This is a genomic window from Streptomyces sp. NPDC014656 (genome assembly GCF_043084305.1).
In the GTDB taxonomy this organism is placed as follows: domain Bacteria; phylum Actinomycetota; class Actinomycetes; order Streptomycetales; family Streptomycetaceae; genus Streptomyces.
The window spans coordinates 337,605-395,275 of the sequence record NZ_JBIBZN010000005.1; the positions used below are offsets into that span (position 1 = coordinate 337,605).

General features: G+C 75.3%; 47 protein-coding genes (1 of these 47 only partly in view). 12 read left to right on the top strand and 35 right to left on the bottom strand.

Annotated features, from left to right (window positions below):
• The 24 genes from ACF1ED_RS14975 to ACF1ED_RS15090 all read right to left on the bottom strand — a co-directional run.
• Positions 1-523, bottom strand: partial view of a glycosyltransferase family 2 protein gene (locus tag ACF1ED_RS14975; protein WP_391760331.1) — the 5' portion only. It extends 425 nt beyond the left edge of the window; only the first 523 of its 948 coding nucleotides appear in the window; its start codon is at positions 521-523; the stop codon falls past the left edge of the window.
• Positions 520-1,812, bottom strand: a complete 1,293-nt coding sequence (locus ACF1ED_RS14980; protein ID WP_391760333.1) for a hypothetical protein — start codon at positions 1,810-1,812, stop codon at positions 520-522. The genes ACF1ED_RS14975 and ACF1ED_RS14980 overlap by 4 nt, the downstream gene beginning before the upstream one ends.
• Before the next feature lie 5 nt (positions 1,813-1,817).
• On the bottom strand, positions 1,818-3,092 hold the full coding sequence (locus tag ACF1ED_RS14985; protein WP_391760335.1) for a DUF4910 domain-containing protein: 1,275 nt from the start codon (positions 3,090-3,092) through the stop codon (positions 1,818-1,820).
• Complete coding sequence (locus tag ACF1ED_RS14990; RefSeq protein ID WP_391760337.1) at positions 3,089-4,114, bottom strand: NAD-dependent epimerase/dehydratase family protein; 1,026 nt, start codon at positions 4,112-4,114, stop codon at positions 3,089-3,091. The genes ACF1ED_RS14985 and ACF1ED_RS14990 overlap by 4 nt, the downstream gene beginning before the upstream one ends.
• A 3-nt stretch (positions 4,115-4,117) precedes the next feature.
• Positions 4,118-4,765, bottom strand: coding sequence for a PIG-L deacetylase family protein (locus ACF1ED_RS14995; RefSeq protein WP_391760339.1), 648 nt, complete (start codon positions 4,763-4,765; stop codon positions 4,118-4,120).
• The gene (locus ACF1ED_RS15000; protein WP_391760341.1) at positions 4,762-5,556 is read right to left on the bottom strand and encodes a glucose-1-phosphate cytidylyltransferase; all 795 of its coding nucleotides are present in this window, start codon (positions 5,554-5,556) and stop codon (positions 4,762-4,764) included. Before ACF1ED_RS15000 ends, ACF1ED_RS14995 begins: the two co-directional genes overlap by 4 nt.
• Positions 5,553-6,788, bottom strand: a complete 1,236-nt coding sequence (locus ACF1ED_RS15005; protein ID WP_391760343.1) for a class I SAM-dependent methyltransferase — start codon at positions 6,786-6,788, stop codon at positions 5,553-5,555. Before ACF1ED_RS15005 ends, ACF1ED_RS15000 begins: the two co-directional genes overlap by 4 nt.
• Positions 6,785-7,996 carry a glycosyltransferase gene (locus ACF1ED_RS15010; RefSeq protein WP_391760345.1) on the bottom strand — a complete coding sequence of 404 codons (1,212 nt, stop codon included), beginning with the start codon at positions 7,994-7,996 and terminating at the stop codon, positions 6,785-6,787. The genes ACF1ED_RS15005 and ACF1ED_RS15010 overlap by 4 nt, the downstream gene beginning before the upstream one ends.
• A gap of 7 nt (positions 7,997-8,003) precedes the next feature.
• Positions 8,004-9,224: an O-antigen ligase domain-containing protein gene (locus ACF1ED_RS15015; RefSeq protein ID WP_391760347.1), complete on the bottom strand. Its 1,221-nt coding sequence runs from the start codon at positions 9,222-9,224 to the stop codon at positions 8,004-8,006.
• Positions 9,221-10,780: a right-handed parallel beta-helix repeat-containing protein gene (locus ACF1ED_RS15020; protein ID WP_391760349.1), complete on the bottom strand. Its 1,560-nt coding sequence runs from the start codon at positions 10,778-10,780 to the stop codon at positions 9,221-9,223. The genes ACF1ED_RS15015 and ACF1ED_RS15020 overlap by 4 nt, the downstream gene beginning before the upstream one ends.
• An 8-nt stretch (positions 10,781-10,788) precedes the next feature.
• On the bottom strand, positions 10,789-12,747 hold the full coding sequence (locus ACF1ED_RS15025; RefSeq protein ID WP_391760351.1) for an alginate lyase family protein: 1,959 nt from the start codon (positions 12,745-12,747) through the stop codon (positions 10,789-10,791).
• Complete coding sequence (locus ACF1ED_RS15030; protein WP_391760352.1) at positions 12,744-14,933, bottom strand: bi-domain-containing oxidoreductase; 2,190 nt, start codon at positions 14,931-14,933, stop codon at positions 12,744-12,746. The genes ACF1ED_RS15025 and ACF1ED_RS15030 overlap by 4 nt, the downstream gene beginning before the upstream one ends.
• A 16-nt stretch (positions 14,934-14,949) precedes the next feature.
• Entirely contained in the window at positions 14,950-16,884 is a 1,935-nt protein-coding gene (gene asnB, locus ACF1ED_RS15035) for an asparagine synthase (glutamine-hydrolyzing) (RefSeq protein ID WP_391760354.1), read from the bottom strand.
• A 2-nt stretch (positions 16,885-16,886) separates the two neighbouring features.
• The gene (locus ACF1ED_RS15040; protein WP_391760356.1) at positions 16,887-18,392 is read right to left on the bottom strand and encodes a Wzz/FepE/Etk N-terminal domain-containing protein; all 1,506 of its coding nucleotides are present in this window, start codon (positions 18,390-18,392) and stop codon (positions 16,887-16,889) included.
• Positions 18,389-19,795: a Wzz/FepE/Etk N-terminal domain-containing protein gene (locus tag ACF1ED_RS15045; RefSeq protein ID WP_391760358.1), complete on the bottom strand. Its 1,407-nt coding sequence runs from the start codon at positions 19,793-19,795 to the stop codon at positions 18,389-18,391. The genes ACF1ED_RS15040 and ACF1ED_RS15045 overlap by 4 nt, the downstream gene beginning before the upstream one ends.
• Entirely contained in the window at positions 19,792-21,039 is a 1,248-nt protein-coding gene (locus tag ACF1ED_RS15050) for a glycosyltransferase family 4 protein (RefSeq protein WP_391760360.1), read from the bottom strand. The genes ACF1ED_RS15045 and ACF1ED_RS15050 overlap by 4 nt, the downstream gene beginning before the upstream one ends.
• Positions 21,029-22,345, bottom strand: a complete 1,317-nt coding sequence (locus ACF1ED_RS15055; protein ID WP_391760362.1) for a nucleotide sugar dehydrogenase — start codon at positions 22,343-22,345, stop codon at positions 21,029-21,031. The genes ACF1ED_RS15050 and ACF1ED_RS15055 overlap by 11 nt, the downstream gene beginning before the upstream one ends.
• A 73-nt stretch (positions 22,346-22,418) precedes the next feature.
• Positions 22,419-23,897, bottom strand: coding sequence for a sugar transferase (locus ACF1ED_RS15060; RefSeq protein WP_391760364.1), 1,479 nt, complete (start codon positions 23,895-23,897; stop codon positions 22,419-22,421).
• Positions 23,898-24,377: 480 nt separating this feature from the next.
• Positions 24,378-25,103 (bottom strand): SDR family NAD(P)-dependent oxidoreductase, encoded by a 726-nt coding sequence (locus ACF1ED_RS15065; RefSeq protein WP_391760728.1) that lies wholly within the window; start codon positions 25,101-25,103, stop codon positions 24,378-24,380.
• Positions 24,986-25,741: a 4'-phosphopantetheinyl transferase family protein gene (locus ACF1ED_RS15070; RefSeq protein WP_391760366.1), complete on the bottom strand. Its 756-nt coding sequence runs from the start codon at positions 25,739-25,741 to the stop codon at positions 24,986-24,988. The genes ACF1ED_RS15065 and ACF1ED_RS15070 overlap by 118 nt, the downstream gene beginning before the upstream one ends.
• 37 nt (positions 25,742-25,778) lie before the next feature.
• Positions 25,779-31,568, bottom strand: coding sequence for an SDR family oxidoreductase (locus ACF1ED_RS15075; protein ID WP_391760368.1), 5,790 nt, complete (start codon positions 31,566-31,568; stop codon positions 25,779-25,781).
• Positions 31,565-32,938, bottom strand: a complete 1,374-nt coding sequence (locus tag ACF1ED_RS15080) for an acyltransferase domain-containing protein (protein ID WP_391760370.1) — start codon at positions 32,936-32,938, stop codon at positions 31,565-31,567. Before ACF1ED_RS15080 ends, ACF1ED_RS15075 begins: the two co-directional genes overlap by 4 nt.
• 345 nt (positions 32,939-33,283) lie before the next feature.
• Positions 33,284-33,874 (bottom strand): GNAT family N-acetyltransferase, encoded by a 591-nt coding sequence (locus ACF1ED_RS15085; RefSeq protein ID WP_391760372.1) that lies wholly within the window; start codon positions 33,872-33,874, stop codon positions 33,284-33,286.
• Positions 33,875-33,933: 59 nt separating this feature from the next.
• Complete coding sequence (locus tag ACF1ED_RS15090; protein WP_391760374.1) at positions 33,934-34,770, bottom strand: NAD-dependent epimerase/dehydratase family protein; 837 nt, start codon at positions 34,768-34,770, stop codon at positions 33,934-33,936.
• A 108-nt stretch (positions 34,771-34,878) separates the two neighbouring features.
• Between ACF1ED_RS15090 and ACF1ED_RS15095 the strand changes: the two genes are divergently transcribed.
• Positions 34,879-35,616, top strand: a complete 738-nt coding sequence (locus ACF1ED_RS15095; protein ID WP_391760376.1) for a translation initiation factor IF-2 — start codon at positions 34,879-34,881, stop codon at positions 35,614-35,616.
• A gap of 135 nt (positions 35,617-35,751) precedes the next feature.
• Here ACF1ED_RS15095 and ACF1ED_RS15100 read toward each other — a convergent pair whose 3' ends face one another.
• Entirely contained in the window at positions 35,752-37,074 is a 1,323-nt protein-coding gene (locus ACF1ED_RS15100) for a hypothetical protein (protein WP_391760378.1), read from the bottom strand.
• A gap of 97 nt (positions 37,075-37,171) precedes the next feature.
• On the bottom strand, positions 37,172-37,765 hold the full coding sequence (locus ACF1ED_RS15105) for a helix-turn-helix domain-containing protein (protein WP_391760380.1): 594 nt from the start codon (positions 37,763-37,765) through the stop codon (positions 37,172-37,174).
• Between the two features lie 242 nt (positions 37,766-38,007).
• On the opposite strand from ACF1ED_RS15105, the gene ACF1ED_RS15110 reads away from it, so the two are divergent.
• Complete coding sequence (locus ACF1ED_RS15110) at positions 38,008-39,420, top strand: MFS transporter (RefSeq protein WP_391760730.1); 1,413 nt, start codon at positions 38,008-38,010, stop codon at positions 39,418-39,420.
• A gap of 12 nt (positions 39,421-39,432) precedes the next feature.
• Here ACF1ED_RS15110 and ACF1ED_RS15115 read toward each other — a convergent pair whose 3' ends face one another.
• Entirely contained in the window at positions 39,433-40,365 is a 933-nt protein-coding gene (locus ACF1ED_RS15115) for an NADP-dependent oxidoreductase (RefSeq protein WP_391760732.1), read from the bottom strand.
• A 94-nt stretch (positions 40,366-40,459) separates the two neighbouring features.
• Between ACF1ED_RS15115 and ACF1ED_RS15120 the strand changes: the two genes are divergently transcribed.
• Positions 40,460-41,416: a GlxA family transcriptional regulator gene (locus ACF1ED_RS15120; RefSeq protein WP_391760382.1), complete on the top strand. Its 957-nt coding sequence runs from the start codon at positions 40,460-40,462 to the stop codon at positions 41,414-41,416.
• Positions 41,417-41,475: 59 nt separating this feature from the next.
• On the opposite strand, the gene ACF1ED_RS15125 is transcribed toward ACF1ED_RS15120, so the two are convergent.
• Entirely contained in the window at positions 41,476-42,420 is a 945-nt protein-coding gene (locus ACF1ED_RS15125; RefSeq protein ID WP_391760384.1) for an SMP-30/gluconolactonase/LRE family protein, read from the bottom strand.
• 125 nt (positions 42,421-42,545) lie between these two features.
• Between ACF1ED_RS15125 and ACF1ED_RS15130 the strand changes: the two genes are divergently transcribed.
• The gene (locus ACF1ED_RS15130) at positions 42,546-43,001 is read left to right on the top strand and encodes an Lrp/AsnC family transcriptional regulator (RefSeq protein ID WP_391760386.1); all 456 of its coding nucleotides are present in this window, start codon (positions 42,546-42,548) and stop codon (positions 42,999-43,001) included.
• Entirely contained in the window at positions 42,998-43,684 is a 687-nt protein-coding gene (locus ACF1ED_RS15135) for an HAD family hydrolase (RefSeq protein WP_391760388.1), read from the top strand. The genes ACF1ED_RS15130 and ACF1ED_RS15135 overlap by 4 nt, the downstream gene beginning before the upstream one ends.
• Before the next feature lie 59 nt (positions 43,685-43,743).
• Here ACF1ED_RS15135 and ACF1ED_RS15140 read toward each other — a convergent pair whose 3' ends face one another.
• Positions 43,744-44,355: a TetR/AcrR family transcriptional regulator gene (locus ACF1ED_RS15140; RefSeq protein WP_391760390.1), complete on the bottom strand. Its 612-nt coding sequence runs from the start codon at positions 44,353-44,355 to the stop codon at positions 43,744-43,746.
• Positions 44,356-44,422: 67 nt separating this feature from the next.
• On the opposite strand from ACF1ED_RS15140, the gene ACF1ED_RS15145 reads away from it, so the two are divergent.
• Together ACF1ED_RS15145 and ACF1ED_RS15150 are read left to right on the top strand one after the other, a co-directional pair.
• Positions 44,423-45,871 (top strand): DHA2 family efflux MFS transporter permease subunit, encoded by a 1,449-nt coding sequence (locus tag ACF1ED_RS15145; protein ID WP_391760392.1) that lies wholly within the window; start codon positions 44,423-44,425, stop codon positions 45,869-45,871.
• Positions 45,868-46,623, top strand: a complete 756-nt coding sequence (locus ACF1ED_RS15150) for an SGNH/GDSL hydrolase family protein (protein ID WP_391760394.1) — start codon at positions 45,868-45,870, stop codon at positions 46,621-46,623. The genes ACF1ED_RS15145 and ACF1ED_RS15150 overlap by 4 nt, the downstream gene beginning before the upstream one ends.
• Positions 46,624-46,695: 72 nt before the next feature.
• Here the strand turns inward: ACF1ED_RS15150 and ACF1ED_RS15155 are convergent, their stop codons facing one another.
• From ACF1ED_RS15155 to ACF1ED_RS15170, 4 genes are all read right to left on the bottom strand, one after another.
• Positions 46,696-47,286 (bottom strand): ankyrin repeat domain-containing protein, encoded by a 591-nt coding sequence (locus ACF1ED_RS15155; protein WP_391760396.1) that lies wholly within the window; start codon positions 47,284-47,286, stop codon positions 46,696-46,698.
• Positions 47,287-47,341: 55 nt separating this feature from the next.
• On the bottom strand, positions 47,342-48,067 hold the full coding sequence (locus ACF1ED_RS15160) for a dienelactone hydrolase family protein (protein ID WP_391760398.1): 726 nt from the start codon (positions 48,065-48,067) through the stop codon (positions 47,342-47,344).
• Between the two features lie 252 nt (positions 48,068-48,319).
• Positions 48,320-49,252, bottom strand: a complete 933-nt coding sequence (locus ACF1ED_RS15165; protein WP_391760400.1) for an aminoglycoside phosphotransferase family protein — start codon at positions 49,250-49,252, stop codon at positions 48,320-48,322.
• Positions 49,253-49,310: 58 nt separating this feature from the next.
• Complete coding sequence (locus ACF1ED_RS15170) at positions 49,311-49,817, bottom strand: DinB family protein (protein ID WP_391760402.1); 507 nt, start codon at positions 49,815-49,817, stop codon at positions 49,311-49,313.
• Between the two features lie 226 nt (positions 49,818-50,043).
• Here ACF1ED_RS15170 and ACF1ED_RS15175 point away from each other — a divergent pair, with 226 nt between their 5' ends.
• Together ACF1ED_RS15175 and ACF1ED_RS15180 are read left to right on the top strand one after the other, a co-directional pair.
• A complete protein-coding gene (locus ACF1ED_RS15175; RefSeq protein WP_391760404.1) occupies positions 50,044-50,433 on the top strand; it encodes a hypothetical protein in 390 nt (129 codons plus the stop codon).
• Between the two features lie 290 nt (positions 50,434-50,723).
• Positions 50,724-51,098 (top strand): FKBP-type peptidyl-prolyl cis-trans isomerase, encoded by a 375-nt coding sequence (locus tag ACF1ED_RS15180; protein WP_391760406.1) that lies wholly within the window; start codon positions 50,724-50,726, stop codon positions 51,096-51,098.
• A 793-nt stretch (positions 51,099-51,891) separates the two neighbouring features.
• Here the strand turns inward: ACF1ED_RS15180 and ACF1ED_RS15185 are convergent.
• On the bottom strand, positions 51,892-52,545 hold the full coding sequence (locus tag ACF1ED_RS15185; RefSeq protein ID WP_391760408.1) for a CoA transferase subunit B: 654 nt from the start codon (positions 52,543-52,545) through the stop codon (positions 51,892-51,894).
• Positions 52,545-53,324: a CoA transferase subunit A gene (locus tag ACF1ED_RS15190; RefSeq protein ID WP_391760410.1), complete on the bottom strand. Its 780-nt coding sequence runs from the start codon at positions 53,322-53,324 to the stop codon at positions 52,545-52,547. Before ACF1ED_RS15190 ends, ACF1ED_RS15185 begins: the two co-directional genes overlap by 1 nt.
• Before the next feature lie 371 nt (positions 53,325-53,695).
• On the opposite strand from ACF1ED_RS15190, the gene ACF1ED_RS15195 reads away from it, so the two are divergent.
• The 3 genes from ACF1ED_RS15195 to ACF1ED_RS15205 all read left to right on the top strand — a co-directional run bounded on the left by ACF1ED_RS15195 (position 53,696) and on the right by ACF1ED_RS15205 (position 57,552).
• Entirely contained in the window at positions 53,696-55,177 is a 1,482-nt protein-coding gene (locus ACF1ED_RS15195) for a 3-hydroxybutyrate oligomer hydrolase family protein (RefSeq protein WP_391760412.1), read from the top strand.
• A 114-nt stretch (positions 55,178-55,291) separates the two neighbouring features.
• Positions 55,292-56,086 carry a 3-hydroxybutyrate dehydrogenase gene (locus tag ACF1ED_RS15200; RefSeq protein ID WP_391760414.1) on the top strand — a complete coding sequence of 265 codons (795 nt, stop codon included), beginning with the start codon at positions 55,292-55,294 and terminating at the stop codon, positions 56,084-56,086.
• A gap of 98 nt (positions 56,087-56,184) precedes the next feature.
• A complete protein-coding gene (locus tag ACF1ED_RS15205; protein ID WP_391760416.1) occupies positions 56,185-57,552 on the top strand; it encodes an MFS transporter in 1,368 nt (455 codons plus the stop codon).
• The last annotated feature ends 119 nt before the right edge of the window (positions 57,553-57,671 follow it).

Here is a 57,671-nt window from a genome sequence, read left to right on the forward strand (position 1 = left end):
CCCGGCGCAGCACGTCCGCCCGCATCACGCCGTAGAAGTCGTCGCCGCCGGGCTCGAACAGCATGCTGCGGAAGCGCGTCGGCGCGTGCGGGGAGGCCGTGGCGAGGCCGTACGCGTACGGCACCCTCACCTGGCCGTCGCCGTCGATGACCGCCTGGTCGGCGTGGGCGAGGATCACCTCCGGCCGCTCGTCGAGCGCCTCCACGCAGCGCCGCAGCAGGTCCCGGGCGTACAGGTCGTCGTGCGAGGCCCACTTGAACAGCTCGCCGCGGCACTGGGTGAACACGTGGTTGTGGTTCGGCGCCGCGCCGATGTTCCGGGGCAGCCGGAGGTACCGGATCCTCTCGTCCCGCGCGGCGTACGCGCGGCAGATCTCCTGGGTGCCGTCGGTCGAGGCGTTGTCGGAGACGACCAGCTCGAAGTCCTCGTAGGTCTGGCCGAGCAGGGCGTCCAGCGATTCGGCGAGGTACTCCTCGCCGTTGTACACGGGCAGGCCGATGCTGAGCCGGGGTCCGGCGGTCATGGTGTCCTCACTTCACGGTTCGGGTTCCGGTGGTGCTCGCGCAGGGCGGACCGCAGCTGGATCCACCACACGGTCGAACTGGCCAGCGTCGCGGCGGCGACCCCCCAGGCCGAGCCGGCCGCGCCGGCCGCGGCGGCCCCGCCGAGTCCGCCGGCGGCGTAGCCGGCGGAGGCGAAGAGCTGGGCGCGCAGGCTGCGCCGGGCCGCGCCGAGCGCGCGCAGCCCGGCCGCCGCGCCGGTGCCGAGGCCGGCGCCCGCGACCCCGAGGGTGGCCGGCACGACGAGCGCGGAGGCGGAGGGCCAGACGTCGTCGAGCACGAGGGCGCCGGCCCGGTCCGGTACGAGGAGCAGCGCCGCGCCCCACAGGAGCGCGGCGACGGCCTGCCCGCCGCCGAGGAGGAGGCAGAACCGGCCCAGCCGCTCCGGCGCCCGCCTCAGCACCCGGGCCGCCTCCGCGACGGTGACCAGGGACAGCCCCATCAGGACGGCCAGGAACGGGCCCAGCAGGAGCTCGGCGCCCCGGACCGCGCCCACCGCGCCGACCCCGGCGAGCGCGCCCAGGCCGTAGGCCCGCAGCTGGCCCGCGCCGCTGAGGCTGACGTTCTCGGCCAGGTACCGGTAGCCGAGGTCGCGCTGCTCGCGCAGCCACCCCCGGGCCCGGGCCACCCGGGGCCGGATGCCGGACTGGAGGCAGCCGTACGCCGCGGCCACCGCCGCGGACCCGCCCCAGGCGAGCACGAACGCGGCCACGCTGCCCGCGCGGGCCGCCACGATCATGGCCGGGACGAGCGCGACGCCCCACACGACGTCGTTGACGAACGCCTTCCGTCCGTCGCCCGCCGCGAAGAACGCGAAGCGCCAGGCGTCCTGGAGCAGCAGCGCCGGCAGGACCACGCCGAGGCAGGCGAACGCGGGCCCCACGCCGCCGCCGAGGGCGAGGCCGGCCGACAGGCACACCGCCCCGATGACGGCGCCGACGGCGAGCGCGGCGCCCGACGAGCGGGCCACCGCCGCCCGCCAGGACGCCTCGGGCACGCTGCTGAACCGCACCACCAGCGGGTCGGTGGCCAGCCCGCGGGAGACGTTGAGCACCACGCCGTAGGTCACCCAGGCGAGGCCGAACACGCCGAACGCGGTCACGCCCAGCGAGCGCGCCACGTAGACGCCCACCGCGAAGTTGGACGCGCTGGACGCCGCCTGGTCGGCGAGCCCCCAGGACAGCCGGCCGGCCAGGGCCCGCCGGCCGGATCCGGCCGGCGCCGCCGTCTTCTCCTCCTTCTCGGTGGTCACCGGCCTCACGCCTTGATCAGTCCGGCGGCGCGCAGCGCGTCGGCGGCGTCGGCGACGGTGTCGAACGGCAGCCCGGACCGCTCGGCGACGTCCAGCAGACCGTGCTCGCCGTCGGAGAGGCTGAGCACCCACAGCATCGCCATCTGCGCCTGCTTCGCGTCGCTGCGGCCGCCGAGGGACCCGTACAGCCCCCGTCGCCCCAGCTGCGGCTCGCCGTACGGGCTCAGGTTGAGGTACCGCCGGTCGCGGTCGAGCACCGCGAAGGCCTCGCGGCACACGGCGAGCGTGTCCTCCATCGCCTCCGGGGAGACGAAGTCCGGGTCGTCCGCCGAGGTGTGGTACTCGGGATAGCCGGCGTACGGCGTGCGGCTGAGCGAACCCACGCCGAGGTCGAAGCCGGGCGAGCAGTACTGCCGCTCGTCATAGCCGTACGGCGTGAACTCCTTGATCTGGTGCGGCCGTCCGGACGTCTCCAGGACGTACCGCATCACCCGGTCGATCCCCGCGTCGCCGCGTCGGCTGCGCTTGTACGTCAGGCGGCCCCGGTCGCCCGCGCAGGCCAGCACGAGCCCGTGCCTGACCCGGTCGATCCGCTCCGCGTTGCGGGCCAGCCAGGTGATCGCCCCGATGGTGCCGGGGGCGAAGACGAAGCGGTAGGTGTAGTGCGGCGTCCGTTCCGCCAGCGCCCGGGCGAGGTGCACGGCCACCGCGACGCCCGCCAGGTTGTCGTTGGCCAGCGACGGGTGGCAGACGTGACAGGAGACGATCACCTCGTCGGCGACCTCCCCGGGCACCACGTGCTCGGCGTAGGTGAGGTGCCCGTCGGCGAGCGTGGAGTCGATCCGCACCTCGTAGTCGCCGTCCGGCAGCCCGTCCAGGGTCTCCTGCGCCAGGCAGAAGCCCCACTCCGGCGTGTAGTAGCTGGTGCGGTACGGCACCCAGGACGGGTGCTCCGGCAGGGTGTGGAGGTGCTCGCGCAGCTCCGACAGCGGCAGCGTGGCCGACACCGGCACGCTGTAGCCCAGCACGTGCAGGCTGGACGCGGCGAAGTCGACGACCCGCCGGCCGGAGCCGTCCGCGACGTAGGCGTCCCGGATGTTCCACTCCTGCGGCACCGTCCAGTCCAGCACCCGCGTCCCCGTCGGCACCTCGTGCACCTGGAGCGGGACGTACTCGCCGACGATGTCCAGGGTGGCGCGCACCCCGTCGCCCGTGATGCTCCGGCACAGCGGGTACAGCCGCTTGACCAGCGCGTGCATCTCCTCGCCGGGCGTCGTCATCGGCGCCGCCGCAGGGTGCCGTCGACGGCGCCGGTGTCCGAGGCCGCCCGCAGCACGGCCAGCCGGGTGAAGCGCCGCTCGAAGTCCTCCCGGGTCAGGCCGTGTGCGCGGTAGGCGTCGGCGAGTTCGAGCGCGCCCCGCTTCACCGTCCACTCGCAGTCGAAGCCGGGGACCGCGGCCCGGAAGCGGGAGAAGTCCACGCGGTACGACCGCGGGTCGGCGCCGGTCTCGCCGGTGATCACCACCTTCGAGCCCGCCACCGCCTCGGCGACCTGCCCGGCGATCTCGGCGACCGTCACGTTGTTGGTCTCGCTTCCGATGTTGAACGCCCGGTCGTGCACCGCTTCCTGAGGAGCCGTCAGGGCTGCCGTGAAGGCGCGGGCGATGTCGGCGGCGTGCACCAGCGGACGCCAGGGCGTGCCGTCGGACAGGACCAGGACCTCGCCGGACAGCAGCGCGTGCCCCACCAGGTTGTTCAGCACGATGTCCGCGCGCAGCCGGGGCGAGAAGCCGAAGGCGGTGGCGTTGCGCATGTACACCGGGGTGAAGTCGGCGTCGGCCAGCGCGCGCAGGTCGTCCTCGACCCGCACCTTCGACTCCGCGTACGGCGTCACCGGCCGCAGCGGCGCGTCCTCCGCCACCAGCTCGTCGCCGCCGGCGGCGCCGTACACCGAGCACGTCGACGCGTACAGGAAGCGCCGCACCCCGGCGTCACGGGCCAGCCGCGCCAGGCGCACCGACGCGTGGTGGTTGATGTCGTAGGTCAGCTCCGGAGCCAGCGACCCCAGCGGGTCGTTGGAGAGCGCGGCCAGGTGGATCACGGCGTCCACCCCGGCCACGTGCCCGGCCGTGACGTCCCGCAGGTCCACCCGGTGCCCGGCCGGGTCCGCGGGCACCGGGCCGAGGACGCAGTCGGCGAAGAGCCCGGAGTCGAGGCCGACGACCTCGTGCCCGGCGGCTTCGAGGACCGGGGCCATCACGGTCCCCAGGTAGCCCTGGTGTCCGGTCAGCAGTACGCGCACGGTTCATTCCCCCAGGTCGAGAGTGAGTTTGGTGACGTCGAACGCCTCGGCGTACCGCGCCTGGCACTCGATGCCGCGGATCCGGGCCAGCCCCAGGAAGGCCTCCCGGTCGTACCAGGGCCGGTGCCGCTGCGAGGGGTAGTGCTCCTGCAGCAGCCGGACCTTGTCCTCGGCGGTCCGCGGCGTCAGCGGCTGGTACGCGTTCGGGCGGCCCAGGTCGCCGTCCCACTTGACGATCTCGTAGCCGAGCACCAGGTGGTCGCGGAAGGCGGTGGGGACCAGCCGCGCCAGCCCCCGGTGGTCCTGGTGCGCGTCGGCCGTGCGCGGCGCCAGCACCACGTCCGGCTCCGTCGCCGCGCGCAGCTCCTCGACCGCCGCCTTCGCCTCGTCCCAGTACGCGGGCAGCCGGCCGTCCGGCAGCTTGAGCACGGTCAGCCGCAGGTCGGCCCCCGGGCAGAAGGCGGCGAGCGCGGCCCGCTCCTCCCGCTCCCGCTCCCCGCCGCCGCCGGAGAGCACCAGCGCGTCGACGCGGACGCCCGGCCGCGCCCGGCAGACCGTCAGCAGCGTGCCGCCGGCCCCGATGGCGATGTCGTCGCAGTGCGCGCCGACCGCGACGACCCGCTCCAGGGGACGGGTCCCGAGCCCGATCACACGCCCACCCCCGCGCCGCCGCGCTCCCACACGGCCCACGGCCGGTCGCCCCGGGCGTACGCCTCGTCGAGCGCGGCCTTCTCCTTCACGGTGTCGGTCGGCTTCCAGAAGCCGCGGTGCCGGTGCGCCACGAGACGGCCCTCCTTGGCCAGCCCGGCGCAGCCGTCGGCGACCAGGTCCCCGCCCTCGGGTATGTGGTCGAAGACCTCCTGGCGGAGCACGAAGTAGCCGCCGTTCTCCCACAGCGGCAGGTCGCTCACCGGCGTGATGCCCCCGACCAGGCCGTCCTCGCCCAGGTCCACGCAGTGGAAGGACGACTGCGGCGGCACCACCATCATCGACGCGCCCGCGTCGCGCCGCTCGAACCGGTCGATCATCTCCGGCAGCGGGGCGTCGGTCAGCACGTCGGCGTAGTTGGCGAGGAACATCTCGTCGCCGTCCAGGTGGTGGCGCACCCGGCGCAGCCGCTCCCCGATCGGCGACTCGATGCCGGTCTGCGCGAAGGTGATCGTCCAGTCGGCGATGTCGGTGGACAGCAGCTCGGTCCTCCCGCCCCGCAGCACGAAGTCGTTGGACGTCGTCTCCTCGTAGTGGAGGAAGAAGTCCTTGATGTGGTGGGCGCCGTAGCCCAGGCACAGGATGAACTCCGTGTGCCCGAAGTACGCGTAGTAGCGCATGACGTGCCAGATCAGCGGCCGGGGGCCGACCATCGCCATCGGCTTGGGCACGTCGTCGGAGGCGCCGGCGCGCATGCGCAGCCCGTAACCGCCGCAGAACAGGACGACCTTCATCGCGTCACCTCGACGATGCTCAGTTCCGGGATGGGGAAGACCAGCCGGCCGCCCCACTCGTGCACGTAGGACAGCTGCTCGACCAGCTCGTCCCGCAGGTTCCACGGCAGCACCAGCACGTAGTCCGGCCGGTCGGCGGCGATCCGCTCGGGCGGCAGCACCGGGATCCGGGTGCCCGGGGTGAACCTGCCGTGCTTGTACGGGTTCCGGTCGACCGTGTACGCGAGCAGGTCGGGCCGGATGCCGCAGTGGTTGAGCAGGGTGTTGCCCTTGCCCGGCGCGCCGTAGCCGACGACCGTCTCGCCCCGCTCGGCCGCCTCGATCAGGAACCGCAGCAGGTCCCGGCGCACCTTGGCGACCCGCGCGGAGAACTCGGCGTACCCGGACAGCTCCTGGAGCCCGGCGGCCTTCTCCCGGTCCAGGACCTCGGCCACCCGCGCGCTCGGCCCGCCCGCCGCCTCTGCCGGCCGGGCCCACAGCCGGATCGACCCGCCGTGCGTCGGCAGCAGCTCGACGTCCACCAGCGCGAGGCCGCCGCTCGCCAGGGCCCGGATCGCGGACGCGACCGTGTAGTACTGGAAGTGCTCGTGGTAGATCGTGTCGTACTGGTTCTCCTCGATCAGCGTCAGCAGGTGCTGCACCTCGATCGAGACCCAGCCGTCGTCCGCGACCAGCGCGCGCAGCCCCCGGGTGAAGCCGACCACGTCGGGGATGTGCGCGTACACGTTGTTGGCCACGACCAGGTCCGCCGGACCGTGCCCGGCCCGGACGTCCGCACCGGTCCTCGCCGACAGGAACTCCGTCACCGTCGGCACGCCCGCCTCCCGCGCCGCCGCCCCCACGTTCACCGACGGCTCGATGCCGAGGCAGCGGATCCCCCGGTCCACCACGTGCCGGAGCAGGTACCCGTCGTTGCTCGCCACCTCCACCACGAACGCGTCGGGCCCGAGCCCCGCCCGCTCCACCGCCCCGTCGACGAACCTGCGCGCGTGCTCCACCCAGGACGTCGAGTACGAGGAGAAGTACGCGTACTGCGTGAACGTCTCCTCCGGCGTGATCAGCGGCGGGATCTGCGCCAGCCAGCACTCGGTGCACACCCGCAGGTGCAGCGGGTACGCCGGCTCGGGCAGGTCCAGCCGGTCCGCGGCGAGAAAGCTCTCGCACGGCGGGGTCGCCCCCAGGTCGACGACGCTCCCCAGCGCCGCCGAACCGCAGAGTCGGCACCGTGTCATCTACTGCCCCCCATCGATTCCGTCCGCCCCGCGATCGCGGCGCGGTACTCCTCCACCAGGCGCTCCAGGCCGACGGCCGGGCTGAACGCCCGCTCGTACCGCAGCCGGGCCGCCCGGCCCATCTCCCGGTTCAGGGCCCGGTCGGTCGCGACCCGGCGCAGCCGGTCCGCCAGCGAGGCGGGATCGCCCGGGCGGTGCAGCAGCCCGGTCACCCCGTCCTCGACGAGTTCCACGAAGGCGCCGTGCCCGGCGGCGACCGCGGGCACCCCCGCCGCCATCGCCTCCGCCACCACCAGGCCGAAGGTCTCCAGGGACAGCGAGGGCGCCACCACGGCGACCGCCCGGGCGACCGCCTCCCGGCACCGCTCCGGGTCGTACAGGCCGACGTACCGCACGTCGTCCCGGTCCGCGGCCCAGGCGGCCACCTCCCGGTCCAGCGGGCCCGCGCCGGCGATCACCAGCGGCACGCCGACGCCGCCGTCCGCCGCCAGCAGGTCCCACGCGGCCATCAGCGGCCGCACGCCCTTCGCCTCCGCGAGCCGGCCGAGGAAGAGCAGGTGGTCACCGCCGCCCGACCGCACCGGGCCCGGGTCCGGCACGAAGTTGTGCTTCACCACCAGCCGTTCGGCCGGCATCCCGGAGCGCACCAGCACGTCGCGCTGCGCCGCCGAGATGCAGAAGAACCGCTCCACGCCCGTCCACCAGCGCCGCCGGTTGACCGCCAGACCGACCGCGAGCGGGACCGTCGCCAGCCGGGAGTTCCGGTAGCAGCCGTGCCGGACGGCGGGCAGCGGCGCCCGGGGGCCGACGCACTCGCCGCACTCCCGGCCGTCGCGGTGCAGCGTCCCGGGCGGGCAGACCTGCGTGTAGTTGTGCAGCGTGGCGACGACCGGCACGCCCGCGTCCGCGCAGGCGGCCAGCACCGCGGGCGACAGGAGCGGGAAGACGTTGTGGACGTGCACCACGTCCGGCCGGCCGGCCCGCAGCCGGGCGGCCAGCTCCGTGCGGACCGCCGGGTTCCACGGCACCAGGAACGGCACCGCCGCCTTGCCGAGGAGCGACCGGCCGGCGATGGAGTCGCTGCGCCGCTCGAAGACCTCGACCCGGTGGCCGGCCGCCCGCAGCAGCGCCACCTCCTCGTCGACCACCCTGTTCTCCCCGCTCGGCTGCGCCGAGGAGTAGCGGTTGTGCACCACAAGGACATGCACGTTCAGGTCACCTCCTGGCCCATCGCGGGACGTGTCGTGCGGGAACGCCGGCCGCCGGCGGGCGGACGGCGGGGGAGGGGGCCACCAGCAGCGAGGCGGCCAGGGCCAGGTGCAGCAGGTACGCCGAGGCGTCCCCCAGCCCGACCTCGGTGTACGACGACAGCGCGCAGTAACTGATCAGGAAGATCGCGCAGGCCCTCGGCAGCGACGGCGGGCGCAGCAGCGCCACTGCGCCGAGCACCACGAGCAGCGCCGCCACCAGCACGACGCCGACCAGCCCCTGCTCCTGGAAGACGGCCAGCCAGCTGTTGTCGATCGGCAGCCCGTCGAAGGACTTGTCGCCCAGCCCCGTGCCGAACACCGTCTCCCCGGGCGTCCGGGGCGACGCGAGGAGGGAGTCCCAGACCTTCGCCCGGCCGGTGAGGTTCGAGAAGTTCTCCCGGCTCTGCCCGCGCAGGAACCACGTCCGCAGCGCCGAACCGAAGACCACCGCGGCCACCGCCGCGCACAGCACCGCCCAGGCGAAGAGCCGGCGGGCGGCGGCACTGGTGAGGAAGAGCGAACCGATCGCGAGCACCAGGCCGATGAGCAGCCCCAGCGTCGCCGTCCGGGTGTGCGTCATGGCGAGCAGCACCAGCGACGGCACGACGACCACCGCGGCGCCCGCCGCGGTCGTCCGGCGGCCCAGCAGGAGCAGCACCGTGAGCCCGGTGACCACCGCCGCGTACTGCCCGATCTGCGGCGGGGTCAGCGGCCACAGCGCCCCCACGAGCCGCCCGCCGTAGTACTCCGGCATCGCCGTCCCCGGGGCGACGGCCAGCCCGGCGGCCACGAGCCCGAGGACCGCGAAGTACATCCGGATGTGATGGCGGACGAAGACCAGGCCGCCGTCCCACCAGCGGGTGAGCAGCCACAGGGTGGCGACGAAGAGCGCCAGCCGGGCGCAGCGGAACAGCGCCCCGACCCCGACCTCCAGGTGCACGCCGGCGATCACGCTCGGCACCAGGAGCAGGGTCAGCAGGAACAGGAAGGCGCTCGCCCGGACGCGCACCGGGCGGTTGACGGCGAGCGCCAGCGCGAACGCCGCGACCAGCGCGCCCATGGTGAGCATCTGGATGAGGGAGCGGGGCAGCGGGACGACGGTCTTCGCCCCCGCCGAGCCCAGCGTGTTGAGGGCCAGCAGCGCCCACGCCACCCCGACGGCCCTCGGGGTCCGGTCCGCGGTCATCGGCCACCGCCGCCCGCGTCGAGGGTGCTGCCCGCGTCCTGCCGGTACGGCGCGCCCCGCCACCGCCCGAAGCCGAGGGACCGGCCCGGGTCGCGGGCGACGAACGTCCACGGTCCGACGTACGCGTTGTCGTGCCAGCGGTTGTCCTGCCCGTGGGTGATCGCCTCGGCCACCCCTCCGCCCAGGTACGGCGACCAGTCCGGCGAGGTGCCGCGGCCGGCCAGCACCGCCATGCGGCCGCACGCCGCCGCCGGGCACGGGACGGCGGCCGGGTCCAGCGCGAAGCGGTTGCCGTGGACGTCGACCCGCCGGGTCTTCCAGCGGCAGTCGGAGCGCAGCGGCGGGGCGGCGATCGCGGGCGGCGCGCAGCGCGCGGTGGACCCCACCAGGCGCGTGCAGTAGCCGGCGGAGGTGTTGGACGGGCTGTTGCAGAACCGGTCGGCGTCCTCCCACAGGGTGATGCCCGACCAGTTGTCCTCCAGCAAGTTGTGGTGGATCTCGATCCGGTCCGTGCGGGCCGGGACCCGGGGTTCGCCGCCGGACTCGGAGACGTACACGGCCGCGTGCGGGAAGTCGTCGCCGTCGTCGGCGGCCGCGCGGCCCTCGACCCGGTTGTTCCGCCGGATCGTGTTGTTCCGGACGACCGCGTTGTAGCTGGTCTCGTAGATCAGCGCGGCTCCGTCGTTCTCCTCGATCAGGTTGTCCTCGAAGAGGAAGTCGTTGTTGTTCGTGTCCGCCCACAGCCCGGCCCCGCGGTTGCCGTGCACCCAGTTGCCGCGCACGTCGGCGCCGTCGATCGCCCAGAACTTGACGCCGGCGGTGCAGCCGCAGCCGGGCTGCCGCCGCTCCCAGTCGTCGGTGTTGTTGCCGGTGATCTCGTTGCCCTCGACCACCAGGCCCCGGACGGAGTCCCCGGTCTTGTAGGCGTTCATGCCGTACTGGCCGTTGCCCCGCAGACAGCTGGCGCGCAGCACCTGCCGGGCGCCGGCCATCAGCCCGGCACCGGAGTTGTCCTCGATCCGCAGGTGCTCGATCACCCACCCGTCTGCCATGTCGTGGTTGACCACGCCCTCGTCCTTCGGCGCGACGAAGCCCCGCACGGTCAGGTGCCGCAGGGTGACGCCGGCGGCGGTCCCGCCGAACGCGTACTGGTTGGCCCCCCGGCCGTCGAGCACCGCGCCCGGCGCGCCGAGGTACCGGTTCCCCTCCTTGGTCTCGACCTGGGCGTAGGCGCCGGGGCCGAGGGTGTGCGTGCCCGGCCGGAGCCAGAAGGTGGTGCGCGGCGGGCTGCTGTCGGTCTTCGCCGCCAGGTCGCCGACGACCGACGGGTCGACCGTCACCGCGCCCGCCGGTGCCGTGGTGGGACCGGCCGCCGGCGCGTCGCACACCCGGGCCACGGACGCCGGGGCGCCCACGGCCACGGCGGGCGCCCCGGACGCGGAGGTCCCGGCCGGTCCCGCCGGGGCATCCGCCGCGCCCGTGCAGCCGGTCGCGGCCAGCAGGAGCAGCACCAGGGGCGCCGCCGGCACCGCCCGGTGCCGCCGCTCTCTCACCACGTGCCCCCCTAGCCGTGGAACCTGAGCACGGTGGTGAACCCCGCCGCGCCGTCGGCGGAGCCGGTGCCGACCAGCGCGGTGGCGGGTTCCTTGCGCCCGAAGCCCGCCGAGTACCAGCCCAGCGGCGGGTCGCTCTCGCCGCGGTGCGCCCGCCACGACAGCTCCCCGGGCAGGTCGAGCACCGCCGACCGCTCCTCGCCGTCCCGGCTCCAGCGGAGCAGGGCCCGGTTCTCCACCAGCTCCGCCGTGACCGCCGGTCCGAGGTGGAACGCCAGGCGTACCGTCCCGGGCTCGCCGCGCACCTCGTCGACCACCCGCAACTCCCGGCTCGCGGCCGTCAGTTCCACCCGGCGGCGGTGCACCACCCCCGGGTAGCCGTCGTGCTCGGCGCACCAGCGGGCCACGGACCCGCCGGAGGCGTCCGCGACCAGGACGCGGGTGCGGGCGTGCCGGGTCCACAGGAACGGGCCCCCGGAGACCGACTGGTCCTCGCCGCCCCACTGGAGCGTGTTGTGGGCGAGGGTGGACCGGAAGTAGCTCCGCCACTCCGGCTGCCCGTGGTAGCAGTACGTCCCCGGGTCGGCGAGCACGTCGACCCCGTCGTGCCGGACCTCCACGGACAGCGCGTCCGCGTGGGCGTGCGCCGCGATGGACAGGAAGCCGTGCGGACCGCCGTCGCAGCGGCACCAGATCCCGCCGGGACCGCGCAGCACGGTCATGCCCGCGTCGGCGAAGTGGGCCGGCCGGGCCGACGGGCGCCGCACCGCCGGGGCGCCGCCGCCCTTCGCGTACGGCCGGAGGAGCGCCGCCAGGAGCGGGGTGCGCACATCGGTGCCGGTCACCTCGGGCCACCAGGGCAGCCGGCCGAAGACGGCGTCCCCGGTGGCCAGCAGCGAACCCCAGCGGTCGGTGCCCGCCCCGTCCAGGACCAGGCCGTGCCCGTCGTCCGCGTCGCCCTGGCGCGGCGGGCGCAGCCGCCCGTCGACGACGGCCGCGAGCGCGTCCGTCATCCGCAGCAGCACCAGCCGGACCGTGCCGGGGACCGGCACGCCGGCCCGGTCCGCCTCGGCCACCGCGGCCAGGCCGAGTTCGAGGACCAGCCCGTGGTACTCGGTGGCCAGCTCCCGGTTGAGACCGGAGCCGAAGGTGTTGGCGCGCAGCTGCCGCTCCAGCGAGCGCAGCGCCTCGGCCCGCCAGCGCGCCGAGGCGGGGAACCAGCCGAACGCGCAGGCCGCGGCGAACTGCCCGGCCGTCTCGGCGATCACGTGGTTGTTCGCCGAGGACCCCCGGCTGGGGAAGGCGGCCAGCCAGCGCTGGTGGTGCCAGATCTGGCGGAGCGCCACCGGGTTCTCCTCGAACAGCCCGGCCGCGCCCGGCCAGCCGTCGAGCAGCCGCCGGACCCACACCCACGACAGCAGCCGGATCCCCAGCTCGATGCCGCTCGTCCAGTGCACCCCGCGCAGCGGCGCGTTCGCCGCCCACCACGACCGCAGGTGGGCGGCCACGCGCTCGGCGTACCGCTCGTCCCCGGTCAGCGCGTAGGCGGCGGCGAGCACGGTGAGGTACTGGTGCCGGGACAGCTCCCAGATCTGCTTGACGTCCCCGACCGCCTCCTCGTCCCGGTACGGCACGTCGAAGGCGTAGCCCCGCGGGGCGCGGCGCCCCGTCTTCGGGTCGTGCCACCAGTCCGGGGCGACCAGGTCGTCCCGGACCACCCCGAAGAACCCGGCGTGCCCGGCCATCAGCCGGTCCGCCTCGGCGACGAGGCGCTTCGCCGCGTCCGGGGCCACCGCGTCGAGCGCCCCCGCGGGCAGCACCGCGGTGAAGCGGGCGCCGGTCACGCGCGGCACGGCCGGCCGCGCCGACCGCCACCGCCGCCTGCGCACCGTGTCGCCCACCCGGCCGCCGACCTCCCGCGGCCCCATCCGGGACAGCCGCCGCAGGTACCAGCCCGCGCTCGTCGTCATCGGGCCGCCGCCAGCGACACGGGCACTCGGGAGGCGAGGGCCGTCCGCACGGCGAGGGTGGCGGCGGTCGTCGCGACCAGCGACTCCAGCGGCACCGGCATCGGCCCGCCGGTCCGCACCGCCCGGACGAACGCGGCCAGTTCCGCGTTCTGCCCCTTGTCCCGCGCCTTCGGCAGCCGCGAACCCACCCACCCCTTGCGGCGCCCGTCGTACACGGCGGCGCGGACGAAGTCGTCGAACCGCAGCACCCGGCCGTCCGCCACGAGGTCCAGCGTCTCCTTCGGGAAGCCCGGCGCACCGCCGGTGACGTAGCTGATCGTGGCGGTGGACCCGTCCGGGTAGCCCAGCACGACCTGCGGGTCCTCGTTGCCGGGCGGGGAGACCGCGTACACCGAGACCGGGTCGGCGCCCAGCAGCCAGCTCGCCGTGTCGATGAAGTGACCGCCCTCGCCGGCGAACCGCGAACCCTCGGACCCCTGCCGGAGGTACCAGCTGCCGTGGTCGAGCCGGCCGGCGTTGACGAGGTAGCGCAGGGACGCCGGACCGGTCCTGGCGCCGAACCGCTCCTTCGCCTCCCGCAGCAGCGGCGAGAACCGCCGGTTGAAGCCCACCTGCAGACGGTCGTTGCCGGACTTCTCCACCGCCGCGAGCACCCCGGCCAGCTCGTCCTCGGTGAGCGCCAGCGGCTTCTCCACGAAGACCGCCTTGCCGGCGAGCAGCGCCCGCCGGGTGAGTTCGGCGTGGGAGCTGTGACGGGTGACGACGAACACCGCGTCGACGGACGGGTCGTCCAGCACCGCGTCGAGATCGGTGGTGGCCCGGCCGAAGCCGAACTTCCGCCGGGCGTTGGCCGCGGACAGCGCCGTCGTGGTGACGACCGCGGACAGCTCGACCCCCTCGCGCCCCACCAGGTGCGGCAGCAGCATCGACGACGCGTAGTTCCCCGCGCCGACGAACGCCAGCCGCACCGGCCGCCCGGACACCCGGGCCGGGACGGGCCCGCCCGCACCGCGCCGCACCTCGGGCACGGCGACCTCAGGGGCCGCCGCCTCCTCCACGTCCCCCTCCGGGTACCGGAAGAGCACCGCCACGGCCTTCAGTTCGCCGTCCTGGAGGCTCCGGTACGTCTCCACGGCCTCCTCGAAGCCGGCGACGCGGGAGATCAGCGGCTCCACGTCGACGCCGCCCCGGGCGAGGAGGTCGAGGAAGCACGCGAGGTTGCGGCGCTCGGTCCACCGCACGTAGCCGATCGGGTAGTCCCGGCCCTCCAGCTCGTACTCCGGGTCGTAGCGCCCGGGGCCGTAACTCCGCGAGAAGCGGACGTCCAGCTCCTTCTCGTAGTACGCGTTCCACGGCAGGTCCAGGCGGCACTTGCCGATGTCGACGACCCGGCCCCGGTCCCGGCACAGCCGGGCAGCCAGCTCGACGGGCTGGTTGCTGTCCCCGCCGGCCGCCAGGTAGACCTGGTCCACACCGTGCCCGCCGGTCAGCCGGGCGACGGCGTTCGCCACGGCGTCGGAGTCCGGGTCGCCGCAGGCCTCCGCGCCCAGGCGCTCGGCGAGCGCGCGGCGGGCCGGATCGGGGTCGACGCCCACCACCCGGACGCCGGAGGCGGTGAGCAGCTGCGCCACCAGCTGCCCGATCAGCCCGAGGCCGATGACCAGCGCCGTCTCGCCGAGCCGCGGCTCGCCCTGGCGGACGCCCTGGAGCGCGATCGAACCGACCGTCCCGAAGGCCGCGTGCCGGGGCGCGAGACCGTCCGGCACCGGCGTGTAGAGGTTCTTCGGCACCCAGTTCAGCTCGGCGTGCAGCGCGTGCTCGTTGCCCGCGCAGGCCACCAGGTCGCCGGCCTTCACGTCGTCGACCCCCGCGCCGACCTCCTCGACCACCCCGCACAGCGAGTAGCCCAGCGGCGTGTACGAGTCCAGCTTCCCCATCACCTTGCGGTAGGTCGCGGGCACCCCGTTGGCCGCCACGCTCTGCACGACCTTCGCCACCTGGTCCGGCCGGGACCTGGCCTTCCCCACCATCGACATGCCGGCCTCGGAGACCTTCATCAGCTCGGTGCCGGTGGATATCAGCGAGTAGGCGGTCCGGACCAGCACTCCGCCCGGCTTGCACCCGGGCACCGGCACGTCGAGCAGCGCCAGTTCGCCGCTCTTGTAGTTCTGCACTACCTGTTTCACCGAAGTCCTCTTGTCTCTACGCAGTGAGGGAAGGGCCCTGGCCGGCCTTGGAGGTCGCGCCGCGGTACCAGTACTCGAGGGTCAGCACGTGCCACAGATGCTTGGAGTGGTCCCGGTGCCCGGCCGCGTCCTCGGCGACCAGCCGCCGCAGCGCGTCGCGGCGCAGCAGACCGGAGCGGACCAGCTCGCCGTCGTTCACCACCTCGCGCACCAGCGGCGCGAGGTCCCGGCTCATCCAGGCCCGCAGCGGGGCGCTGAACAGGCCCTTGGGCCGGTACACGATCTCCCGGGGGAGGACGGAGGACGCCGCCTCCTTCAGGACGGCCTTGCCCTGCCGCCCGACGATCTTGCGGTCGCCCGGCACGGCGAACGCCGCCCGGACCACCTCGACGTCCACGAACGGCACCCGCACCTCGGTCGACGCCGCCATGCTCGACCGGTCCGTGTAGGCGAGGTTCAGCCCCGGCAGGAACATCCGGGCATCGGCCAGGCACATCCGGTTGACGAAGTCGTCCAGGTCGTTGTCCCCGTACACGTCCGCGTGCTCGGTCAGCACGTCGTCGACCGTCCCGGCCAGATCCGGATCGACCAGGCCCAGCAGCTCGTCCCGGTCGTACATGGTGTAGCTGCGGCGGAAGGCCGTCTCCTCCGGCAGCTCGGCGAAGGACAGGAACCGCTTCGCGAAGCGCACCGACCGGTACCCCCGCCGGGCCGAGGCCACCGGCAGCCGGTCCACCGCCCGGGACAGGCCCCGCCGCACCGGCCCCGGCACCCGCTGGTAGCGCAGCGCGAGCAGGTTCGCCAGGTGCTTGCGGTACCCCGCGAACAGCTCGTCCGCCCCCATCCCCGACAGCATCACCTTCACCCCGGCCTCCCGGGCCGCCGAGCAGATCAGGAAGGTGTTGATCGCGGCCGGGTCGCCGATCGGCTCGTCCAGGTGGTACGTCATCCGCGGCAGCAGGTCGAGCACGTCCGGAGCGATCTCGATCTCGTGCAGCTCGACGCCGAACCGCTCCGCCACCCGCCGGGCGTGGCGCAGGTCGTCCGGCATCGCCTCGAACCGGGCGTCCTCGGCCCGGAACCCGATCGTGTAGGCGGAGATCCCCGGCCGGTCCCGGGCCGCCAGCGCCGTCAGATAACTGGAGTCCAGACCGCCGGACAGGAAGGTCGCCACGGGGACGTCCGAGAGCAGATGGCGCCGGGTCGCATCCTCCACGACGGCGGCCAGGTCCGGCAGCTCACCGCTCCGCGCCCGCTCCCGGCCCTCGGCGGCGACCTCCCGCAGGTCCCAGAACCGGCCGCGCTCCACCCGCCCGTCGGGCAGGCACCGCAGCCAGCTCCCCGGCGGCAGCTTCTCCGCCTCGCGGTACGCGCACCGCGAGTCCGGCACCCAGTAGTACAGCAGCGAGGCGACCAGCGCCGCGTGGTCCACCTCCAGCGAGCCGCCCGTCGCGGCGGCCAGCGCCTTGAGCTCGGAGGCGAACACCAGCCCCCCGCCCCGCCGCAGCAGGAACAGCGGCTTGATTCCCAGCTGGTCCCGGACCAGCACCAGCTCGCCCGTCCGCTCGTCGAAGATCCCGAAGGCGAACATCCCGCGCAGCCGGGGCAGGCAGTCCGTGCCCCACCGTCGCCACGCCTCCAGGAGCACCTCGGTGTCCGACGTCCCCCGGAAGCGGACCCCGGCCGCCGCCAGTTCGGCCCGCAGCTCGGGCGCGTTGTACAGCTCCCCGTTGTACGTCAGGACGAGACCGTCCGAGACCATCGGCTGGGCGCCCGTCTCCGACAGGTCGACGACGGCCAGCCGCCGGTGCCCCAGGTGCACCTCGCCGTCACCGAGCGGACGGCCGTACCGGCCCGCCCCGTCCGGCCCCCGATGGGCGAGGGTGTCGGTGAGCCGGTCCGTCACGGCCTTCCCGTCCGGCCACCGGTACGTGCCCGCGATGCCACACATGTCTACCGCGCCTCCTGGTCGCTGTCCGGGACCCGCCCCGCCCACATCGGCGGCCGCTCCGTCCGCCACCTGCCGATCCCCGCCCGCTCCGCCGGCCGGCCGCTCCGCCCCGGCGACGCGCCGGGCGGCCCGTCCCACAGCGTGCCGTCGGTCCGGTCCCGCGGATCGGGATCGACCAGCACCACGCCGGCCACCGGGATCCGCTGGTCCGCGAGCTGCCGCGCCACCGTGTGCAGCCACGCGGCGCTGCCGTGCCCGGCGCGCACCACGAGCACCGTCCGGGCGCCCAGGTACGGCAGGTCCGCCCACGCCGCTCCGGGCGACACCGAGCCGACACCGATCCGCCGCCCCCGGTGCGACAGATCGGCGGCCCGCTCGCCGTCGACCACCACCGGATCCCCCGGCCGCGGGGCGCGGCCGGCGAGCGGCAGCCCGGGCAGCCCGTCGACGACGACCACCGGCCCGTCCGCGCCCAGCGCCCGGCCGAGGTCCAGGGCGAGCTCGGCCGTACCGCGCGCACAGCCCAGCTCCAGCAGCGACACCGGCTCCGCGGAGCCGCGCACGGTCCGCGCCAGGGACCTGGTGAGCCGTTCGCGCGCGTCCCGCGCGTACCGGCGCCGCCACGGCCCGGCCGGACGCGGCAGCTCCCCGACGACCGAGGCACCGAGCTGCGCCGCGATCTCCCGGCGCAGCACCGGACGGTCCGCCACCACCGTGCCGACCGCCGCCACCGCCAGCCCGAGGACGAGCCCGAGCACGGTGCCGATCGCGGCGTTGACGGCCGCGCTCCGGGGCAGCGAGTGCCGCACCGCGCGCGGCGCGTCCACGACCTGCGTACCCGCGACGAGGTGCGGCGTGCCGATCCGCGCCTCGGCCGCCCGCTGGTCGAAGTCGGAGATGCGCGAGGTGAGTTCGGCCCGGCGGGCGAAGAGCGACTCCATGTCCGCCGACGCCTTCGTCCCCTTCTCGCCGATCGTCCCGTTGACCCGGGCCAGTTCCTCCCGCATCCGGTCGCGCTGGTCGAGCAGGGCCTTCGCCTCGGCGTCCGCGGCCTCCCGGATCCGCCGCACGTGGTCCGCCACGAACGCGTCGGCCAGCGCTCCGGCCCGGGCCACCGCCTCCGCGTCGCTCTCGCCCGAGACCGTGATCTGCAGCAGGTTGTTGGTCAGACCGAGGCCCTCGTAGTCCCGCATGAAGTCCTCGGGCCGCACCGGGGAGCCGAGGTCCCTCAGGGCCGCACCGGCGATCCGCGTGGTGTGCAGCAGCGCCGCGTCGGTGCGGATCAGCGTCCCGGGATCGTTCGGCTGGTCCTCCTGATGCGCCACCAGCAGCTTCACCGTCGCCGTCGGCGGCGGCACCAGCACGAACGCCAGCACCGCGCCGGCCAGCAGGCCGAGCAGCGCCAGGGACGACCAGAGACGGCGCCGCCCGCGCACCGCGACCACCAGCGTGTGCAGGTCGATCAGCGGAGCGGCGGCCACCGGCTCCCCGTCCGTACGCCCCGTCATCGCACACCCCCCACCACGTCCTCGCCCACGGCGGGCACCGGCGCCCCGGCACGGCGCGGCCCGCCGCCCGGCCGTGCCGGACGGGTCCGCACCGCGCCGGCCAGGACGAGGCCGACGACCTCCTGCCCGGCGTCCGCGCACGCCTCGGCGACGCCCGCCAGCTCCGCCGCGGTCCAGCTCCCGGGGCTCACCACGACCACCGCGCCCGACTCGTCGTCACGGTCCGGCAGCAGCGGATGGGCCACCGTCACCCCCACCAGACGCAGCAGGGGACGCCCCCGGTCCGAAGGGCCCGGGGCGGGACCGCCCCCGGCCTCCGCGACCAGCTGCCCGGCGGCCCGGCGGGCGATCTCGTCCCCGTCCGGGACGACGACCAGCAGCCGCCGGGCGGCCGGCAGCCGCTCCCCGAGACGGGCGTACACCCGCCGGTAGCGGATCCGCCGGCCCGACTCGTCGCCGGAGGCCCGCGCCGCCGGGACGTCCCAGCGGACGTCGACGCCGAGCAGCCGGCGGAACCAGGCCCGCGGGCCCCGGCCCTCCGGCCGGTGCACGGGCCGCCGGCCGGCCACGTCGACGCTGCCGACGAGCACGGTCCCCAGGGCCGCGGCGATCTCCGGCTCGGTCCGCAGCCGACGGCTCATCCGCGCGGCGGCGAGGTGACCGACGACCGCGAGGAGGAAGAACAGCACCGCCCCGGCGGCGACGAGCTGCGCCCTCGTCGGCGGCGCCTCACCGGCCGGCCGGGGCGCCGGGCCCATGACGACCATGGTCGCCTTGCCGGACCTCCCCGCGGCCGGATCGGTCTGCTCCAGCTTGGTGAGGGCGTCCCGCAGCGCGGTCCGCAGCTTCTCCAGCTCGGTGCGCGCCTGCACGCTCTCCACCGTCCGCCCCGGGTCGGCCGCGTCGGCCAGCTCGGTGATGCGCCGCCCGGCCCGCTCCACCGCCTTCCGCAGCGCTTCGAGCCGGGTCTCCGCCTCCGGGTCGGTGGTGCCGCCCACGACCCGCGTCGCGAACGCCACGAACTCCCTGGCCGTCAGGTCGGAGAGCCGCTGGGCGCCCTCCGGGGTGCCGGCCGTGCCCGAGATCCTGATGATGTTCCCCTCGGCCGCCTCCGCGCTCAACCGCTCCCGCAGCTCGACGCCGTCGGCCCCGCGCGGGCCGAGCGCGCCCGCCACCCGGTCGACCACCACCGAACTCGTCGCGACCTCCGCCTGGGTCAGCAGCTCGCGCTCCTCCCACGACCCCGGCAGCAGCACCGACACCGAGGCCGTGTAGCGCGGCGGGACCAGCAGCGAGACGCCGTGGCCGGCGAGCGCGCCCACCAGGGCGAGGAGGACGAGGAGCCGCCGGCGCCGACGGAGAATCCGCCCGAGGGTGACCAGGCGTATCGTGTCGTCGCTCAACTGCGCGGCCTCGTCCCTGCCCGGCCCGGGGCGCCCGCGGACAGCGCGGCGGCGTAGGCGGCGAGCAGCGCCCGCTGGGAGTTCCGCCAGGCGAGCGGACCCCCGATCCGCTCCTGGCCGATCTTGCCCATCAGGGCCCGCTTCTCCGGGTCGTCGAGCAGCAGCGCGATGAGCCGCGCGAACTCCCCCTCGTCGTTCGCCGGCGCGTAGACGGCCGCGTCACCGGCGGAGACCCGCGCCTCCTTCAGGTCGAACGACACGATCGGCCGGCCCATCACCATGTACTCCAGGACCTTGTTCATGGTCGACACGTCGTTGAGCGGATTGCGCGGGTCGGGGGAGAGGCACACGTCCGCGGTGGACAGGTAGCGGGCCAGGTCGGCGTCCGGCACCCGCCCGGTGAACCGCACCTGGTCCGACAGGCCCAGCCGCCGGGACAGCTCCACCATGGCGTCGAAGGTGTCGCCGCCGCCGACGAACACCGCGTGCCAGTCGGTGCGTCCCAGCTCGTCGCGCAGCTTCGCGAGGGCCCGCAGGGCGTAGTCGACCCCGTCCTGCGGACCCATGACGCCGAGGTAGCACAGCAGGTGGGGCTTGCCGCGCTTGAGCTCCGGCTCGGCCGGCACGGGGTGGAAGCGGCCGGTGTCGGGCGCGCTGCGCACCACGAACACGTCCTCGGGCCGCCGTCCGCCCCGCCGCACCGCGACGTCCCGGTAGCTCTCGTTCGTGGCGAGCACGACGTCCGCCGCCCGGTAGGTCATCCGCTCCAGCGCGCACACGCCGCGGTAGAGCAGGTCCTCGCCGCGGTCGAAGCGCGACAGGTACAGCTCGGGCACCAGGTCGTGCTGGTCGAAGACGAACCGCGCGCCGCGCCGCTTGAGCCACCGGGCCGGCAGGAACAGCAGGTCGGGCGGGTTGCAGGCGTGCACCACGTCGACCGGGCCGACCTTCCGCGCCAGCCGGGCCGTGTGCCACAGCGCCGCCCCGTACTCCCGCAGGTAGCCGGCCGGGCCGCCGGTGGCCGCGCGCAGCGGGTAGCGGTGGATCCGCACCCCGTCGAGCTCCACCTCCCGCTCCGTGTCCCGCTTGGTCCCCGTGGGACAGATGACGTGCACCTCCCAGCCCGCGTCCCGGAGCGTCGTGCACTCCTGCCACACCCGCCGGTCGAACGGCACCGACAGGTTCTCCACCAGGATCAGCGCGCGCCGGCCGTGCCGGTCGCCGCTGGTCGTTTCACCAAGCAAGGCCCACGTACCCGGGTTCGGCCCGCCGCGCGTCGGCGTCGGGAAGATGGACGAGATCGATGATCACCGGCGAGTCCCCGTGCGGCAGCGCCGCCAGGACGGCCGGGTCCCTGGTCCCGACGAGGCACACCTCGGCGTGGCCGAGCACCTCGTCGACGGAGTCCGCGAGCAGCTGCGCGAGGTGCGGCAGCCGGGTCTCGATGTACTCGCGGTTCGCGCCGAGCAGCCGGGAGAGGTTGACGTTGGCGTCGTGGATCCGCAGGTCGTAGCCCTTGCCGAAGAGCCGCTCCGCCAGCTCGACGAGCGGGCTCTCGCGCAGGTCGTCGGTGCCGGGCTTGAAGGACAGCCCGAACAGGCCCACCCGCCGCTTCCCGGTGCGCTCGACCAGCTCCACCGCCCGCTGCAGGTGGTCGGCGTTGGACGGCAGCACGTGGGAGAGGATCGGCACCGACACGTCGGCCCGCCGCGCCGCGTGGACCAGGCTGCGCAGGTCCTTCGGCAGGCAGGAGCCGCCGAAGGCGAAGCCGGGCCGCAGGTAGGCGGGGCTGATGTTCAGCTTCCGGTCGGCCAGGAAGACGTCCATCACCTGGTGGGAGTCCACGCCGAGCGCCCGGTACACGGCGCCCAGCTCGTTCGCGAAGCCGATCTTGAGGCCGTGGAAGGCGTTGTCGGCGTACTTGATCGCCTCGGCGGTCGGCACCGGCACCCGGAACACCTCGCCGGGCAGCCCCTCGTACAGCGCCGCCACCACGTCGCCGCTCGCCCGGTCGAGCTCGCCGACGACGGTCTTCGGCGGGTCGAAGAAGTCCCGCACGCTGGTGCCCTCGCGCAGGAACTCCGGATTGACCGCGACCCCGACGTCCACCCCGGCGGTGCCGCCGACGTACTTCTCCAGGATCGGCACCAGCAGGTTCAGGCAGGTGCCCGGGAGCATGGTGCTGCGGAACACGACCGTGTGCCGTCCGCCGCGCTCGGCCAGCGCCGCGCCGATCTCCTCGGTGACCCGCTCCAGGTAGGTCGTGCACAGGCTGCCGTTGGGCTCCGAGGGCGTCCCCACGCAGACCAGCGACACCTCGCTGTTCCCGATCGCCTCGCGCACGTCGGAGGTGGCGCGCAGCGCCCCGCTCCGCACGACCCCGGCGACGAGCTCGCCGATCCCCTCCTCGACCACCGGGGCGCGGCCGTCGTTGACCAGGTCGACCTTGACCGGGTTCACGTCCACCCCGACGACCTCGTGCCCCAGGCTCGCCAGGCACGCGGCCGACACGCAGCCCACGTAGCCGAGCCCGAAAACGCTCACCCTCATGACCCGCTCCTCCCCCCGGGCAGGCCCCCACGGCCTGCCGTCCACGTGCCGGCCGGACGACGAACTCCCCGCATCAGTAGGCCCCCTGACCATGGATCACCGCGCGCAGCGTCTTCCACAAGATCACCGTGTCCAGGGCCAGCGACCAGTCCTCCACGTACCGCAGGTCCAGCCGGACCGCCTCCTCCCACGACAGGTCGCTGCGCCCGCTGATCTGCCACAGTCCGGTGAGCCCCGGCTTGACCAGCAGCCGCCGCCGGATGTCCGGGCTGTACGCGGCGGACTCCTCCGGCAGCGGCGGCCGGGGGCCGACCAGCGACATCGACCCGGTGAGGACGTTGACGAGCTGCGGCAGCTCGTCGAGCGAGTACCGGCGCAGCACCGCCCCCACCCGGGTCACCCGCGGGTCGCGGCGCATCTTGAACAGCAGCCCGGCGCCCTCGTTGAGCCCGGCCAGCTCGTCGCGCGCCCGGTCCGCCCCGGCGACCATGGTGCGGAACTTGAGGATGGTGAACTCGCGGCCCTCCTTGCCGACCCTGCGCTGCCGGTAGAAGACCCCGCCCCGGCTGTCCGCCAGGACGAGCAGCCCGACGAGCAGCATCAGCGGCGCGAACAGCAGCAGCAGCACCGCCGCGCCCAGCCGGTCGACGACCTCCTTGACCGCCCGCCGCCCTCCGGTGAAGGCCGGCATGCTGACCCGCAGCAGCGGTATCCCGAGCACCGCGTCGACGTGCAGCCGCGGCCCGGCCACCTCCATCAGCACGGGGGCCACGACCATCTCGGCGTCGCTGCCCTCCAGGTTCCACGCCAGCCTCCGCAGCCGGTTCGGCGACCAGTGCGGGTCCGGGGTGACCGCGACGACCCGGAAGCCGTCGCGGTGCACGTGGTCGGCCACGTCCGCCAGCCGTCCGACGACCGGCACCCCGTCCAACTGGTCGTCCTCGGGGCCGGGTTCGTCCGTCGTGCAGACCGCGTCCACCCGCCATCCGAGGTGCGGGAGCTTACGGGTCCTGGTGATCAGGTCCCGCACCGTGGCCCTGCTCCCGGCGGCGAGCACCGGACGCAGGCACCTGCCCTCCTTCCGCTGCTTGTGCAGCCAGAGGCGCAGCAGGTACCTCGCCGTCATGGTGACGAGCGCGATCGCGGGGATCGCGACGAAGATCCAGAGCTTGATGTTGCGCGAGGTGAGGGCGATCCCGCCGAGCGCCAGGACGACGGTCGCCATGAACAGCGAGCGTCCGAGCCGCCGGAACTCCTCGGCGCCCTGTCCGAGCACCGCCGGAGCCCACGACCGGCTCACCGCGAGCGCCCCCAGCACCAGGAGTTCGGTGCCGAAGGCGAGGATGCCCCACTTCTCGTGCCAGTCGGCCGCGTCCCTGGCTCCGAAGAAGTCGCCGATCGTGGCCACCACGAAGGCGGTGGCCACGGTGTCGCTGGTGATCACGGTACGGCGGTACCGCTGCTCCCAGTCCATCGCCGGCCTGCTGATCTGCCCGTTCGCCGGACGCTCGCGCGCAGACGGAAACGGGCTGAGTAATCCCCCTTGCCGCACAGAACCCCCCAGGTTCCCAGTGGTTCGACGTGGTCGCCTAGCACTGTTCCTCGGCCCGGGAGGCTCGCTCCCTCCCCGCGTGGCGTCCGGGCCGTCACTTCGCAGCCTTGCTGTGCGCGGGGAACCGCCGGCCGCCCGGGCGCACCCCGCACCCGGGAGCCGTCCCGGCCCCCCTGAGAACTATCGCCCCACATCCGGCACCACAGGGCAGAAGTGCAGGTCACGCACTGTGCCGGACGTAAAGATCGTTACTGGTCGACTCGGGCTCGACCATCTGAAGCATGGTCAATCTAGAGCATGGGAAGCGAGTTGGAGAGAGGATGTGTGTAATTTGTGCGTAAGCTTTGAGACTTGATCCACCAGTCGCGCATCAGCCACACGCGCCCTCGCTCCACCACGCTTCCCGCCGGTCACCCGGTCCCCTCGGGTGACCGCCAACAGGCCTCCGCCGGACCGGAGTCGGCCGGATCCGGTGATCTCTCAGACGGTGGTTCCGCCGTCCACCGGGATGCAGGCCCCGGTGATCCCGGCGCCCGCTTCGGAGGCGAGGAGGAGGACCGCGCCGGCCACCTCCTCCGGACGGGTCAGCCGGCCGGTGGCGGTGCGGCCGGTGAAGTGCCGGATCAGCCCGGCGTAGTCGGTCCCCAGGACGCGCGCGGCCTTGGGCCCCTGCTCGGTGACCCAGTCGGTCTCCACGGCACCGGGACAGACGCAGTTCGCGGTGATGCCGTACGGCCCCACCTCCTTGGCCAGCACCCGGGTGAGGCCGATGAGCGCGTGCTTGGCGGCGGCGTAGGCGCACAGACCGGGGTCGGGGTCGCGCCCCTCCATGGAGGAGATGGTGATGACGCGCCCGGAGCGCTGGGGGACCATCCGGGCCAGGGCGTGCCGGGTGGTGTAGAGCGCGGTGTCGAGGTTGAGCGCGAGGGTGCGGTGCCAGACCTCGTCCGTGATGTCCGCGACGGTGGCGAAGTCCGTGGCCCCGCCGACGTTGTTGACGACGATGTCGAGGTGCCCGTAGCGCTCCACGACGGTGTCGACGGCCCGTTCGGCGTCCGGCCGGCGGGTGGCGTCCGCGACGCACAGCGTCACGTCGTCGCCGGCGTCGAGCCGGGCGAGGGCCTGGTGTCCGTGTGCCCCGTCGCGGCCGGTGACGACGACCTGGGCGCCGTGGTGGTGGAGGGTCCGGGCGATGGCCAGTCCGATGCCACGGGTCCCCCCGGTGACGAGTGCGGTCCTGCCGGTGAGGTCCATGGGGTCTCCCGTTCCGGGTCGGGGTGCGGATGGCACAGGGCGAGGGTCACGGTGTGGGGCAGGCCGGGCAGGCGCAGCGGGACGAGGTGCCAGCCGCGCGGGGCGCGGTCCCTTCCGAGGCGGACCACGGCCGGCCGGGGACGGAGGGCGATCTCCACGTCGACGAGGGCGCGGAGCAGCGGCCAGCCGAGCGCCTTGGCGACGGCCTCCTTCGCCGTCCACAGGGCGAGGAAGGCGGCATGCCGGTCCGGCGCGGGACGGGCCTCCAGACCGGCCCGCTCCGCGGGGCCGAGGGCCTGGAGCAGGAGGGCGGGGGACGGCGGACGGGACAGGAACTCGACGTCGATCCCGACCGCCAGGTCCGTGCCCCGGACGACGCCGGCGACCGTCACGGGCCCGCAGTGGGCCGCCGTCAGCCGCAGCGGGGGCAGGCCCTGCCCCGGCAGGAGCGAGGGGCGGCCCCGGTGGTCGGGGGCGAGGCGCAGCGTGCCGGCCTCCCGGTGGCAGCGCGCCGCGACGGCGTGGCGCAGCAGCGCCCGGCCGCGCCCCCGGCCCGGCGCGTCCGGGCCGACGTGCCACCAGACGTCCACCGGGCCGGCCGGCGAGGACACCGGCCGGCACCGGGGGTCAGCCGGAGGCGGCGGTGTCATGGGTGTCCGCGGGGAGGTGCGCGAGGACGGTGGCGCGCATCCCGGTGATCTGGGCGACGACGCGGCCGTCCGGCGCGGCGGCGGTGCTGACCGCGGTGGCGGGGGAGTGGCACAGCCGCAGGCCGTCCGGATGCCGGGTGAGGAGCGCGTGGTCGTCGCCGGGTTCGTAGAGGGCGATGCGCTCGATGTGACGGGGGACGAGGACGGGGCGGCCGTCGGGGGCCGCCCGGAGTGCCGGTGTGCGGGCGAGGCTGTCGAGCAGGGTGCACGGTGTGCTGAGGCGCGGCAGCCCGGCGAGGTCCCGGACGTCGGGGAGCCAGCGGGCCGTGGTGCCCAGCGGGGTGGTGCGGCACTGGTCGGTGGCGCGGAAGGCGCCGCTCAGCAGGACCGGTGAGGCGGGGGAGTAGTAGGGGTCCCCGGCCGGTGCGAGCGGTGTGCCGAGGGGACCGGAGGGGTGCGGCACGAGGGGGGTGCCGCCGAGGCGGACGGTGGCGCGGAAGTGCTCGCGGTTCCGGGCGAGCGCCCGGCCGTCCGGGGCGACGGTGTCGGAGCGGACCGTGACGGTGACGGCGCAGGAGTGCCGGGAGTCGGTGCGCCGGGCGTCGACGCGGAACCGGGCGGGCCGGCCGTCCGCGCGGACCCTGACCCAGGCGCTGAACGCGAGGTCGTCGACGCTGCGGACCGGCAGGCCGGGGGCCAGGGTGCGGGCCGCCTGGACGGCGAGGTCGGCGAGCAGGACGCCCGGCACGGTGGGCTTCCCGTCGACGAGGTGGTCGAGCAGGTAGCCGTGGGCGCCGACGTCGAGGGCCAGGCGCCAGCTCGCCCGCTCCCGCCGGAGCTCGTCGGGCGCGGGCAGCAGCCCCGGGAGGCCGGGGGCGCCGGCCGGGACGGCGGGACGCGGCGGCTTCCCGGACGGGGCGAGCAGACCGGGGAAGCGGAGGGCGAAGGAGCGGTGCTCGGCCTCCCCGACGAAGGTGACCAGGCTCTCCCGGTACGGGGGCCGGCCGGGGCCCGCGCCGGGCCCCGGGTCCGCGCGGCGGCGCAGTTCGGCCAGGAAGTGGCCGACGCCCTCGGCGGTGGTCATGCGCGACAGGCGCGCGGTGCGGGCGGTGTAGGACCGGACGATCGCCCCGGAGCCCAGGCCGGTCTCGTCCCAGACGGTCCAGGCGATGGTGTACTCGCCCGGCGGACCGGCCTGGGCGGCGCCGGACAGGAAGTCGTTGGCCGGGGAGTAGTCGCTCTCGCCGGGCAGTCCGGCGACCCCGGTGACGGACCCGAAGTTGCACCACAGGCGCGGGGCGAGCGCCCCGGTGAGGACGGACCGCAGGTGGTGGTACCCGTACAGCTTCACGTCGCGGACGCGCCGCATGCCCGGCAGGGTCTTGCGCACGATGTCGCCCGGGTGGTGCAGCCCCGCCCCGTGGACGAGCAGGTCGACGCGGTCCTCGTGGCCGCGGACGGCGTCCGCGAGCGCCCGCACGGCCCGGGCGTCGGTGAGGTCGCAGGTGTGGAAGTGGACGTGGTCGTCCCCGCACAGCGCGCGCAGCGCCCGCAGGGTCAGGGCGGACTCGCGGGCGTGCAGGAGCCGGTCGAAGGCCGCGTTGACCTCCCGCACCGGACGGTCCGGCCGGCGGTCGCGCTCCGCGGCGATGTACCGGGCCCGGGCCGCGGGCAGTTCGTCCTCGGCGGCGTCGAGCAGCCCGTCGGGCAGGTCGCCGAGCCGGCTGGAGCCCACCAGGTGCACGCGCAGGGGCGCGAGGCGGGCCAGGCCGAGCAGACACGCGGCGGTGATGCCCCGGGCCCCGCCCGTGGCCACGACCACGGCCCCCGGCGCCAGCGGGGGCCCGTCGCCCGGCGGGGGCGCCGGGCTCTCGGCGAGGCGCTGCGCGAACCGCTCGCCCCCGTGGTGGCGGACGACGGGCAGGCCGTCGGCGGGGCGGGCCAGTTCGTCCTCCAGGGCGGCCAGCGCGCCGCGCGCCTCCGGGGCGTCGCCGACCACGGCGCGCACCGTGCAGCCGGTCAGCTCCCAGGCGAGGGACTTCACGAACCCGGTGAACAGGTGCGCGTGCGGCGCCGGATGGCCGCCGTCGAACGGCGCCATCACGGCGATGCCGCAGGTCCCGTCCGCCGTGAGCCGGTCGCGCAGCCGCCGTACGGCCCAGAACGCGCCCTCCTGGAGGGCCAGGAACCCGGCGGGAGGCGGCGCGGGCCAGGCGGCCGGGGCGTGCAGACCGGCCACCACCCGCAGATGCGCGAACCCCTCCGGACGCTCCGCCAGGACCGCGTCGACGACCGCCTGCGGGTCCTGCCCGGCGTCCAGCGTCACGAGCCGGCCGGACGGACCGGCCGCCTCCACCACGGGGCGCAGGGCGGAGGCGTGCCGCGAGCCGGTGAGGACCAGGGTCCCGGCCGGCAGCGGACGCGGAAGGGACGCGCACGTACCCCGCCGCTCCCAGCTCAGGGTGTGGCGCCGCGTCACCGCCGCGGCCGCCGCGGCGTGCCGCTCCGCGCCGGGCGGGCCCTGGACCGCCGCCGGGGACGCCGGGGACGCCGGGGACGCCGGGGCGCCGATCCGCCGCAGCACGCCGACCAGGTCGTCGCAGCCCCGGTAGCTCCAGCCGGCGTGGGGCTCGGGCGCGGCGGGCAACGCGTCGAGCAGCGACGCCAGTTCACCCAGCACCGGCCAGCCGCGGGAGCCCGCGACGGACGCCCGGGTGAGCAGCAGGGCGAACGCCCCCTCGGCCGGCCGCCCGGCCCCTTCGTCTTCGTACAGACGGGTGAAGAGCGGCCCGGCGGCACCGTTGACGCCGATCACCAGGGCCAGGTCCAGCTCGCCGCGCCGCAGGTGGGCGGCGGCGGTGCGCAGCGCCGTGCGGCCGGAGGAGGGACCGGTGTCCAGGGTCATCGTCGGCCCGTGCAGATCGTGCGCCGCGGCGACCCGGGCGGGGATCACGTTGGGCATCAGTCCGGCCAGCGTGTCCTCGCCCGGCGCGTCGAGCTCCCGCACCGCGTCGAGGAACGCGCCGGTGGCACGCTCGTACGCCTCGGGATCGAGGCCCCGCGGCACGCCGCCGCGCAGGGTCCCGGCCAGCGAGGCCGCGTAGCAGCGGAGCGTGACGGCGGGGGCCCGGGACGGCACTCCCGTGTGGGCGGCGAAGACCCCGCAGTTCTCCCGCAGCCCGTCCCACCAGGCCGAGCCGTCCGGGGCGGACAGCGCGGCCGCCGCCTGAAGGGCCGTCAACTGCGCCCGGTCGACCGCCTCCACCGTCCGCGCCGGCATCCGCACCTCCGCGAAGGACGGCGCGGGACAGTCGTCGCCGAAGGACGGACGGCCGGCGGGCGGCAGCCCCTCCGCCAGCCGGCGCGCCACCTCCTCCGCGCCGGGCGCCCCGGGCAGGTGCGCCGACCAGGCCACCGCCACCACGGGGTCGTCCCCGGCGTTCCCGGGAGGCGGGACGGGCGCGGGAAGCGAGACGGGCGCGGCCTCCCCGGGCCGGGGCGCGTCCTGGAGCAGGAGGTGCGCGTTGGTGCCGCCGAAGCCGAACGAGGAGACCCCGACCGTACGCGGCCGGCCGGGCGTCCGGGGCCACGGCACGGGACCCGTCGGCACCCGGAGCGCGGGCGCGCCGTCCGGGGCGCTGTAGGGGGTCTGTGGCGGGATCACGCCGTGGGCGAGGGCCTGGAGGGCGTGGATGACGGAGACCACGCCCGCGCTCCAGCCGGTGTGCCCGACGACCGACTTGTTGGAGGTGCACCAGGCGTGCGGCAACTGCCGGTGCAGGACGTCGCGTTCCACCCGGTCCCCGGCCGGGGTCCCGGTGCCGTGCGCGACCACCCAGTCGACCTGCTCGGCCGGGATCCCGGAAACGGCCCGGGCACGGGCCAACGCCCTTTCCTGACCGGTGTGATGGGGCGCGTGCACGGCGCGCCCGCGCCCGTCGGAGGCGGCCCCGAACCCGGCGAGGACCCCCAGGACGCGGTCCCCGTCCGCGCGGGCGCGGTCCAGCCGCTTCAGCGCGACGAACCCGGCGCCGTCGGAGAACAGCACCCCGTCCGCCCCGCCGTCGAAAGCCCGCACGGCACCCGAGCGGCTCAGGCCGCCCAGCCGGGAGAAGAGCACGCTGTAGCGGGGCCCCAGGGAGAACGCCCCGCCGCACAGGGCCACTTCGCACTCCCCGTCCAGCAGGGCGCGCGCCCCCAGTCCGAGCGCGTAGAGCGACGACGAGCAGGCGGTGTCGACGACCCGCACCGGCGTGTCCGGCGGCAGCAGCCCGGCCATCGCCCGGCGGACGGCGGCGGCCGGAAGGTGCTCCGCCAGCCGCCCGGCGCGCGGGTACAGGCTCCGCAGGCGGTCCAGCAGCCGCTCGCGGAGCTCCTCCCCGTCGGCGGCGGTGGGCCAGTGCGCGGCGATGCCCTCGGCGGCTGCCTCGGCCAGCAGGCTCTCCTCGACGTGCTGGGACCCCTCGCTCCACGCCCCGACGAAGCAGGCGGCACGGGCCCCGGCCGAGCCGAGGCCCGCGGCCCCGCACTGGCCGAGGGCCGCGCGGGTCCAGGCGGTCAGGAAGTCCTCGCCGCCGGGCGGGACCGGCCGGACGTACCCGGCGACCCGGCTGTAGGTGCGGTCCGGCGCGTCCTGGGCCGACCAGAAGTGTTCGAGCGCGAACCGTTCCCCCGGCTCGCCGAACCGGGGCACGCCCTCCACCAGCCGCCGCCAGAACGAGTCCGGCCCGTCCACCCCGGGCGCGACGAGCCCCATGCCGACGACGGCGACGGTCCGGTCCCCGTCAGAGGCCACGGGAACGGACCCGGGCGCGGGCCTGGGTACGCGTACGGACGGAGGCGCGGGAGCGGGTACGCGTACGGACGGAGGCGCGGGAGCGGGTGCGCGTACGGCCGGAGGCGCGGGAGAAGCTGCGCGTACGGCCGGAGGCGCGGGAACGGGCGCGGGCGGAGGCACCGGCCCCGGGGTGAGCATGGCGCGCCCCACCGAGAGTCCGCCGTCCGCCAGCAGGCACTGCCCGGAGATCCACTCCGCCTGCGGCGAGGCCAGGAAGGCGACGAGCCGGGCCAGGTCCTCCTCGGTGCCGAGGCGGCCCAGGGGAGAGGCCGCCCGGCAGGTGTCCCGCAGGCCGGCCGCGCCGGGGAACAGCGCGGCGGTGGCGTTGTCCAGCAGCCCGGCGGAGGCGGTGTTGACCCGGATGCCCCGGGGGCCGAGATCGGCTGCCAGGTACCGGGTCATCGCCTCCAGCGCGGCCTTGCACACCCCCACCAGCAGGTAGTTGTCCATGGCCAGCCCCGCGCCGATGGACGAGACGTTGACGATGGACCCGCCCCCTCGGGCGGCCATGAGCGGCGCCGCGGCGAGGGCGCACCACCGGGCCCCGTGGAGGTTGGTGTCCAGGGCCCGCCGCCATTCGACGTCGGTGAGGTCGTCGTAGCGGGCGAAGACGCCGCGGGCCGCGTTGTTCACGAGGACGTCCACCCCGCCGTGCTCGTCGGCGACCGCCGCGAACATCGCGTCGACCTGGTCGCGCTTGGCCACGCTGGCCCGCACCGCCCGGGCGAGTCCCCCGGCCCGGCGGATCGCGGCGACGGTGCCCTCCGCCGCCCCGGCCGAGTGGAAGTGGTTGACGACGACGTACGCGCCGCGCCCGGCGAGTTCCCGGCTGATGGCCGCGCCGACGCCCTTGCCCCCACCGGTGACGAGCGCGACCTTCCCCCGGAGGTCGCCCGCCGGCAGGGAGGCGGGCGGGACGTCCCCGCTCATGCCAGTGCCTCCCTCGTGTCCGCGTCCCGGGCTCCGGCGTCCCGTACGGGCAGCGTCGCGAGCAGCCCGGCCAGCGCGTCGAGCGTCGTGTAGCTCGTCAGCCGGGACCCCTCGGCCGGCAGGGTGCGCCCGTAGTGCCCGGCGGCCCGGGCGAAGAGCTCCGTCTGCTTGATGGAGTCCACCCCCAGGTCGGCCTCCAGGTCCGCGTCCTCGGTCAGCACCTCGGGGGGATACCCGAGCGCGGCGGCGTACAGGGACCGCAGGGTCTCCACGACGGCCTTCCGGTCGGCGAGGCCCTCCCCGCCCGGCCCGGCGGGGGCCGCGTCGGCGCGAGGAGCGCGCGGGAGCGGCGAGGGGCCGCGCCCGGGCCGGCGGGGCGGCGCGAGCCCCGCGGGGACGGGCGCGTCCGTGCCGATCCCGGCGAGGGCGTCGGCCACGGCCTGGCCCCCCGCCCGGCGTCGCAGCGGCGCGACGACGCGGACGCCCGGAACCGTCGACTCGACCAGATCGCTCAGGACGCCGCGGGGTCCGCACTCCACGAACACGTCCACCCCGTCCGCGTGCAGCCGGCGCACCGCCCCGGTGAACCGCGTGGGCCGCACCAGGTGGGCGGCGACCAGGTCGGCCACCCCGCCGGGGCCGTCCAGCCGTCCTTCCAGGATCGCCGAGTGCAGGACGTGCCGTGCCCGTCCGGTACGCAGCGAGGCGGCCCGGCGGGCGAAGTCGTCGGCCACCCCCGCGAGCATCCGGTGGTGGAACGCGTAGGGCACCCGCAGCCTGGTGGCCTCGATGCCCAGCGTCACGGCCGCGCCCCGGACCCTCTCCAGGGGGACGGCGGGCCCGGACACCACGCACTGCCGCGGACCGTTGTCCGCGGCGAGAGTGACCTCCCACTCGCCCAGCCCCGTCAGCAGCGCCCCGGCGCGGGACGCCGACATCCCGAGCGCCACCATCCCGCCCTCCGCGGGCGGGCACGCGGCGAACGCCTCGTCCCGGGCGGCGACCAGGGCCATGCCCTCCTCCAGGCCGTACACCCCGGCGGCGGTGAGGGCCACCAGCTCGCCGAAGCTGTGCCCGATGAGGACCGAGGGACGCAGGCCGTGCCGTTCCGTCAGGAGCCGGAACAAGGTCATCTCGGCGGCGAACAGCGCCACGTGCAGGTCGGCGGGGGACGTGGCGACCAGATCGGCCAGCGACGGCGCGTCCTCGTCGAGCAGCAGGCGCGAGGGGGCGCTCCGCCCCACGCGGCCCGCCGCGCCGTCCAGGGCGCGGAGCGTCTCCCGGACCAGTGGTTCGTCATCGGCCAGCGGGGCGAGAGCACCGGGCAGATAGGCGCCCTGCCCGGGAAACATGACAGCGCAGTCCGACACAGCAAGTCCTCCATGACGCGCGGGTGTTCAGCCGGATCGACGGAAGGCCGTGGTCGGCCGCGCGCGGCGGGGGAGCGTTCCGGCGCGACAGGTCCACGAGCGCATGGTGCGGAGAGGGGACGACGTCAACCCGATGACGGCACCGTGACGACACGGCACCGCACCGGGTCCGGAACAGGGGCGTGAGCCCACGAGCCACATGGTCTCGTCAGGTCATATGCCATGTCATCACCCACAGTGACGACATGGCGGACATCAGTGTGAATCCCCTGCCGAGGGAGGGCCGTTCGGATCCCGCCGGGAGCCGAACGGATCAGGCGGGGCCCGCGACGCGCGGCCCGCCGCTCACGCGGGCGTGTTCGCGCGCGAGGCAGGGCCGTACCGCGTGTGCAGGTGCCCGTCGAGCGGGAAGGCCGGCGGTGACGCGGGCAGCACCCGGTCGAAGTCGTACGCGGCCTTCCGCGCCACGCGGCACGAGGCCACGTTGTCCACCTGGTGCAGGAGGTCGAGCCGCTGAAGCCCGGTCCCCCCGAAGGTGTCGAAGGCCCAGAGGGTCACCGCCTCCAGGGCGCGCGACGCGACCCCCCGCCCGCGCGCGTGCGCGGCGGTCCAGTACCCGACCTCGGCCGAAGGCGCCCCGGCCGCCGCCCCCTTGAGCACCACGTTGCCGACCACCGTCTCCGGTCGCCCCGGCCCGGCCCGCCCCTCCAGCACCGCGAACCCGAACCGCTCGCCCGAGGCCCACCCGCGCTCCTGCTCCCGCACCCACCGCGCGGCATCGGCCTCGTTCTCCACGACGGTGCTCGTCCAGCGCCGCAGCACCGGGTCCCGCCACACCCCGACGAGCGCGGCGGCGTCCTCCGCCCCCCAGGGGCGCAGGACGAGGGAGGGGCCGGACGGCGAAGCACCCACGGTCAGAAGGACGTCGTCGGTCATCCCGCGATCATAGAACCGCGTCCGGGCCGGTGCCGACCCCCGGCCGCCGCCGCGAACGCCTACGCGCCCTGGTCGCCGAAGCCCGTCCGCCAGGACGGGCGGGCGGGGGTCCAACCGAGCGCGCGGGCCCGGGCGTTGAGCGCGCCGCGCGCCCAGGGCGCCCGGCCGCCGGTCCGCTCCGGGGCGGGCACCCCCAGCGCCTTCGCGAGCAGCGGCAGCCAGTCGTGCGCGGGAGCGGGTTCGTCGTCCACCACGTTGTACGCCCCCGGGGGCCAGTCGAGGGCGCGTACGGCGGCGTCCGCCGCGTCGGCGACGTGCACGAAGGAGCTCACCGACGCGTCGGCCGCCGTGCTGCCCAGGAACCGGGCCTCCGCGTCCCCGGCCAGCGCGGCGGCCACCGCGCCGCCGGGCGCGTACCAGGTGCCGGGGCCGTAGAGGATCCCGTACCGCAGGACGACGGCCTCCGGCAGTTCGGCCACCGTGCTCTCCAGGGCCCGCACCCCCGCGACGATCCGGGCGCGGGGCGGCTCCTCCGTCCGGTCGAGCGGCACGGACTCGTCGGCGGGCGCGTCCCCGGGGGCGTACGCCCAGCTGATCGACTGCGCCACGATCCGGCGGACGCCCGCCGCGCGCGCCGCGTCCACGAGGTTGCGGGTCCCCTCGACGCGCACCCGGTCGTTCGCGGCGCCGTCCGCCCCGCCCAGGTCCGTGAGCTGGTGCACGACCGCGTCGGGCGCGGCCTCGGCCACCGCCCGCCGCACGGCCCCGGCGTCCAGCACGTCCACCGGGCGCGGTCCGCGCCTGGAGATGCCCACGACCTCGTGCCCCGCCGCCTCCAGGCGGGGGACGAGCTGACGGCCCACGGCGCCCGTGGCGCCCGCGACGAGTATCCGCATGGGCCCCACCCTAGAAGATCTTCATGTCCGACCGGCTGCGTACGATCGGTGACGTCGTCCGGGACACCGGGTGCCGGACGGGAGTTCGGGGGAGGGGGTGGGCGCGTCATGCGCCGACTGCTGCTGTGGGCGGTGCTGTTGTCGTCGTTCACCGTCGGCTGCGGGGTGCTGGAGAACTCCGAGGACCACGCGACGGACGCCGCGCGGGAGGCGGCCGGGAAGGTGGGCGAGCGGCTCTACGGCCAGCGCCCGCGTACGGCGGAGGAGGTCGGACGGGCGGCCGCCGAGGTCGACGGGGTGGAGGTGCTGCGGGTGACCGGCACGTCGACGCACGACGGGGACGGCGTCGACGTGGTCGTCCGCACGTCCGGCTCGGCGTACGACGACCGGTTCGACGCCCAGGAGGTCGTCGTGCGGCGCTGTTTCGCGGTGCGGGTGTCGCCCCGGTCGGAGTGGCGGGAGGAGCCCCGTGACGTGGACTGCCCGGCCGGCGCGCCGCTGGTCTTCCCCCCGCCGCCGCCCGTGCCCGAACTGCCGTCCGCGGAACTGCGCGCGAAGCTTCCCCGGGTGCCGAAGGGCGGCCGGGCGGAAGAGGCGGAGGTGCGCCGGGCCCTCGCCGCCCTCGACCTGCACCCCGAGATCCGTACCGAGGTGCAGGCGGAGGCCGGCCGGGTCGGCGTCAGCCTCTCGTTGAAGGGCAACGGCTTCGACCCGCAGGACTGCGTGCTCGCCCTGGTGGGCCCCGGCGTCCTCGACGTGTGGACGCCGGTCCGGATCCAGCGGATGCCCGGAGAGGGCGGCTGCGGCGTGGGCAACGCCCTGCACCCGCAGCCGCCGCCGCACTGACCGCGCCGCCCCGCCCCGGAGGGACCCGCCGGCGAGCCGCTGCCCGGAATCACGCTGCTCGGGTCGGCACGGGTCTCGGCCTCGCCGTGACGGGTCGGCAGGGGCGGGACGGCGCGGCGCCCGGAGTCTTCTCGATCACGGTCCGACTTCATGGTCTCGAACGTGGCCGCGCCCGCCCCTGCCCCCGTCCGCCCGGCCGCACCCGGCGGATCCGGCGAGTTCGGCGAGAGCGTTCACCCAGAGGTCCGGCAGCTCCGCCGCCGCCGCGTGGGAGCGGTCGTGCACCACCGTCACGCGGGCGGTGCCCGCCGCCCGGGTGAGCGAGAAGTAGCCGAGCATGCCCGGGCTGTCGATGCCGAAGACGCTCGCGCCGAGCGGGGGAGCGCCCAGCACGCGGTAGGCGCCGGTGATGTCGATGTGGCTGGCGACCAGCCGGAAGGCGGGGCGCTCCATCCCCCGGTGCAGCAGGGCGGGCGGGACGCGCAGCAGTGCCTTCCAGCCGCCTTCGCGCAGCCCGGAAGCCTTGTGCGCGAGGGTCTGCGCGGCCACGTCCGCCAGCCGCTCGCCCGGCTCCGTCACCGCGCACGGCAGCCGCAGGACCGCCGGCAGGGCGGCGTTCCCCGGCGAGAGCCGGTCCTCCCGCGTGCGCACCGACATCGGCATCACCACCCTCAGGTCACGGACCGGCGCCCCCTGCCGCTCCTGCAGGACGGCGAGCGCACCGGTCACGGCGGCGAGGTACACGTCGTTGACGCCCGCCCCCCACCGTGACGCCACCGCCCGCAACTCCGCGTCCGGGACGTCCGCGTACGCCGTGGCGGGCCGCCCGCTCGGCGCCGAGCCGCACCCCGCGGGCACCGTCTCGTGCGCGGGGAACCTCCCGAACGGCGACGCGCGCAGCCACGCCAGGGAGGCGCGCCCGGCCGCCGGCGGCCGGTAGGGGTGCGGCCCGGTTACGGGCTCGTCGGCCAGCAGCGCGGCCACCAGGTGCGCCGCGCCGACGCCGTCCACGACGGAGTGGTCGACGCGGAAGCAGATCCGCTGCACCCGCTCGCTCCGGCAGGTCAGCACCCGCAGGTCCCAGCCCGGCGCCGGACGCCCGGGCAGCGGCCGGCGCCACACCGCGTCGGTCGCCTCGGCGAGCCGGCCGTCCGCCCGCTCCTCGCTGACGTGCGACCCGGCACCGGGAGGGACGGAGCGCGTCCAGGAGCGGGCGCCCGGGGTCGCCACGAGGTGCAGGGCGTCCAGCCCGGGCGTCCGCTCGGCCACGCGTGCGCGAAGCCCGTCGAGCGTGAACGACCCGCCGGGAAAGTCCAGGACGTGCCCCACCACCACGGGTACGGCGCCCCGGGCGTGGAAGAGGGCGAACGCCCGGTCCAGCGCGTTCGTCCGCCCGGGGCGGTCCGCCGCCCCGCCCCGGGACCCGCCGACGCTTCCCGGCACCATCCGGACCCGCATGCCCACTCCTCACCGATCGACCGAAGACCGCCTAGGCGAACGAGGAGCCCCGCGAAGGGACACGGCGCCCGGCGGAGGGACGCGCCCCCGGGGAGGCTTACGGTCCGTCGGACCGCCGGGCGCGCACGACGGCTCGGTCCCCGTGCGGGCCGAACAGGTGCAGGATCTCCACGGCGTCCGCGTCCGCGGGACCGAACCAGTGGGGTTCGGAGGTGTCGAACTCGGCCGTCTCGCCGGGCCGCAGCGTGAAGTCCCGGGCGCCGAGGACCAGCCTCAGCCGGCCGGCGAGGACGTAGAGCCACTCGTACCCCGCGTGGGAGACCAGCTCCGGCTCGCGCGGTGCCAGCACCTGTTTGAAGACCTGTACGCGGCCCGGGTACTGCGTCAGGGGGACGAGGACGCTCCCGTCCCTCTTCCGCAGGGGCTGGAGGTGCACCCGGGGGTCCCCGCTGGCCGGCGCCGCCACCAGCTGGTCGAGCGCGACGCGGTGGGCCCGTGCCAGCGGGATGAGCAGGTCCAGCGTCGGCCGCCGCTTGCCGGACTCGACCCGGGACAGGGTGCTGACCGAGATCCCCGTCGTGGCCGCGAGCGCCTCCAGCGTCAGCCCCCGCTCCCGGCGCAGGGCGCGCAGCCGCGGCCCGATGCCGTCGAGGATCCGCTCCAGCTCCGGGTCCCCGGCTCCTGTGTTCATGGCCCCATTTTGCAGTGTCCGCAAAATCCGTGGGCCGCCGCCGTGGCCGGGGCCGAGTCTTGCGGGACTTCGTTCCCGCACGACAGAGGTGGATCGTGACCACGACGCCCGCAGACCCGAACGCGCCCCGGACCGCGCCCCGGAACGCGCCTTGGAAGACACCCCCGGCCGCGCACCCGGCCGCGCACCCGGCCGCACACTCGCCCGCGCACCCGCCCGCTCCCCCTGCCCGGCCCGACGCGCTGAGCGCGCGCGGACGCTGGACCGTCCTGGCCGTCTGCTGCCTGAGCATGTTCCTGGTGGGCCTGGACACCACCGTCGTCAACGTGGGCCTGCCGTCCATCGGGCGCGACCTGGGCGTCGACACGCGCGGCCTGGAATGGGTCGTGGACGCCTACACGCTGGTCCTGGCCGCCCTGCTGATCTCCTCGGGCGCGCTGGCGGACCGGTTCGGGCGCCGCAGGGTGTTCCAGTGCGGGCTCGCGGTGTTCGGTGCGGCCTCGCTCCTCTGCGCGCTCGCCCCGTCGGCGGGCGTACTCGTCGCGGCCCGCGCGCTGCAGGGGGCCGGGGCCTCGATGCTCAGCCCCGTGGCCCTCGCGATCGTGGTGAACGCGATGCCGGACCCGAGGGAGCGGGCCCGGGCGATCGGCGTCTGGGCGTCGGTCTTCGGCCTGAGCATGGCGGCCGGACCCGTCACGGGCGGGATGCTGCTCGCCGGGCTCGACTGGCGGGCGCTGTTCTGGATCAACGCCCCCGTCGTCGTGGCCGCCCTGCTGCTCAGCGCGGTGTTCGTGCCGGAGTCGCGGGCCCGGCGGGCCCGGCGGCTCGACCCGCCGGGCCAGGTCCTGCTGGCCCTCCTCCTCGCGGTCGTGGTCGGCGTCCTGATCGAGGGGCCGCGCATCGGCTGGACCTCGCCGGCGGCACTGGCGGGGTACGCGGGCGCCGTCGCGGCGGCGGCCTGGTTCGTCCGGGTCGAGTCCCGCCGCCCCGAGCCGCTGATCGATCCGCGGCTCTTCGGGCGTCCGGTGTTCGGCGGTGCCGTCGTCGGCGCGGTGGCGGTCTTCGTCGCCCTCAACACCGCGCTGCTGCTCAACACCCTCTACCTGCAGCACACCCGGGGCTGGACGCCGCTGGCCGCCGGGGCGGCGACCTTGCCCCTCGCCCTCGGGGCGACCGTCTGCGCGCCGTGGTCCGGCCGCATGACCGGGCGCACGGGGCCGCGCCTGCCGCTGCTCCTGGCCGGCGCGTTCATCACGGCCGGCGGGCTGTGCCTGGTCCGGCTGACCCCGCAGACGAGCGTGGCGCTGCTGCTCGCGGCGTACGCGCTCATCGGCGTCGGGTTCGGCTTCGCCAACGCCCCGATCACCAACACCGCCGTCGACGGGCTGCCGCCCGCCCGCGCCGGTGTGGCCGGGGCGATCACCTCCACCGCACGGCAGTTGGGCGCCGCCCTCGGCATCGCCCTCGCCGGAGGCCTGGTGGCCGGCACCGGCCCGGCGGGCCTCGCGCACGCGGCCCGCCCGGGCTGGGTCGTGGTCGCCGCCTGCGGCGTGCTGCTCCTGGCCGTCGCCCGCGTCGCGGGGCCGAAGCCGGCCGCCCCGGCCCCGGCGCCCCGCACCGGTGCGGAGCGCGGAGGGGCGAGCGGAACGGCGTGACGCGGCGCGCCCCTACGGAACGGTCAGCACGATCTTGCCGGTCGTGCGGTTGGTCTCGCCCAGGGCGTGGGCCTTGGCCGCGTCGGCGAGCGGGAAGACGGCCTCGACGTGGGCGCGGAGGGCTCCGGAGGCGGCCAGGCCGGCGACGGCGTTCATGCCGGCGTGGTCCGCCTCGACGAGGAGCGACTCCACGCGGACCCCGCGGGCCGCGGCCTTCGCGGCCTCCTCGGGGTCGGTGCCCGGCAGGATCGAGACGAGGACGCCGCCGGGGCGCAGGACGTCGAGGGAGCGGGCGCGGGTGTCGCCGGAGACCGGGTCGAGCACCATGTCGACGTCCCGGACCGCGTCGCGGAAGTCGGTGGTGCGGTAGTCGATCACCTCGTCCGCGCCGATCGAGCGGACGAACCCGTGCTTGGCGGCGCTGGCGGTGCCGATGACGTACGCGCCGCGGGCCTTCGCGATCTGGACGGCGAGGTGGCCGACCCCGCCGGCGGCGGCGTGGACCAGGACGCGCTGTCCGGAGCGGACCGCCGCGGTGTCGACGACCGCCTGGTACGCGGTGAGGGCGGCGAGCGGCAGGGCGCCGGCCTGGACGTGGTCGATGCCGGCGGGCTTGGCGGCGAAGGCGCGGGCGGGGCCCGTGACGTACTCGGCGTGGGAGCCGACGCCGTGCGGGTAGGGCAGCATCCCGAAGACCTCGTCGCCCGGCTTGAACAGGGTGACGCCGAAGCCGACGGCCTCGACCACGCCGGACACGTCCCAGCCGAGGACGAGCGGCAGCCGGCCGAGGAAGAGGCCGGCGGCGCGGTGCTTCCAGTCGGTCGGGTTGACGCCCGCGGCGCGGACGGCGACGAGGATCTGGCCCGGGCCGGGGGCGGGGCGGGGCAGGACGACCTGCTCCAGGACCTCGGGGGTGCCGTGGGCGTTCTGGCTGATGGCGCGCATCGTGGCGGTGGTGGGGTTCGTCATGCCGTCCAGCCTCGCCGGAGGGCCACCCCGGTACCATGGCATGAATGCCAACTTCCGACGGGATCGTGCCATGAGCGTCCACCGCGTCGTCGTCCTCGCCCTGGACGGGGTGTATCCCTTCGAGCTCGGCATCCCGAGCCGGGTCTTCGGGGCCCTCCAGGACCGCTACGAGGTCCTCACCTGCTCGGTCGACGGCGGCCCCGTCGCCACGAACGCCGACTTCTCGGTGTCCGTGGGGCACGGCCCCGAGGTCCTCGCGACGGCGGACACGGTGCTGCTGCCGCCCTTCGACCTCTCCCGGCTCTCGCGCGAACTGCCGCCGGGGGCGGGCGAGGCCCTCGCCGCGGTCCGTCCCGGGACCCGGATCGTGTCCATCTGCACGGGTGCCTTCGTGCTGGCGGCGGCGGGACTGCTCGACGGCCGGCCGGCCACCACCCACTGGGCGGTCGCCGACGTCTTCCGGTCCTGGTACCCGTCGGTCAGGGTGGACCCGGACGTGCTGTTCGTGGACGACGGCTCCGTGCTGACCTCCGCCGGCGCCGCCTCCGGCGTCGACGTCTGCCTCCACCTCGTACGCCGGGACCACGGCGCGGCCGTCGCCAACCACGTGGCACGGGTCTGTGTCGTACCGCCGTGGCGGGACGGCGGGCAGGCCCAGTACATCGAGCACCCCGTGCCCCCGGCGGACGGGAACGGTACCTCGGCCACCCGCCAGTGGGCGCTGGAGAACCTGCACGAGCCGCTGACGCTGACCGAGCTCGCCGGACACGCCCGGATGAGCCTGCGCACCTTCGCGCGCCGCTTCGGCGAGGAGGTCGGGACGAGCCCGGGGCGCTGGCTGATCCAGCAGCGCGTGAGCCGGGCCCAGCACCTCCTGGAGACCACCGACCTGGCCGTCGACGACATCGCCGGCCAGGTCGGCTTCGCCACCGGGACCTCCCTGCGCGAGCACCTGCACGCGGCCATCGGCGTCTCGCCGATGGCGTACCGCCGCACCTTCCGTGGGACCGCCTCGCCGACGGGCTGACGGCCCCCGAGGGAGGGGAGCGGTGCGCGGCGGGGGAGGGGAGAGGGCGGCGGGGCCGACTACAGCCAGGGCCGCCGCCCCGGCCCGGTCGGGTGCGTGCCGGTGACGGCCATGACCACCGAGTACAGGCTGGTCTCCGCGGTGATGAAGAGGCGGTTGCGCTTGGCGCCGCCCCAGGAGATGTTGGCGACCGCCTCGGGCACGTCGAGGCGGCCGATCAGGGTGCCGTCGGGGTCGTAGCAGTGCACGCCGTCGTCCATCGCGGCCACCCAGAGCCGGCCGCCGTCGTCGAAGCGCAGGTTGTCGAAGCGGGCCTTCTCGCGGTCGCCGGCCTTCGCGAAGACAGTTCCTTCGGACAGGGTGCCGTCCTCGCGGACGTCGAAGACCCGGATGAAGCCCGCGCGGGTGTCGGAGACGAACAGCTGCCGCTCGTCGGCCGAGAAGACCAGCCCGTTGGGCGCGCCGAAGCAGTCCGCGACCAGCCGCACCTCCCCGGTGGCCGGATCGATCCGGTAGACGTTGTTGGAACCGATCTCGCTCTGCGCGCGGTACCCCTCGTAGTCGCTGGTGATGCCGAAATCCGGGTCGGAGAACCAGATCGAGCCGTCGGACTTCACGGCCGCGTCGTTGGGGCTGTTCAGGCGCTTGCCCCGCCACCGGTCGGCCAGCACGGTGAGGGTGCCGTCGTGTTCGGTCCGGGTCACCCGGCGGTTGCCCTGCTCGCAGGTGATCAACCGGCCCTCGCGGTCGAGGGTGTTGCCGTTGGTGTGGCCGGCGGAGCGGCGGAAGACGCCGACCGCTCCGGTCTCCTCGTCCCACCGCAGCATCCGGTCGTTGGGGATGTCGCTCCAGACCACCTGCCGCCAGGCGGGCACGTAGACCGGCCCCTCGGCCCAACGGCAGCCGGTGAACAGCACCTCCAGGGCGTCGTCACCGTTCATGCACCGGCCGGTGCGGAACCGCTCGTCGAGCATCTCGTACAGTCCGGGGCGCTCGCTGCTCATAGGGTCCACTCCTCGCGAGAGACGTCATATGCCGTATCTGGGCCGGAAGTTGAATCACAGTCGGCTTGAAGTGAATATTGCAGGATGGGATATGGTCCTGGCCAGAAGATCGCGAATGGAGAGTTGTGGATCACATAGATCGCGCACTGCTGGCCCGGCTCCAGCAGGACGCCACCCAGCCCTACGCCGCCCTGGGGCAGGCCGTCGGACTGTCCGCGGGCGCCGCCCACGAGCGGGTCCGGAAGCTCAAGGAGCGCGGCGTCATCCGGCGCACCGCCGCCGAGGTGGACCCGGCCGCCGTGGGCAGCGCCGTCCTGGCCTACGTGATGGTCGACTCGACGTCCTGGATGGGGGATTCGGGGCGGGACTTCGCCGCGCTCCCCGAGATCCTGGAGGCGCACGTCATCGCCGGCAGCGCCTCCGTGCTCGTGAAGGTCAGGACCGCGACCACCGAGCAGCTGCAGGACGTGCTGCGCCGGATCTACGCAATCGACGGGGTCAGCGGCACCCAGGCCACGGTGGTCCTGGAGACCTTCTTCGAGCGGCCCCTGTCCCCGCTGACCGCGGAGGACGGGACGTGAGCGCCGCCCGCCCCGCCGCCCACGCGGCGGGAACGGCCAGGCCGATAGAGCTCGTGATATTCGACTGCGACGGGGTGCTCGTCGACACCGAACGCCTCGCCGTCCGTCTCCAGGTCGCGCTCGGCGCGGAGTTGGGCTGGCCGCTCACCTCCGACGAGGTGGTGGAACGGTTCATCGGGCGCTCGGAGAAGTCGATCGTCGGGCAGATCGCCGAGCGGCTCGGCGCGGAGACCGCCGCGCTCTGGTGGAGCCGGCTCATCCGGCGTCACCGGGAGGCGGTCGACCTCGGCCTCGACCCGGTGGACGGGCTGCCCGAGGCGCTCGCCGCCCTCACCCTGCCCACCTGCGTCGCGTCCAGCGGATCGCACGAGAAGATGCGCCACACCCTGGGCCGCACCGGGCTGTACGGCCACTTCGAGGGCCGCGTCTACAGCGCGAGCGAAGTGTCCCGCGGCAAACCCGCGCCGGATCTCTTCCTGTACGCCGCCCGCCGGATGGGCGTCGATCCGGCGGCGTGCGCGGTGGTCGAGGACAGCGGACCCGGCGTCGCGGCCGCGCGGGCGGCCGGGATGCGGGCCTTCGGCTACGCCGGGGGCCCCACGCCGGCCGAACGGCTCGAAGGCCCCGGCACCGTCGTCTTCGACGACATGCGCAAGCTGCCGGAGCTGCTCGCGGAGCACTGACGGGGGAGGGCGTGCGCGGGCGCCTCCGTTCCTCCCCGGGGGCGCCCGTCCCGTGGCGATCAGTCCGTCGGTGGGACGCCCAGGATGGTGCGCATGCCGTGCAGCGCCCAGCTCTCCGCCTGGGTGTCGCCGTGGAGGAGCCTCGCCGGGGTGATGCCCGCGGCCAGGGACTCCAGGCCGTAGACGACGCGGGGCGTGTCCGTCGCGGGCGGGAGGTCCCCGGCGTCCACGGCGGCGTCGACGTCGTGGCGCAGGGTGTCCCGCCAGCGGGAGCGCCCCTCGGCGATCCGGTCGTGCACGGAGCCGGTGCGCCCGTCGTAGTCGTACGTGACCTGGGTGAGCAGGCAGCCGCCGGAGTAGCCGGGTTCGGCGGCGTACCGCACCCAGGCCGCGCAGACGGCCAGCAGGCGCGGCAGGCCCGCGTCGAGGTGGCGCACCGGCAGCCAGACCCGGGCGCGGAAGTCCTCCAGGACCAGCTCCACCGTCTCCAGCTGCAGCTTCTCCTTGCTGCGGAACTGGCCGATGACCCCTGCCTTGCTCATCCCCAGCCGGTCGGCGAGCCGGCCGATGGTGACGCTGTCCAGGCCCTCCAGGGAAGCGAGTTCGGCCGCTGCGCGCAGCACCGACCGCCGGGTCTCGAGGGCTGCCTGAGCCGATGCGCGTCCTGCCATGCCCCGCAGTTTAGCAAACGACCGTACGTCATTGACGTACGAACGATCGTACTCTTAAATCCTCGCCATGACTTCTCCCACGGCCGCTCGCCGAGCCTCCCTCGCCCTGTTACTGGCCTGCGCGGGCACCTTCCTGAGCTTCCTCGACGCCACCGTGACCAACCTGGCCGTGCCACCGATCGCCGACGCCTTCGGCGCCTCGCTGACCACCGTCTCCTGGGTCGCCACCGCCTATGTGATCCCCTTCGCCGCCCTGCTCGCCCCGGCCGGCCCGCTGGCCGACGCCGTCGGCCGGGCCCGCCTCTTCCTGGCCGGCGTCGCCGCCTTCACGGTGTCCTCGCTGCTGATCGCCGTGGCCCCGAACCTGCCCCTGCTCCTCGGCGGCCGCGCCGCCCAGGGACTGGCGGCGGCCTTGCTGGTGCCCGCCTCGCTGGGGCTCGTGCTCGCCGAGATCCCCGCCGAACGCCGACGCGCCGCGATCGGCCTGTGGAGCGCGGCGGGCGCCCTGGCCGCCGCCGCCGGACCCGCCCTCGGCGGCGTCATCGTCGAAGCCCTCGACTGGCGGGCGCTGTTCTGCCTCAACCTGCCGGTCGGCATCGGGGTGCTGATCGCCGGACGGAAGCTGCTCACCGGCGAGTCCCGCACCGGCCGCGCGCCCGACCTCGCGGGCAGTCTGCTGCTCGCCCTCTGCGTCGGCGCGGCGGTGTACGGCCTGACGCGGGGCCCCGAGCACGGCTGGTCGTCGGCGCACGTACGGGCCGCCGCCGGCGTCACCGTCCTCGCGGGGGCGGCGACCGTGGTCCGGGCGCTCCGGCACCCCCGGCCGGCACTCCGGCTCGACCTCTTCCGCAGCCGCCCCTTCGCCGTCGCGAGCGCCGTCTCCGTCGCGTACGGCGCCGCCCTCTTCGCCACGATGCTGCTCGGCGTGCTCTTCATGACCGACGCCTGGGACTACTCCGCCCTGGAGGCGGGCCTCGCCATGAGCCCCGCGGCGCTCGTCACCGCCGTGGTCGGCGTCGGCATCGGACGGCTCTCCCTCACCCTCACCCCGCGCGTCATGGTGGCGGTGGGCTCGGCCCTCGTCGCCGCCCCGACGGCCGCACTGGCCCTGCTCATCGACACCGAGCCCCGCTTCTGGACGCTCTGGCTCCCGGCCGGGACGGTCATGGGAGCCGGCGTCGGACTGGCCACCGTCGGCATCTCCACCGCCTCCGCCCTCTCCGTGGCGCCCCAGCACTTCGCCGCCGCCACGGGCATGGTCATGGCGGCCCGTCAGATCGGCGGCGGCCTCGGCATCGCCGCCACCGCCGTGATCGTCGCCGAGGTCCCGGGCCCGGGCGCGGAGCCGTACGCCGCCGTGTACTGGTTCGCCGCCGCCGTCAACGTGGCCGCCGCCCTCGGCGGCCTCGCCCTGCGCCCCACCGCGCCCCGGCCCCCGGCCCCGAACCCGGCCCCGGCGCCACCGGCCGGCCGGACCCCGCCCGCCCCCCGCGTCCTCGAAGGAGACCAGCGATGACCCCGCAGCCGCACCGGACCCCCGTCCAGGCCCCGCCGGCCGACGGTCCCGACCTCACCGCCGAGTCGTCCGACCCGTACTGCATGGCCCCCGACACCGCCGCCGAACTGCTCCGCGGCCTCCCGTGGAACCGGCTGGCCGTCCTCGGCGACAGCGTCACCGCCGGGGTGATGGGCCCCCTCCCCGGCTACCGCGACCGCTCCTTCGCCGACCGCTTCAGCGACGCCCTCGCCGCCACCCGCCCCGGCTTCGCCGCGGTCAACCTCGCCACGCCCCACCTGCTCCTCGACGAGATCCGGGACCGGCAGCTCGGCCCGGCCCTGGATTTCGAGCCGGACGTGGTGATGGTGAGCGCGGGCGGTAACGACGCCTTCCGCGGCTTCGACCCGGACGCCTTCCGGGCCGGGCTCGCCTCGCTCCTCACGCCCCTCGCCGAGAGCGGAGCCCGCGTCATCACCATCGGCCTGTTCGACCTCGCCCGCTCGGGCCTCGTCCCGCCGGAACACGCGGCCGGCATGGCCCGCCGCTTCGACGGACTCGACCGCGTCACCGCCGGCCTGACGCACGCCTTGGGCGGCATCCACGTCGACACCCACCACCACCCGCTCGCCGCCGACCCCGGCATCTACGCCACCGACGGCGTCCACGGCAACGCCCGCGGCCACGCGGTCGCCTTCGCCGCGATAGCCACCGCCGTGGCCGGGGACGCCGAGCGGCGCGACGGGGGCCCCACGGGCCGGCGAAACCCGTAGGGGCCCGCGAGCGGGCATCCTCCGGACCGTCGTCGTGAGCGTGCCGTCGGCGACGGACGCCGGACAGGCCCCTCAGCGGCTCCAGTAGTCGCGGTCCGGGAGTTCGACCCACACGTCCGGCGGCCCGAGCACGGCGCGGGAGTCCGTCGGGCGCAGTCCCGCGAAGGCGTACGCGTAGGCCACGGCCCGGTACCGGTACCGGTACAGACAGGAGTTCAGCACCTCCTCCGGGCCGTCGTCCTCGTCGGGCCCGCCGCCCGGGTGGAGGTCCCCGCCCTCCAGGGTCCCGTCGCGGGCGACGCTCCCCTGGTTGCCGCTCTTGGGGTTCGCGTACAGCCCGTAGCAGTGCGTGCCGACGGACAACAGGGCCAGTACGCCGGGCATCTGCGGCGCGTAGCCCCGGGGCCGGGCCACCACGCAGCCGCCCGGCACGGTCGTCACGCCGACGAGGCGCGGGCTCTCGTCCATGTCGTACGCGTACGGGTCGTCGAGGAAGTCCTCCATGACGTCGTCCGGCACCGGCGTCCCGCCGAGACGGCGCACCGCCTCGGCCGCGTCGATCCCGGCCGCACAGGCCGACCCGAAGCCGTCGTGGTGGAACTCGCCCAGTGCCGCGACGAGCCGGCGGCCCTCCTCCCCCGCCTCGCGCCCCGGTTTCCTCACCTCCTCACGCTCGCACACGGCCCCGGCACCGGGCGGTGCCGCCCGCCGTCCGGGCTCACTTCAGGTGGCGGTCCAGGAACCGGCAGCCGTCCTCCAGCTCGAACCACGGGGTGCCGGTGTGTCCGCCCAGGTTGGCGTGCAGGGTCTTCTCCTCGCTGCCGAAGGCGTCGAACAGGTCCAGGGCCCGTTGCCGGGGGTTGCCCTCGTCGTCCCACTGCAGCAGGAACAGCAGGGGGATGGTGACCCGCCCGGCCTCCTCGCGCTGGGCACGGGGCACGTAGCCTCCGGCGAAGAAGCCGGCGGCCACGATGCGCGGCTCGACCACCGCGAGCCGGATGCCGAGGGCCGTCCACCCCCCGGAGTAGCCGACGGGGCCGCCGATCTCCGGCAGCGGGAGCAGGGCGTCCAGGGTGGTCCGCCATTCCGGTACGGCGTTCCCGACCATCGGGCCGATGAGGGACTCGAAGATCTCGTCGACCGGTTCGCCCGCCCGCATCGCCCGGCGGAGCTCGTCGCGGGCCTGCTCGGCGGCGGCGGAACGGGGCCGGTCGCCGCACCCGACGGCGTCGATGGTGGCCACCGCGTACCCGCGCGCCGCGGTGTGGCGGGCCCGGGCGATCAGCCGGGGGTCCGCCTTGGGCAGGCCGTTGTTGTGGGCCATGAGGACCAGCGGGACCGGCGTGGTGGACTCGGGCGTCCACAGGGTGCCGGGGATCTCGCCGAGGACGAATTCGCGTTCGAGGACGCCGTCGTCGAGACGCTGTTCGGAAGTGAAGTGCACGGACGTGCCTTTCGGGAGTGCGCTGGAACGGCGCTCCCGGACGACCTATCGCCCGACCGTGACCCCGGAGGGGAGCACCCATGTCGAAACTGCGTTCACGGGTACCACCTCCTCGTTCTCTCGCACGGCCTCCCGAAAGCTAGCAAGGCCCACCGGGATCCGCCAGACGATTTTCCCGCCGTTCTCCGGATCCAGGCCGGTCGGGGCCGGTCCGGGCCCGACCGGTCCGGCCCGAGCCGGGGGCCTCCCGCGTCACGCGCCCTCGGTGAGCACCTCGGACAGGCGGTCGGCGAACTGGGTGATCCGGTCCAGCAGCGGGCCGCCGCGCGCGACGCGGAAGCCGTGACGACGCCCCCAGAACGCGGCCTGGACGGCATGGAACTGGGCCCAGCGGCGGACGCGCTCGCGGTCGAGTTCGGCGGCCTCCGCGAAGACGTCCAGAACGCGGCGGACGGAGCCGGCCAGGTCGTCCGAGCCCAGGAGCGTCAGCGCGCGGGACTTGAGCAGGGTGCCGCCGTCGTAGGCGGGGTCCCCCGCGTACCCCTTGGGGTCGACGGCCAGCCACGGCTCCCGGTCGGCCCGCAGGACGTTCCGCGCGTGCAGGTCGCCGTGGACGAGCGTGTCCGGCTGGATCCGGCCCAGCTCCCGTACGGTCGCCACGGCGGCGTCCAGCACCCGGCGCGGCACGGCGTGCGGCAGCGCCACGGAGTCCGTGCGCAGCCGCTCCTCCCAGGCGTCGGCCCGCTCGCGCAGCCGGGGCAGGCCGGGCGGCGCGGGGACGGCCAGGCGGCGATTGAGCCGCCCGGCGACCGTCACCACCTCGTCGCCGTCCTCGACCTCGGCCAGCGTCGACGACCGCACCCGCTCCAGCAGCATCGCGAACCGCGCGTCGTCGCGCTCGTGCAGCAGGACCGCGCCGCGCCCGCCCCACGCGACGAACGCGTCCGGTTCGTGGACGTTGCCGGGATGCGGAAACGACACCTTCAGCACGGCGCGCTCCCCGGCCCGCCGGCGCACCGGAACGACGAGGCCCACACCCCCGTGCATGACCTCCCCGTCCGGCACGCACCCCCAGCGCCCCAGCAGCTCCGCCACGATCGCGGGCAGCGCGGCGAGCCAGGTCCGCCCGGCCTCTCCCTCGCGCTCGACCGTGCACCGTCCGAACTCCTCGGGCATCGCGACCATCCCGGCACCCTATGCGCCCCGACCGCCGTCGGTCCCGCCTCCGGACGCGACGGGGCCACTACCTGCCGACGGAACCGTCGGCCTGCTCACGAAGGATGTCGGCATGACCCGCGTGGCGGGCCGTCTCCTCGATCATGTGCACCAGCACCCACCGCATGGTGCGCACGACGCCCGCCTTCCCGGCCGGCCGGGCACACGGACCGCTCAGGTCGTCGCAGCGCCCGATGATCTCGTTGGACCGCTCGACGGCCTCGCGGTACGCGGCGAGCAGACCGTCCGCGTCCTCGTCGTCCGAGACCTCCATCCCGAAGTCCGGATGCTCGACGTCGGCCCCCTCGAAGGCCCAGGCGAACCAGTACAGTTCGGCCGCCGTCAGGTGCTTCACCAGGCCGAGGACGCTGGTGCCGGAGGGCACCCCGGGCGTTCGCCCCTTCTCGTCGTCGAGCCCCCGAGCCTTCGCGGCCACCGCTTCGCGGAGGTAGTCCAGGAAGGCGGACAAGGTCGACTTCTCGTCGGAGCCGCCGCCGGGAGGGCCCACGTCACGGTGCTGCTGCGTCTCGGTCACCGGGGCACCCTAGTCCTCCCTCCGTCCGGACCGCACCCGGGAATCCGCCCTACCCGCCGACCGCCGGACCCGAAGTCTCCCGCTGAACGCCCTTGACTAGACAAGGCAGTTGACCGTCGGCGTCGGCGCGGCCCCGCAGCCTCCGGGAGATCCCGCGCCCTCTCCCGTACGGGCTCCGCCGTCTGTGCGGCCACGCGGCGGGGAGGCGTGTCCGAGAATGGGCCGCATGGACGACGCGGAGTTCGTGGCGGTGGTTCGGCGGGGCGACGCGGAGGCGGTGGCCGCGCCGCTGGAGGCCGGAGCGCCACCGGACACGATGACGGACGACGGGCTGCCCGTCCTGTGTCTGGCGGTCGCCGCCTGCGACGCCGCCGTCGCGCACAGCGCGGCGGGCCATCCGGAAGAGGTCGCCGACGCCCTCGCGGCGCTCCTGGACGAGGACGACTCCGAGACGCGGCTCAACGCCGCCTTCGGTCTCCTCAGGTCGAACGATCCGAGCACCGGGGAGGCGATCGGTCGGGTGGGCCGGCCCCCGCACCCCGCCTACGAACACGACCACCGCCTCAGCGCCTTCTACGAGTGGGAGCGGGAGGAGGGTTCCCGGGCGGCCGAATGAGACCGGGGCTCCCGTGGCCGGGCGAGCGCGAGCGCGGGACACGGCCTGCTGGACCGCCACAGTCACAGTCACAGCCACAGCCACCGCCACCGCCGGACGGCCCGCCGGCGTGCCCCGGGAGCACGCCGCAGGAGAGCCGCCTCCGCTGTCGTCCCCTCGTCCCCTCGTCCCCGCCGTCCGCTGCGCGCCGGGGAGCGGCGTGCTCGGTAGCGTGGCCGTCGGCCGCGTGGAACGTCCACGCGCCCGGCCGGTCCGCGCGAGGGCCGTCCGCGGAGAGTGAAGAGGCTGCGATGACCGAACCGACGAAGCCCGAGGTCGGGGTGCCCGAGGGCGACGCTCCCACCGAGCTGACCATCAGGGACCTGGTCGTCGGGGACGGGGCCGAGGCGAAGCCGGGCATGGTGGCCAGGGTCCACTACGTCGGCGTCGCCTTCGCGTCCGGCAAGGAGTTCGACGCCTCCTGGGACCGTGGCCAACCGTTCAAGTTCGCCCTCGGCGGCGGCAGGGCCGTCAAGGGCTTCGACCGGGGGGTGAGGGGGATGAGGGTCGGCGGCCGGCGCGAGATCATCGTTCCCCCGCGTCTCGGCTACGGCAAGCAGTCCCCCTCGCCGTTGATCCCGGCGGGCTCGACCCTGGTCTTCGTCGTGGACCTCCTCTCCGTCTGAGCCGGGCGGCGGCACGCGACGGCAGGGCCTCCGGGTCCCGGGCCCCGGGTTCACAGGGCCCGGGAAGGGCCGGCGGAGCGTACGGGCCGCCAGGAGGACGTCCTTGTACGCCGTCGAGGGGACCCGGCCGGTCCGCGCCGGTCCGATGACGGTCTCCCCGCCGCCCTCCTCCTCCCAGGTCCAGGCCGAGGCGAACCCCCGTCCGTCCGGGACCGTGCGGGGGGGGGAGAGAGAGAGAGACCGTCGCGGTACGCCGCCGGGCCTGCCATCGCAGCAGGGTCTCGGCGGCCGGCGGCATCCGCGCGGCGTGGTCGAGCGCGCGCTCGCGGACCGACCGCCACCCCGGGCCCGTCGCGTCGAACAGCAGCACCAGCACGTCGCGGTGCCGCAGCCGGGACGCCGACGCCCGCCGGACGAGCTCGGCCCGGAGCTCGTCGCCCGGTTCCGCGCCTCCGCCCACCCGCGCCTGGAGCAGGGACTCGAACACCTCCGTCCCCATCCCGGCAGCCGCCGCCGCGGCTCCGCCGCATCGTCGACGCCGGCGAGCGCGCGGAGCATGGCGTCGGCCGCCGCCCGGCGGGCCCGGTCCGGCGAAGGCACCGTCCGCGAAGGCCCGGTAGCGGCCTCGCCCGCCGGCCCGATCCGGACCGCCGCCGCACGGAGGGCCTCGCCGTCCGGCGACCGGCCGGCGGACTCCTCGTACGATGGCGGCGGCCGGACCTCCGCCCGGCAGTGCGTGGCCGGCACCTGCGCCGCCCACGCGCGGACCGGTTCCGTCCTCCTCCCCGCCGGGTCAGGCGGTCGGTCCGATCCCCCGGGGGACGCGGAGCGGTGCGGCGGTGGCCGCGACGACCTGTTCGGCGGTGACGCCGGGGGCGAGTTCGGCCAGGACGAAGCCGTCGGGGGTGACGTCGACGACGGCGAGGTCGGTGACGACGCGCTGGACGACGCCCCGGCCGGTCAGGGGCAGGGTGCAGGTGTCGACGAGCTTGGGCGTGCCGTCCTTGGCGGTGTGCTCCATGAGGACGACGACCCGGCCGGCCCCGTGGACGAGGTCCATCGCACCGCCCATGCCCTTGACCATCTTGCCGGGGATCATCCAGTTGGCCAGGTCGCCCGCGGAGGAGACCTGCATGGCACCGAGGACCGCGGCGTCGACGTGGCCGCCGCGGATCATCCCGAAGGACAGCGCCGAGTCGAAGAACGAGGCGCCGGGCAGCGTCGTGACGGTCTCCTTGCCGGCGTTGACGACGTCGGCGTCGAGCTCGTCCTCGGTGGGGTAGGGGCCGGTGCCGAGGATGCCGTTCTCGGACTGGAGTACGACCTCGATGCCGGGTGGGAGGTGGTTCGGGATGAGCGTGGGAAGCCCGATGCCGAGGTTGACGTAGCTGCCGTCGGTCAGTTCCAGGGCGGCGCGGGCCGCCATCTGCTCGCGGGTGCGGGCCATCAGGCGTCGCCTTCCTGTCGGACGGTACGGCGCTCGACGCGCCGTTCGGCGGCGGGGTCGCCGGGGGTGACCCGGACCACGCGCTGGACGAAGATCCCGGGCAGGTGGACCTCGTCGGGGTCCAGCTCGCCCGGCTCGACGAGGTGGTCGACCTCGGCGATGGTGACCCGTCCGGCCATGGCGGCCAGCGGGTTGAAGTTGCGGGCCGAGGAACGGAAGACGAGGTTGCCGTGCCGGTCGCCGATGGTGGCGCGGACCAGCGCGAAGTCCGTCGTGATGCTCCTCTCCAGCAGGTGCGGACGCCCGCCGAACTCCCGTGTCTCCTTCGGCGGGGAGGCCACGGCGACCGAGCCTCCCCCGGCCGCGTACCTCCACGGCAGTCCGCCCTCGCCGACCTGCGTTCCCGTGCCCGCGGGGGTGTAGAAGGCGGGGATGCCCGCGCCCCCGGCCCGCAGCCGCTCGGCCAGCGTGCCCTGGGGGACCAGCTCGACCTCCAGCTCCCCGCTCAGGTACTGGCGGGCGAACTCCTTGTTCTCGCCCACGTACGAACTCGTCATCCGGGAGATCTGTCCGGCGGCGAGCAGCAGGCCGAGGCCCCAGTCGTCGACGCCGCAGTTGTTCGACACGACGCGCAGGCCCTCCGTACCGCGCTGCCACAGCGCGTCGATGAGCGTCCCCGGTATCCCGCAGAGCCCGAAGCCGCCCACGGCGAGCGAGGCCCCGTCGGGGATGTCGGCCACCGCCTCCGCCGCGCTCGCGACCGTCTTGTCCAGACCCATGAGGATCCCTTCCCTCGGGCAGCCGGACGACCTCGCAGGTCAGAACCGGTGCCGATAGCAGCGACAAGCACGGAGCCTAGGCAGCGGGCGAAGGGACCGACCATGGCGGCCGTCCACACACCGACCCCCTCCGGCATGGTGACGACCACCTCCTTCCCACCTCCTCCCCGCTCCCTCCTCACCCCCTCCCGCGCTTCCCCGACGACGGGCCGCCGCCCTGCCCCCCACCCGCCGCCCCCCACCGGCGAGTGGTGCCGGCGCCCACCACAGGGCCGTGGACGGTGGGCCGCGCGGCCATGTCCGGCGGCCGGCCGTCGGCATAGCCTCCCGCGAGTCCCGTTCCCACCCCACCAGCCCGGAGGTACGCACCGATGCGTCGCCGTCCCGCCTTCCGCCCCTCACCGCGCCCCCGGCGCCGGGGCGCCCGGGCGGCGGTCACCCTGACCGCCCTCGCCCTCACCCTCACCGCCGCCCCCGCGACGGCCGCCCCCACCGGCCCCACCGCCCCCACCGCCCCCACCGGCCCCGGCGACCACTGCGCCCGCCAGGCGCAGCTCCGCGTCCCCGGAGCCGAGCACCAGCGGACCGCCTGCCTGGACGAACTGACCACGGCCGGCACCGTCGCGTCGGGCCACACCGACCCGGCCGACTGGGCGGGGCTGACGCCGAAGGACCTGGCGGTCCCCGATGGGGTGCCCGGGATCCAGATCGACGGCTACTTCCCCGACACCTCCACCACCAACACCAACCACGGCTGGCAGCACGACGCCCAGTTCGTCATCCGGCTGCCCGACCGCTGGAACGGCGGGCTCGTCGTGGCCGGCACCCCGGGCAACCGCGAGCAGTACGCCAACGACCGGGCCATCGCGGACTGGGTGCTGGCCCGGGGGTACGCGTACGCCGCCACCGACAAGGGCAACACCGGACTCGCCTTCCACCGCGACGGGAAGACCCCCGGCGACGCCATCGCCGAGTGGAACGACCGGGTCACCCAGCTGACCCGGGCCGCCCGCGCCACCCTCGCCCAGCGCTACCACCGTCCCCCGGCCCGCACCCTCGTCACCGGCCTGTCCAACGCCGGTTATCTGGTGCGCTGGCAGCTGGAGAACCGTCCCGAGCTCTACGACGGCGGCGTCGACTGGGAGGGCACCCTCTGGAAGACCGACGGCCCCACCCTGCTCGACTTCCTGCCGAAGGCGATGCGCGCCTACCCCGTGTACGCCGCCGGCGGCGAGGGCGCCGGGGCCGCGCGGGAGGAGCTGCACGCCGCCGGTTTCCCCGCCGGGTCGGAGTTCCTGTGGCCGTACCACCACAAGGTCTACTGGGACCTGACCCAGCGCCTCTATCGCGAGGAGCTGGACCCCGGCTTCGACGGCCCGGCCGAGGCGGGCACCCCGTACTGCCTGCCCGGCACCCCCGCCTGCGACGCCGACTACGACTACGCGGCCCGCCCCGACGAGGTCCGGCGGGCCGTGGCGAAGATCGCCCTCACCGGCCGGATCGGGAAGCCCCTGATCACCCTGCACGGCACCCTCGACGTCCTGCTGCCGATCAGCGAGGACTCCGACGTCTACGCCCGCATGGTGCGCGAGGCGGGCCGGGAACGGCTGCACCGGTACTACCGCGTCGAGGGCGGCACCCACACCGACTCCCTCGTCGACGCCTTCCCGGACCGGCTCCGGCCGCTCACCCCCTGCCACCGGACCGCCTTCACGGCCCTGGAGGGCTGGCTCTCCGCCGGTCACCGGCCGCCCGCTTCGGGCACCGTCGCCCGGCCCACGGGCCAGGACCCCGTGACCCTGGCGAACATGTGCTCCCTCGACACGGCGAAGGCCGCCGGCGCCCCGTCCTGAGCCCCGTGGGCCTCCCTCCGGAGCGACCATGGTGTCCGGCACCATGGAACCGCCCCGCAGTGTGGCGGACTCGTCCATGGGCCGGGCGGAAGGGCCTCCCTACTGTTTCGGCCCATGACGCACACATTTCCCACGCCGGACCGGCGGCCGCCGTCCGCCACCGCGAACGACCTGAGCGGCCGCACCGCGCTGGTGACGGGCGGCGGCAGCGGCATCGGCCGGGCCTGCGTCCTCGCCCTGGCCGGGGCGGGGGCCCTCGTCCACGTGGTGGACCGGGACGCCGACGCGGCGAAGGCCGTCGCCGAGACCGCCGGGGGCCGGGCGCGGGTGGCCGACCTCGCCGACGCGGGCGCGATCGACCTCCTGCCCGCCGAGGTCGACATCCTCGTCAACAACGCCGGCCTCCAGCACGTGGCCCCGCTCACGGAGTTCCCCCCGGACCGCTTCGAGCTGATCCAGAAGGTGATGGTCACCGCCCCGTTCCTGCTGATGCGCAGGACGCTGCCGCACATGTACGCCCGTGGCTGGGGCCGGATCGTGAACGTCTCCAGCGTCCACGGGCTGCGGGCCAGCGCCTACAAGTCCGCCTACGTCGCCGCCAAGCACGCCCTGGAGGGCCTGAGCAAGGTCGCCGCGATCGAAGGCGCCCCCCACGGGGTCACCAGCAACTGCGTGAACCCCGGCTACGTCCGCACCCCGCTGGTCGAGGGCCAGGTCCGCGACCAGGCCGCCGCGCACGGCATCAGCGAGGGCGACGTCCTCACGAACGTCATGCTGGCCCGCTCGCCCGTCAAGCGCCTCCTGGAGGCCGAGGAGGTCGCCGCCGCCGTCCTGTGGCTGTGCGGCCCCCACTCGGGCTACCTCACGGGAACGTCCCTGCCGCTCGACGGCGGCTGGACCGCCGGCTGACAGCCGCCCCCGCCCCGCCCGACCCCCTTCCACCCCCGCCCCCTCCCACCCCCGTCCCCCTTCACCCCGTCCCATCCGTACGTGAAACCGGTGACCCCATGTCTGACACCACCACCCAGCCGAGAGGCCGCATCGGCCGCATCGTCGCCGCGAGCCTGATCGGCACCACCATCGAGTGGTACGACTTCTTCCTCTACGGCTCCGCCGCCGCGCTCGTCTTCAACACCCTCTTCTTCCCCAGCGCCGACCCCCTGGTGGGCACGCTGATCGCCTTCATCACGTACGCCATCGGGTTCGCCGCCCGCCCCCTCGGCGGCATCGTCTTCGGCCACTTCGGGGACAAGATAGGCCGCAAGAAGCTCCTGGTCCTGAGCCTGCTGATGATGGGCGGCGCCACCTTCGCGATGGGCCTGCTGCCCACCTACGAGTCCATCGGCGTGTGGGCGCCGATCCTGCTGACGGTGCTGCGGCTCGTCCAGGGCTTCGCCCTGGGCGGCGAGTGGGGCGGGGCCGTCCTGATCGTCTCCGAGCACGGCGGCGACAAGCACCGCGGCTTCTGGGCGTCCTGGCCGCAGGCCGGCGCCCCCGGCGGCAACCTGCTCGCCACCGGCGTCCTGTCCCTGCTGGCCGCCGTCCAGTCGGACGCCGCCTTCCAGTCCTGGGGCTGGCGCGTCCCGTTCCTGCTCTCCGGACTGCTCGTCATGATCGGCCTGTGGATCCGCGTCTCGGTCTCCGAGTCCCCGGTGTTCCTGGAGGCCCAGGCGAAGGCGGAGGCCGCGGCGGCGGCCGGCGTGAAGGACGAGGCCCCGGTCGTCGAGGTCTTCCGGCGCAGCTGGCGCGAGGTCCTGTCCGCCATCGGCACCCGCTTCGGCGAGAACATCTCGTACTACATCCTCACCTCCTTCCTCCTCGTGTACGTCACCGTGCACCTGGAGCTGCCCAAGAGCACCGCCCTCAACGCCGTCCTGATCGGCTCGGCCGTCCACTTCGTCACCATCCCGCTGTGGGGCGCGCTCTCCGACCGGATCGGGCGCCGCCCGGTCACGCTGATCGGCTCGGCGGGCATGGCGGTGTGGGCGTTCGTCTTCTTCGGGCTCGTCGACTCGAAGTCGTTCGTGGTGATCACCCTGGCGGTCACGGCCGGTCTGCTACTGCACGGCGCGATGTACGGGCCGCAGGCCGCGTTCATCTCCGAGATGTTCGACACCAAGGTCCGCTACTCCGGCGCCTCCATGGGCTCCCAGCTGGCCTCCATCCTCGCCGGCGCCCTCGCCCCGATCATCGCGGTGGAGCTGCTCAAGGACTACGGCAGCTCGACGCCGATCAGCGTCTACCTCTGCGCGGCGGCCGTCGTCACCACCCTCACGGTCGCCGTCACCCGCGAGACCCTCGGCCGCGACCTCGCCCGCGACAGCCGCGACGAGCGGACCGCGCCGGCCCCGGTGGCCGCCGGCGACCGGGCGTAGCACCCCGGCACGCACCGTCCCGGCGTCCGGCGCACGCGCCGGCCGCGCGGACCGCTCCCGGCCGCCGTCATCACGAGCTGATGACGGCGGCCGGACGCGTCGTCCCCGCACCACCCGCA

Excerpts from the sequence above, each read along its gene's own strand:
- ACF1ED_RS14985 (WP_391760335.1), bottom strand. The coding sequence starts at position 3,092 with ATGACGACGCCCGGCGAGGAGATGCACGCGCTGGTCAAGCGGCTGTAC.
- ACF1ED_RS15000 (WP_391760341.1), bottom strand. The coding sequence starts at position 5,556 with ATGAAGGTCGTCCTGTTCTGCGGCGGTTACGGGCTGCGCATGCGCGCC.
- ACF1ED_RS15005 (WP_391760343.1), bottom strand. The coding sequence starts at position 6,788 with ATGACACGGTGCCGACTCTGCGGTTCGGCGGCGCTGGGGAGCGTCGTC.
- ACF1ED_RS15015 (WP_391760347.1), bottom strand. The coding sequence starts at position 9,224 with ATGACCGCGGACCGGACCCCGAGGGCCGTCGGGGTGGCGTGGGCGCTG.
- ACF1ED_RS15025 (WP_391760351.1), bottom strand. The coding sequence starts at position 12,747 with ATGACGACGAGCGCGGGCTGGTACCTGCGGCGGCTGTCCCGGATGGGG.
- asnB (WP_391760354.1), bottom strand. The coding sequence starts at position 16,884 with ATGTGTGGCATCGCGGGCACGTACCGGTGGCCGGACGGGAAGGCCGTG.
- ACF1ED_RS15040 (WP_391760356.1), bottom strand. The coding sequence starts at position 18,392 with ATGACGGGGCGTACGGACGGGGAGCCGGTGGCCGCCGCTCCGCTGATC.
- ACF1ED_RS15055 (WP_391760362.1), bottom strand. The coding sequence starts at position 22,345 with ATGAGGGTGAGCGTTTTCGGGCTCGGCTACGTGGGCTGCGTGTCGGCC.
- ACF1ED_RS15075 (WP_391760368.1), bottom strand. The coding sequence starts at position 31,568 with ATGAGCGGGGACGTCCCGCCCGCCTCCCTGCCGGCGGGCGACCTCCGG.
- ACF1ED_RS15085 (WP_391760372.1), bottom strand. The coding sequence starts at position 33,874 with ATGACCGACGACGTCCTTCTGACCGTGGGTGCTTCGCCGTCCGGCCCC.
- ACF1ED_RS15090 (WP_391760374.1), bottom strand. The coding sequence starts at position 34,770 with ATGCGGATACTCGTCGCGGGCGCCACGGGCGCCGTGGGCCGTCAGCTC.
- ACF1ED_RS15095 (WP_391760376.1), top strand. The coding sequence starts at position 34,879 with ATGCGCCGACTGCTGCTGTGGGCGGTGCTGTTGTCGTCGTTCACCGTC.
- ACF1ED_RS15100 (WP_391760378.1), bottom strand. The coding sequence starts at position 37,074 with ATGCGGGTCCGGATGGTGCCGGGAAGCGTCGGCGGGTCCCGGGGCGGG.
- ACF1ED_RS15105 (WP_391760380.1), bottom strand. The coding sequence starts at position 37,765 with ATGAACACAGGAGCCGGGGACCCGGAGCTGGAGCGGATCCTCGACGGC.
- ACF1ED_RS15115 (WP_391760732.1), bottom strand. The coding sequence starts at position 40,365 with ATGCGCGCCATCAGCCAGAACGCCCACGGCACCCCCGAGGTCCTGGAG.
- ACF1ED_RS15120 (WP_391760382.1), top strand. The coding sequence starts at position 40,460 with ATGAGCGTCCACCGCGTCGTCGTCCTCGCCCTGGACGGGGTGTATCCC.
- ACF1ED_RS15125 (WP_391760384.1), bottom strand. The coding sequence starts at position 42,420 with ATGAGCAGCGAGCGCCCCGGACTGTACGAGATGCTCGACGAGCGGTTC.
- ACF1ED_RS15140 (WP_391760390.1), bottom strand. The coding sequence starts at position 44,355 with ATGGCAGGACGCGCATCGGCTCAGGCAGCCCTCGAGACCCGGCGGTCG.
- ACF1ED_RS15145 (WP_391760392.1), top strand. The coding sequence starts at position 44,423 with ATGACTTCTCCCACGGCCGCTCGCCGAGCCTCCCTCGCCCTGTTACTG.
- ACF1ED_RS15150 (WP_391760394.1), top strand. The coding sequence starts at position 45,868 with ATGACCCCGCAGCCGCACCGGACCCCCGTCCAGGCCCCGCCGGCCGAC.
- ACF1ED_RS15165 (WP_391760400.1), bottom strand. The coding sequence starts at position 49,252 with ATGGTCGCGATGCCCGAGGAGTTCGGACGGTGCACGGTCGAGCGCGAG.
- ACF1ED_RS15175 (WP_391760404.1), top strand. The coding sequence starts at position 50,044 with ATGGACGACGCGGAGTTCGTGGCGGTGGTTCGGCGGGGCGACGCGGAG.
- ACF1ED_RS15180 (WP_391760406.1), top strand. The coding sequence starts at position 50,724 with ATGACCGAACCGACGAAGCCCGAGGTCGGGGTGCCCGAGGGCGACGCT.
- ACF1ED_RS15185 (WP_391760408.1), bottom strand. The coding sequence starts at position 52,545 with ATGGCCCGCACCCGCGAGCAGATGGCGGCCCGCGCCGCCCTGGAACTG.
- ACF1ED_RS15190 (WP_391760410.1), bottom strand. The coding sequence starts at position 53,324 with ATGGGTCTGGACAAGACGGTCGCGAGCGCGGCGGAGGCGGTGGCCGAC.
- ACF1ED_RS15195 (WP_391760412.1), top strand. The coding sequence starts at position 53,696 with ATGCGTCGCCGTCCCGCCTTCCGCCCCTCACCGCGCCCCCGGCGCCGG.
- ACF1ED_RS15200 (WP_391760414.1), top strand. The coding sequence starts at position 55,292 with ATGACGCACACATTTCCCACGCCGGACCGGCGGCCGCCGTCCGCCACC.
- ACF1ED_RS15205 (WP_391760416.1), top strand. The coding sequence starts at position 56,185 with ATGTCTGACACCACCACCCAGCCGAGAGGCCGCATCGGCCGCATCGTC.